The sequence below is a fragment of the Methylophilus sp. genome (assembly GCF_035460085.1).
GTDB lineage: Bacteria > Pseudomonadota > Gammaproteobacteria > Burkholderiales > Methylophilaceae > Methylophilus.
This window is the reverse complement of sequence record NZ_DATHWZ010000023.1, coordinates 1-56,689: the sequence shown is the minus strand read 5'-3', so window position 1 is coordinate 56,689 and position 56,689 is coordinate 1. Positions and strand designations below refer to the sequence as shown.

Here is a 56,689-nt window from a genome sequence, read left to right as displayed (position 1 = left end):
GCCGGCTGCGCCCCGTTTGAGTGTTTCTATACTACCGGCCGCCAGTGCGGTTAGAGGGATCAGCAACGGCAATGCATTTACTTCGCTTCTGTCGCTAAAAAAACCGATCAGCACGAATGCCCACAGGAAGAAAATCACGCTAAGCTGAAAACGGTAAGTCTGCAGCACTGCATGCCTGAACCGCCAAATCCCCCATAATGCAAGTGGTAACGCGGGCCACGCATACCAGGCCAGCGTACGGGTAAAATACACATGGTTGCTAGGTATTTGTATATTCACCTGTGTTGCCCACCATCCTGCCCACAAGTCATTTGCCCATTGCTGGCATGACCAGCACCAGAGAAAAATGCCGGGCAAAGCCAATGCTGTGCCAAGCAGCAAAGCGCGTTTGGCGGTCGCATGTTCACGGATAGCAGGCAAGAAAATCACAGCTGCAGTCGTGCCCACAATCATGGCGGCAGGTAACAGGCCTGCCGATAGAAAAGCAATCAATAATCCGCCAGCAAGTAGCCACATTGCCCGCACTGGCTTGCGTATCGCCAGCGTCAGTGCATAAAACGCCATGCTGATACCACTGAGGGCAGCCACTTCCGGCATGACGGTATGTGCACTGACGACCAGCCCCAGGCAACCGATAAAAATAAAGTTGGTCTGACGTCCCGCACCCAGGTTCCATAATTCACGGCCGCTCAAACCCATCATCAGCAGCGTAACCAGCATCCAGACACCCACGCTTAAGCGTGCTGCATCATGAATAGGTAACAGAGGAGACAGGGCCTGCGAAAAGGCTGTGGCAATCCAGTAAAACAGAGGTGGCGTTTCTAGGGCTGGGTGTCCAGCAGAAACAGGCGCTATCCAGTGACCATCTGTCCAACTTTGCAGTGACAGGAACGGATGTTCGATCAGGCCTTGGATAATGCTGGCTGACTGTGATTCGAAAGGCTTCCAGGGCGAGTGCCCGATCAGGCCGACGCATAACCAGATGGAGCATAATAGAATCAGCAGATGCGTTTTGGCACGTTCCCCTACTTTGGCGCGCGGGGTGGCCATATTTTCTTGCCAGTCGTGATCAATAAAAAACTGCATGTTTCAGCTGTGTGCTCGAGTTATGTTCCGGTACTGCCATCTTAGTGTAACCCATTAGGGGTAAACAGTAGACAAGGCAACATGCGTTAAAAACAAAAAAGGCAGCTATGCTGCCTTTTTATAATACATCCCACCCAATTACATACCGTATTTTTGGCGGAATTTCTCAACGCGACCAGCGGTGTCCACGATCTTCTGTTTGCCAGTGTAGAAAGGGTGGCATTGTGAGCATACTTCGATGCTCAGATCTTTGCTGCTGGTAGAACGGGTTTTGAATTTATTGCCACAGCTACAGGTGACGTTAATTTCAGGGTATGTTGGGTGAATGTCGGCTTTCATGCTTTCTCTCTATCTTTAAGCAGTTGCGGTAAGCGCGCGATTATCACCCAATTCATTCTATTAATCAATAGATTTCTGGTAATAATTCCACGCTATTGGACATTAACCCCGGCGCATGCTGTCAAAAAAGTCGTTATTGGTTTTAGTGGCCTTGATTTTATCCAGCAAGAATTCCATCGCTTCAAGGTCATCCATTGGGTAGAGCAATTTGCGCAATACCCAGATTTTTTGCAGGATATCTTTATCCAGCAACAACTCTTCACGACGGGTACCGGATTTATTGACGTTAATCGCCGGGTAGATACGTTTCTCGGCCATACGTCTATCCAGGTGGATTTCCATGTTGCCGGTACCTTTAAACTCCTCGTAAATCACATCATCCATGCGTGAACCCGTGTCTACTAGCGCTGTGGCGATGATCGTCAGTGAGCCACCTTCTTCCACATTGCGCGCTGCACCGAAGAAGCGCTTAGGTTTTTGCAGTGCATTCGCATCCACACCACCGGTCAGCACTTTGCCAGATGAGGGGATGACCGTATTGTAAGCACGTGCCAAGCGCGTAATGGAGTCTAAAAGAATCACCACATCTTTTTTATGTTCAACCAGGCGTTTCGCTTTTTCCAACACCATTTCTGCAACTTGCACATGGCGCGTCGCCGGTTCATCAAACGTAGAAGCCACCACTTCACCACGTACTGAGCGGGTCATTTCTGTCACTTCTTCTGGCCGCTCATCAATCAGCAATACGATCATCACACAGTCAGGGTGGTTGGCTGTAATCGCATGCGCCACATTTTGCAGCATGACTGTTTTACCGCTTTTGGGGCTGGCAACCAGCAAGGCACGCTGGCCTCTGCCGATAGGCGCAATGATATCGATCATGCGGCTGGTGATGTTTTCTTCACCGCGGATGTCCCGCTCAAGTGTGAGCGGAATGGTTGGGAATAATGGTGTTAAGTTCTCAAACAGAATCTTGTGCTTGGTATTCTCCGGCGCTTCGCCATTAACGCTGTCAACTTTAACTAACGCAAAATAACGCTCGCCATCTTTTGGGGTGCGGATCTCACCCTGGATAGTGTCACCGGTGTGCAAGTTGAAGCGACGGATTTGCGAAGGAGACACGTAAATATCATCCGGCCCTGCCAGGTAAGAAGTATCTGGTGAGCGCAAAAAACCAAAGCCGTCTGGCAGCACTTCCAGCGTCCCATCTCCAAAAATGCTGTCGCCTTTTTTTGCTTTGTTTTTCAAGATGGCAAAAATCAGGTCCTGCTTGCGCATGCGGCTCGCATTTTCGATTTCGTTACTGGTGGCCATTTCTACCAGTTCGGTAACGGGGAGATGTTTTAAGTCGGATAAGTGCATGAGTGACTCGCTAGATTGAGACGTCGGAGAATAAGAAGAGAAAACCCGGTTTCGAAGTTATTTGAAACCGGGCGAATAGATTAAATGTTGCTGTCGATAAACGCGCTGAGTTGTGACTTGGAAAGTGCGCCTACTTTAGTGGCCTCTACATTGCCGTTCTTAAACAGCATCAAGGTAGGAATGCCACGGATGCCGTACTTAGGTGGCGTATTCTGGTTGTCATCGATATTCAGTTTGGCGACTTTCAGACGGCCTGCGTATTCTTTGCTGATATCATCCAGGATAGGTGCAATCATTTTACAAGGGCCACACCATTCAGCCCAATAATCAACCAGGACGGGAACCGTAGATTGTAAAACTTCCTGTTCAAAGCTGGCATCGCTTAAATGGGTAATGTTGTCGCTCATTATTGCCTCGTAAGAATGGGTGAAGAATGGATAGAGTGGAATTGCACAGAAAAATTCTGGTTTTGGCGCTAAATATTGTTTTGGCTAAATAGTTTGAATTAGTAATTTGCTGAAAATATGAAATTACTAAAAGTGTCTGCAGCAAGTATAGCAACAGATTTCCAGCATAATCAAGTTTTTTTCGAACATAGCCTTATATGTGTTCTATTGTGTGGTTTTCAATAGCAGAAAGTCTGCGGATTTAAAGGTAATTATGCGCGATAACCGTTTTAGCTTTTGGATAGGGTTACTTTGCATGCTCTGGATGAGCAGCCTGCAAGCTGCCCCACCCCAACCATGGGTCATGCAGGATACGGCAGGTAAAACACATCAATTATCTGACTACAAAGGGCTATGGGTGGTGGTCAATTACTGGGCGCCCTGGTGTCCACCCTGTCTTGAAGAAATGCCCGAGCTGGTCGCGTTTTATGATGAGCAACGGCTGAAAAATGTCATGGTGCTGGGTGTTGCGGTGCAATACAAAACTGAAAGGTCTGTGACTGACTTTGCGGAAGATATGCTGATTTCGTATCCCATCATTTTGGGAGATGCACAAAAGAAGGCACTGCCGCAGCCCGAAGTATTACCTACTACCTATATCTATAAGCCTGATGGGCAACTATACAAAGTGAAACGCGGCGCTATCAGCAAGCGCTGGTTAGAACAATTGCTAAAAGAGGCCGCGTCTGCGTCCGACAGCGCTAATAATACAAATGCTAAGCGTCGATAGTGACCGCTTCACCCGCCGCATTGATGATGCTCAACTGATTCTCTGTAGCAAACTGGATCAGTTGTTCAAACCCTTCGGGGTTGACCTGCTTCAATTTCATATCTACCGAAAGACTACGCACATTATTTACCAGCTTGGGTTTTAAATAAGGCGAGTAGCGTAATTTTTTATCAACACCAAAGCTGGCGAAGGTGCTACACATGCGGTCTACCCAATCGCTGGGGCGAAAAGGTTTTCCGGCAAGCGTAATCCCTTGAATGATAATTTCCTGGTCTTCCATTCAGTTTCCTTAAAGCTTTATATAAAAATTATTTGGTGTACTCAAAGACTTTGACTACTTTAGTCACGCCTTCTGTTGTTCGGGCGATTTCTACTGCATCTTCAGCTTCTTTTTCAGACACGATCCCCATCAGGTAGACGACGCTGGCTTCCGTCACTACTTTTACCACATTGGATGGGAACAGGTTTTCACTGAGGAAGCGGGTCTTAACTTTGGTAGTAATATAAGTGTCGTTACTGCGATCGCTAATTGATGAAGCTGGGCCCACAGTAATTGCATTATGGATATCACGCACATTGGGCACTTCACGCGTCAATGTTTCAGCCTGGGTCTGCTGGCCATTGTTCGGCGCTTCACCGGTAAGCAAAACAATACGGTTGTAGCTGGTCACATTAATATGGGATTCTTTATCCATATATTGCGAAATACGTTTCAATGTTTTCAGTTCGATATTTTCGTCTTCCACATAAATACCTGAAGAGCGGCGATCTGCTGCCATCGCGCCACCTGCTGCTGCACCACCTACAATAGCGGGAAAACAGCCGCTCAGTTGTGTACTGATTAACAACAGGGCAATGGCGGAGATTTTTTTATTCATGAGGTTTCCTTGATTTACAACACAAAGGTTCGCGAGAAAAACTACGAGAAAAACTATAAGATTAGTTATCGATCAATGATGGACAGCGGACGTTAAATAAAATTCTACGCTTTTTATGTTTCGATTGCATTACGAATCCAGTTCGGGGATTTAAAACTAGGCTCGTCAAACAGCACAGCATCAAAACGGCAGGGGCGATTAATATCCTGGCTTTGCAGATAAAACTGCGCAGCGCGTATCAATTTTTGCTGTTTGTGGTGATGGATGCTATCCGCGGCGCTCGTAAACTTCTGGTTACTGCGTAACCTGACTTCTATAAATACCAGTGTGCTCTTGTCGTGCATAATCAGATCGATCTCGCCAAAGCGGCAACTATAGTTTTGCTCAATCAATACCAGTCCCTGTTGTTTAAGAAACTTGGCCGCTGCCGCTTCAGCAGCAATCCCTTTATTATTGAGGTTGAGTTTCATAGTTGGCGGATATGATCATCTTTCTTAAATACTTTGCGAAAACTATAGTGCTTAGCGAAAATGTCACGATGCCTTAAAATAACGGCATGAGTGAGTTGGGTACATTATATGTGGTGGCAACACCGATCGGCAATTTGGGTGATATCACCCTGCGTGCACTGGAAACATTAAAACTGGTCGATGCGATCGCAGCTGAAGATACCCGGCATAGCGTGGGTTTATTGCGACACTTTGGTATCAGCAAGCCACTAATCGCGGTGCATGAGCATAACGAGCAGCACTCTGCTGAAACATTGTTAAAGCGCTTGCAGGCAGGTGAATCCATTGCGCTGGTGACAGATGCTGGTACACCCGCAGTCAGTGACCCCGGAGCGGTAGTCGTGCATGCAGTGCTGGAGGCGGGCTTGAAAGTAGTGCCTATCCCCGGTGCCAGTGCCGTGATTACCGCCTTATCCGCCTCTGGTATTGTGCAAACAGGATTCTGCTTTGAAGGGTTTTTACCCGCCAGTGGCTCGCAGCGCCGCAAGCGGCTGGAGCTGTTGAAAGCTTATCCTTACACAGTGGTGTTATATGAGGCACCGCACCGGATTATCGAGTGCGTGCTAGACCTGCAAACAGTATTTGGCGGAGCGCGCTTGCTCACCATAGCACGCGAGCTCACCAAGACCTTTGAAACCATTCATACCAGTAGCTTGACAGAGACTGTAGACTGGATACAGGCAGACAGTAACCAGCAGCGCGGCGAATTCGTGCTATTGATACATCCCGCGCCGGAAGTAAAAGCGGAAGGGCTGGATGATGAAACCCAGCGTATCCTCAAGCGTTTGTTGCAGGAGCTGCCTTTGAAGCAGGCCGTTGCGCTGGCAACAGATATTACCGGCCATAAGAAAAACGAACTTTATGAAGCGGCACTGGCATTAAAAGGCGCCGTTTAAACTTTCAAGATACTATTAAGATGACAACCCAACTGACGATTACCCGGCCGGATGACTGGCACTTGCACCTGCGCGATGGCGAGACTCTAAAAGCAGTATTACCGGATACGGCAAAGCAGTTTGCCCGTGCCATCGTGATGCCTAACTTGCGTCCACCAGTATCAACGGCTGATGCCGCGCGTGCTTATTATGGCCGCATCAAGCAGGCTTTGCCGGCAGCGCTGGTTTTTGAGCCGCTGATGACCTTGTATCTGACCGATAATATGGCGGCTGAAGAAATTTCCCGTGCGCATCAGGATGGCGTGGTTAAAGCGGTTAAGTTGTATCCGGCGGGAGCAACTACCAACAGTGATTCCGGCGTCACCAGCCTGGCCAAATGTGCCGCTGTGTTGGCTGAGATGGAAAAGCTGGGCATGCCATTGTTGATACATGGCGAGGTGACTGATGCCGAGATTGACGTGTTTGACCGCGAAAAAGTGTTTATCGACCGCCACTTGCAGCCTTTGCTGAAAGATTTCCCTGGCCTGAAAGTAGTATTCGAACATATCACTACCAAAGATGCTGCTGAGTTTGTGGCGCAAGGTTCGGATAATCTGGCGGCGACTATCACTGCGCATCACTTGTTAATGAACCGCAATGCCATGTTTTCCGGCGGCATTCGCCCGCATCACTACTGCTTGCCGGTGCTTAAGCGTGAAACGCACAGGCAGGCTCTAGTCAAGGCGGCGATCTCAGGCTCGCCGAAGTTCTTCCTTGGTACCGACAGTGCGCCGCACCCAAAGTCTGCCAAAGAGGCAAGTTGCGGATGTGCCGGCATGTACACCGCACATGCCGCGATTGAGCTGTATGCAGAAGCTTTTGAAGCGGCAGGCGCGCTGGACAAGCTGGAAGGCTTCGCCAGTTTTCATGGGCCGGATTTTTACCATCTGCCTCGCAGCACTGACAAAATCACTTTACGTAAAGAGGGATGGCTGGTGCCGGAATCAATCCCCTTCGCCGATGATGTGTTAGTGCCGCTGCGTGCCGGGCAGACTATCGCATGGAAACTGGCGTAAAAAAGTTGATACTGACTTGCGGTATACACGAATCTGCATAGGTCAGGTTCAACCTGCTGGCAGCACGGTAACTACCCTAAAGCTGCCATGAAATTGGCGATTGTCCACGCGAAACCAGGTAATCGTTGATTTGGGAAAATTGACGGTTACCAAAAAAACCGCGATGCGCCGATAGTGGTGACGGGTGCACAGACTTTAAAATTAAATGTTTGTTGGGGTCTATCATGGCTCCTTTTTTTTGTGCATAACTGCCCCACAGCACAAACACTAATCCCTCGCGCTCTGCATTCAGTGCAGTGATTGCGGCATCGGTAAATTGCTCCCAGCCGCGGTTCTGGTGTGAGCCCGCAGTTGCCATCTGCACAGTCAGTGTGGCATTCAGTAGCAACACACCCTGATCTGCCCAGGGCGTTAAGTCGCCGTTGCCGCTCATGCGGATACCAATGTCTGATTCTATTTCTTTAAAAATATTCATCAATGAGGGTGGTAAAGCCACCCCTGCCTGTACCGAAAAACTCAAACCGTGCGCCTGCCCCGGCCCATGGTAAGGGTCCTGTCCGATAATCACCACGCGTACTTTATCGAATGGCGTATGGTTGAAAGCATTAAAAATCAGCGGCCCGGGTGGGTAAATGGTTTTGCCCGCGACTTTTTCCTGCTGCAAAAATGACTTGAGTGATTGCATATAAGGCTTATCAAACTCTGCCCCAATTTGTGCTTGCCATGAAGGGTCGAGCTGGCCGGTTTTTTCTTGAGACATAAATAATGAGATGTAAAAGATTAGATTCTGAAATTATACGACGCCTGGCAGATCATAAGCGTAGCTGGCTTGTAGCATGTTAAAATGATCTGGAAGCCAACCAGACAGTCGCCGCTTAGCGCTTGCTAAGGGGAGGAAAGTCCGGGCTGCACAGAGCGGGATGACGGCTAACGGCCGTACGCTGAAAGCTGGTAACAGTATAAGGTGAGGAATAGGGCCACAGAGACGAGTCGGTTCGACCTGGGAGCAACTTGTTGCGAGCTTGCGTCGAAACGGGTGAAACGCGGTAACCTCCATCTGCAGCAATATCAAATAGGCTGGCATTTTACGCAAGTGATAAGGCGTGGCTCGCGCTGCCAGCGGGTAGATAGCTTGAGCGTGTGAGTAATTGCACGCCTAGAGGAATGACTGTCAGCTACGCAAGTAGTTACAGAACCCGGCTTACCGGTTGGCTTTACTCTTCATACTTTGTTTACGGTTTGCTTTTATTGTTTTGAGGCTGGCTGTCTTGCCAATGCGCTAGGGCAGCAACAATGGTCTTTTCATTAAATCCGCGCACCACTTCTTCATCTATCAATAACACTGGTACACCTTTGCCGGCCAGGCGCTGGTATTGATCTCTGCCTAGTTCTGACGTTTCAATGTTGTATTCCTTATATGGAATCTGCTTTTGCTCAAGCAATGCGCGCGTTTTTGCACAATAAGGGCACCAGTCGGTTGCGTAAAGGGTGACTTTGCCCTGGCCGAAATCTGGTGGCGGCGATAAGTAATAAAGCAAAGAGCGCCATTCCATGGCTAACAAAATGCCTGTGCCTATCAAGAAGAACTTCAGTTTTCGCGACATATATATTGGATAAATGTGTGTATTTAAATGCTGTTTATTCGACCATCAATCACTAAATTTAATCCAGAAAACAGCTTGAATATTAATATTTTTTAATTATTCAATACTTTCAATGGGATAGCTATTTTTATTAAACAACATTATGTATTCATTGCTGCAATATGTTGATTTGAATTGGTTTGTTAAAATGGCGTAAGTCTTTGTCTTTAAAGAAAATTTTCCATGAAAGTGCTTGCCAAGCACTTTTAATTTATCTATAGTGTGCAAAAGGGTGGTTTTGTGTTGAATTGTGGGAAATCCTCTCATAAACGAACAAAAAGGTGATCAGTTAACCATGTTTCGCGGGGCAGTACAGTTAAGTTTGGATGCTAAAGGACGGCTAAGTGTGCCGGCCAAGCACCGTGACGCCTTGACCGCTGGTGGTCAAAGCGAGGTCGTGCTGACTGCGCATCCGCATCGCTGTCTGATTTTATATCCGCAAGCGGCTTGGGAGCCTATTGAAACCAAGCTGACCAGTTTGTCCAGTTTTAATCCTCAAATCAGTGGTATCCAGCGCATGATCGTCGGCCAGGCGGATGTCATGCATCTTGATTCTGCAGGTCGTTTGCTGGTGAATGCAGTGCTGCGCAAATTTGCCGGGCTTGATAAAGAGGTGATGATGGTTGGCCAGGGTAGCCATTTTGAGCTGTGGGATGTCGCCGCCTGGGATGCGCAGCTGGAGAAACTGATGTCCACTGATCAACTACAAATCCCGCAAGAGCTAGAGGGATTCTCACTATGATGGCGGGCGCGAAGTCAGCGCCCGCGTCTTTGACGGAAACGTCTGTGTCGCCAGCCGCCAGCCATATCACGGTGTTATTGCATGAGGCGGTGGATGCGCTCAATGTGCGTGCGGATGGTGTTTATGTAGATGGCACATTTGGGCGAGGCGGTCATAGCCGCCTGATACTTTCCAGGTTAGGTTCACAAGGTCGCCTGATTGCGCTTGACCGCGATCTGGCGGCTATCGCCCATGCAAAAAACATCTCCGATACACGTTTTAACATCGCGCATGCCCATTTTTCCGGCATGACAGCGGTGCTGGCGGAGTTGGGTGTGAAAGCGGTAGATGGCATTTTACTGGATTTGGGGATTTCTTCCCCGCAGATTGATGAAGGTGAGCGTGGATTCAGTTTCCGTTTTGACGGGCCGCTGGATATGCGTATGGATCAGAGTCGTGGCAAGACCGCCGCCGAGTGGTTAGCGACAATTTCAGAGAAGCAATTGGTTGAGGTGATAAGGGACTATGGTGAAGAACGGTTTGCTAAGCAGGTTGCAAGGGCGATTGTTAAGGAGCGCGAAGATGGGCATGCCATCACCACTACGGGACAACTTGCCAAGATCGTGGCAGGCGCCATCACTAAGGTTGAGCCGGGCCAGAACCCTGCAACGCGCACATTTCAAGCTCTACGGATTTTCGTCAATCAAGAGCTTGAGGAACTCTCGCTAGTGTTGCCTGACTGTTTGCGCTTGCTGCGTGAAGGTGGCCGCCTGGCGGTGATCAGTTTTCATTCACTGGAAGACCGTATCGTGAAGCGGTTTATCCAGTCCGAAATGGACAGGGATAACTTGCCAGCGGGTTTGCCGGTGCGTGCCAAGGATATACCGCAGCCACGCCTGATTTCAGTAGGTAAGGCCAGCAAGCCAAGCCAGGCCGAAGTGTCTGCGAACGTACGGTCACGCAGCGCTGTGTTGCGCGTGGCTGAGCGCACAAGTGTGCAGTAACGGTTTTGAATGATACGTCTCAACCTGATTTTATTCGCATTAACGATTGCCATGGCATTAGGTGTGGTGACCGCGCAGTACAAGGCACGCAAGTTGTATTTTGAGCTGGACCGACAGGAAATGCTGACCAAGCAATATATGACTGAGTATGACCAGTTGCAGATTGAGCAAAGTACCTGGGCCATGCATTCACGGCTGGAAGAGTTTGCCACCGCGCGTTTGCATATGCATAGCCCGAGCATGCAGCAAACGCAGGTTATCGTGGTAGATGTGCCAACGGCGCCAAGTGTAGTGGCACCAGCACCGGTTGTTGTGCCGGCTGCGCCTTAAGTAGTGTGAATTAGTGAACGGTCATGCTGCTTAAAGAGAGTCAACATAAGCTGGTGAAATTGCCGGCCTGGCGGAGAAGAACACTGCTGGTGCTGTTGCTGCTGAGTTTTGTACTGTTGCTGGGACGCGGGTTTTATCTGCAAACCCTGCACAAGGATTATTTGATTAAAAAAGGTGAGGCTTTTTCACGCCGCAAGGTGGAATTGATGCCGCACCGCGGCAAGATTTATGACCGTAACTTCAAACCATTGGCGATCAGCCTGCCGGTGGAGTCGTTATGGATGAACCCGACCGATGTGCAAATTTCGGCGCCGCAGTTGAAGCAAATGGCCAAGTTGCTGGAAATGCGGCCAAAAGAGTTGCAGCAAAAAGTGCAGCAAAAGAAAAAAGAATTTGTATATATCAAACGGAGAGTAGCGCCCGATGTGGCAAAACTGGTGATGGCGATGAAAGTGCCCGGCGTATTCAGTCAGAAAGAATACAAACGCTTCTACCCTGCGGCAGAAGTGGCGGCGCATATCGTCGGCTTCACTGGTGTGGATGACACCGGGGTTGAGGGCATGGAGCTCTATCGCAATAGTGTCTTGTCCGGCACTTCCGGCAAACGTGATTTTGTGCGCGATCGCAAAGGCCATGTGGTTGAAGACCTGGTTGCGATTAAATTGCCACACGACGGCCAGGACCTGGTGTTGAGCATAGACCGCACCGTGCAATATGTAGTGCACCGCGAACTGTTACGCGCGGTGGAAAAACACAAGGCGAAAGCGGGTGCGGCGGTAGTGCTGGATGCGAAAACCGGTGAAGTGCTGGCGTTAGTGAATATCCCTACTTATAACCCGAACAATCCAGGCAATGTCGCCAGCAAACTACGCAACTCGGCCATCGTGAATATTTTTGAGCCTGGCTCTACCATGAAACCGGTCACCGCGGCGGCGGCAATGGAGTTTGGTCCTTACCAGCCGGATACTAAAATCCAGACTGCACCTGGCTATTTGCGTGTAGGCACAGCCACTATTCATGATGCGCACCCCAACCAGATGCTGAGCGTGTCGCAAATTATCCAGAAGTCTTCCAACGTTGGCTCCGCCAAAATGGCACTGGAGCTCAACCGCGAACAATTATGGAATACCTATATTCAACTCGGATTTGGTTCGCCGACTAAGATTGGTTTTCCGGGTGAAGCTTCCGGCAAGGTACGCGATTACAAAACCTGGCGTCCTATCGAGCAGGCAACTATGTCTTACGGTCACGGTATCAGCGTGACCTTGTTGCAATTAGCGCGTGCCTACACCGTGTTCGCCAATGAAGGCGAATTGCTGCCTGTGACGCTAACCAAACTATCTGAGCCGCCAGTAGGCCGTCAGGTATTTTCTGCCAAAGTCGCCAATTCCGTCAAAGACATGCTGGAGCTGGTCGTACAGCCAGGCGGCACCGCGCTGAAAGCACAAGTAAACGGTTATCGCGTCGGCGGCAAAACCGGTACTGCGCACAAACTGGGTGCGCATGGTTATGAGCATGACAAGTATGTAGGTTCGTTTGTTGGCATGGTGCCTGCCTCTAATCCGCGCCTGATCATGGCGGTAATGATAGACGAGCCAAATAATGGTGAATATTACGGTGGCAGCGTCGCTGCGCCGGTATTCAGTGCCGTGATGAATGATGTGTTGCGTATGCTGGCGATTCCCCAGGATGGTAATGCTGCGCCTTTAGCCACCCCTGCGGAAGCAGCTGCAGTGCCGGAGGCGATGTGAGTAAATACATTATTCCAGCACCGGTACATGGGATTACGGCTGATAGCCGTCAGGTGGAAAAGCATGGCTTGTTCCTGGCATACCCCGGGCAGCATGGCGATGGCCGCGACTTTATTCCGGATGCGATTGCCAAAGGTGCCAATACGATTATCTGGGATAGCCTGGGTTTCGACTGGAACCCAGAATGGACTGTGCACAATATCGCCATTCCAGACCTGAAATCGCAGGTTGGCCACATTGCGAGCCAATTCTACAAAGACCCGACCGAACAATTGTGGTGCATTGGCGTCACCGGTACCAATGGCAAAACCACTGTTACCCACTGGCTGGCACAGGCTTACCGCTTCCTGCAGCGCAAATCGGCAGTCATTGGTACCTTGGGAAACGGAACGCTGGATGATTTGCAGCCCACCCAAAACACCACACCAGGGCCGGTTGAATTACAGAAAATCCTGGCTAATTTCCTGCTGGAAGACGTGCAGATGGTGGCCACGGAAGTATCTTCGCATGGCCTGGATCAAGGCCGTGTGAATGGCGTGTCATTCGACGTCGCTGTATTCACCAATGTCACGCGTGATCACCTTGATTACCACCTGACCATGGAAGCTTATCAGTCGGCCAAACAAAAATTGTTTGACTGGCAGACGTTGTCTGCGGCCGTGATTAATGCAGATGATGCGTTCGGAGTCGAACTGATTGATCGCCTGCGTAAACAGGGCAAGCAGGTTTTAAGTTATGGCATGCAAGAGGCGGATATATGCGCAACAGCCGTCACCATGCATGCGACTGGTTTTGAAATTCATGTGCGCACACCTCAAGGCAATGGTCTGGTGCAACTGCATGCCCTGGGTCAATTTAATGTTTATAACGTATTGGCCGTGCTTGGGTGTTTGCTGGCCAATGAAGTGGCCCTGCCAGCGGCTTTGCAGGCGGTTTCTGGTCTGGTGCCAGTTGCTGGTCGCATGCAAATGTTCGGTGGTGGTGACCTGCCATTAGTAGTGGTGGATTATGCACACACGCCGGATGCCCTTGAAAAAGCATTGCAGACCTTACGTATACAGGCGCGCGGCAAATTAAGCTGCGTCTTCGGTTGTGGTGGTGACAGGGATGCGGGCAAGCGCAGTGAAATGGGCCGTATTGCCGGCACTTTGGCAGATAGTGTAGTGGTCACCAATGATAATCCACGTAGCGAAAACCCTTACGCGATTATTGCAGGCATCTCTGAAGGCCTGATCCGTGAATTTACGATGGAAACTGACCGCGCCAAAGCGATTGCACTGGCGGTTACGCGTGCGAACAAGGGGGATGTGGTGCTGGTGGCCGGTAAAGGTCATGAAGACTACCAGGAAATTCAAGGCATACGCTACCCATTCAGCGATGCCGAGTGGGTGCTGAATGCGCTGAAAAAGAGGGCGCAATCATGATGACCTTGCAAACCATCGCCAACGTATTACACGGCACATTACATACGCTGCATGGGCAAAGTGCAGAGCTCACCGTGACATCTGTAGATAGCGATAGCCGCCGTGTACAGCCAGGCCAGTTGTTTGTGGCTTTGCCTGGTGAAAAATTTGATGGTCATGATTATTTGCCACAGGTAACCGCATTAGGTGCAGCGGCTGCATTGGTCACACATCCGGTCAAAACCGAGTTGCCAACCATAGAAGTGAAAGATACACGCCTGGCGATGGGTGAGTTGGCGGCGTATTGGCGTCAGTATCTGGGCACGCCCATGATCGCAGTTACCGGCAGCAACGGTAAAACCACTACCAAAGAAATGATCGCCGCCATTATGCAAGTGCATGTCGGCGGGGCAGACAAGGTGCTGGCGACCGCCGGAAACTTTAACAATGATATCGGCATGCCATTGACGCTGCTGCGCCTGCGTCCTTTTCACCGCAGCGCCGTCATCGAAATGGGCATGAACCACCTGGGTGAAATTGACTACCTGACACGCATCGCGCGACCAAATGTTGCCGTGATTAATAATGCCGGAACAGCGCATATCGGCGAACTGGGTTCACGTGAAAATATTGCCAAAGCCAAAGGCGAAATTTTTGCCGGACTGGCTGATGGCGGCATTGCGGTGATCAATGGGGATAGCGAATTTGCTGATTACTGGCGTGGGTTGAACCAACAGCGTCGCGTGATCACTTTCGGTATCAGTCCTGAAGCAGAAGTGCGCGGCGAAATGGCAGCAGGCGAATCATCTTCATTCAGCGTGCACTATCAAGGCGAATCGGTTGCAGTGACATTGGCGGTGCCCGGCAAGCATAACGTGATGAACGCCCTGGCTGCGGCTGCGGCTAGCCTGGCCGCCGGCACCAGCCTGCAAGAAGTAGCGCAGGGCCTGCAAGGTTTCGGCGGCGTTGAAGGACGGTTGCAACAAAAAACCGCTGCTAATGGCGCCCAAGTGATTGACGATACTTATAACGCCAATCCTGATTCGATGAAAGCCGCGCTGGATGTATTGCGTGAATCGCGTCAACGCAGAGTATTTGTCATGGGCGATATGGGTGAACTGGGCGATGACGCTGAAACCATGCATGCGACCGTTGGTCGTTACGCCAGGGAAAATGGTGTGGATGCCATGTACGCCCTGGGAAATCACACCAAAGCCGCCATCCGGGCCTTTGGCGGGCATGGCCAGCATTTCGACACGATAGAAACGTTGATTGCAGCATTACAAGCAAATACAAACGCAGAAAACATCGTACTGGTGAAGGGTTCACGTTTCATGCAAATGGAACGTGTAGTGAATGCGTTGGTGGAAACACAAGCCGCCGAACTGGTGGGGAAATAGGGAAGCTTATGTTATTGGAGTTGGCAAAATGGTTGGCGTCAGATGTACGGGGTTTCCACGTATTCGATTACATCACGTTGCGCGCGGTACTGGCAACACTCACTGCATTGGCCATTTCATTCATGGTCGGCCCGGCCATGATCCGCAAGCTGACTCAATACAAAGTCGGTCAGGCAGTGCGTGATGATGGTCCGCAGACACACCTGGTAAAAGCCGGGACGCCGACCATGGGCGGCGCATTGATCCTGGTAGCTATCGCGATTTCAACGCTGTTATGGGGCAATTTGCATAACCGTTTTATCTGGGTGGTATTGATTACCACACTGGGTTTTGGCGCGGTTGGTTGGGTCGATGACTATCGCAAAGTGGTTTATAAAAATCCTAAAGGGTTGGCTGCGAAAGAGAAGTACTTCTGGCAAAGCCTGATCGGATTTGGAGTGGCTGTGTTTTTATACGCAACCTCGACTACGCCAGTTGAAACCACACTGATCGTGCCGTTTTTCAAACACCTGGCGCTGCCGTTAGGCGCGATTGGCTTCATCGTATTGACTTATCTGGTCATCGTGGGCAGCAGCAATGCCGTCAACCTGACTGACGGCCTGGATGGCCTGGCCATTTTGCCTACCGTGATGGTCTCGGCTGCGCTGGCGCTGTTCTCATATGTGGCCGGCCACATCGTATTCGCCAAATACCTGGGTATTCCGTATGTTGAAGGCGCCAGTGAGTTGATGGTGTTCTGTGCCGCAATGGCGGGTGCCGGCCTTGGGTTTTTGTGGTTTAACGCTTACCCGGCAGAAGTCTTTATGGGTGATGTGGGTGCGCTGGCACTCGGTGCGGCGTTGGGTGTGGTGGCGGTGGTGGTGCGGCAGGAAATCGTGCTGTTCATTATGGGTGGCGTATTCGTAGTCGAGACTTTCTCGGTCGCGGCACAGGTACTTTATTTTAAATACACTAAAAAAATGACCGGTACCGGCAAACGAATCTTCCTGATGGCGCCGTTGCATCACCACTATGAACAAAAAGGCTGGAAAGAGACGCAGGTAGTTGTGCGGTTCTGGATCATCACCATGATGCTGGTACTGGTGGGTTTATCCACCCTGAAACTGAGATAACGAGATAAAGCGGAAATTCTGTCGAGCGTAGATGCAATGAAAAAACAATTTGAACAACAGCGGGTAGGCGTGATTGGACTGGGTGATACCGGGTTCTCTGCTTTGCGCTGGCTGAGTCAAATGGGTGCAGAAGTCGTGATGTTCGACTCACGTTTACATCCGCCAGGACAAGACCGTCTGCTGGAAGAGTTTCCAACTGTGGAATGCCATCTGGGGCCATTCAATGCTGCCCTGTTATCCAGCATGGATACCATAGTGACCAGCCCTGGCGTTTCACTGAAAGAACCCGTGTTGCAACAGTTGATGGCGCAAGGCAAGAGCGTGATCGGCGATATCGAACTGTTTGCCCGTTTCCGTGCACCTTATGCCAAGGTGATTGCGATCACCGGTTCTAACGGTAAAACCACGGTGACCACACTGGTCGGTGAAATCTGCAAACAGGCGGGCCTGAACACCATTGTCGCTGGCAATATAGGTGTGCCCGTGCTGGATACCCTGCAGATGACGGCGCCGGATGTATATGTGCTGGAGCTTTCCAGTTTTCAGCTCGAAGCGACCAAACAATTACAGATAGATGCAGCCACCATTTTGAACCTGTCTGAAGATCATATGGACCGGTATTCCGGCATGGAAGATTACGCGCAATCCAAAGCACGTATTTACCAGCATGCTCGAATTGCGATTGTGAACCGCGATGATCCTGCCAGTGCCGCATTGGCAGGTCAGTTACCTCAGGTGTCATTCGGAGTGAATCCCGCACCGACCATCAACGATTACGGCTTGAATGATCTGGGATGGTTGTGCGCCGGACACCGGCACTATATCGAAGCGGATAGCCTGCATATCCGTGGCAAACACAATATCGCTAACGCGCTGGCAGCGATTGCACTGACCCAGGCAATTGGCATAGACAAAGTATCCATCCTGCATACCGTGCAGTCATTCACCGGCTTGCCGCATCGTGTGGAATGGGTCGCCAATATTGAGGAAGTCGATTTTTACGATGATTCCAAAGGCACCAACGTCGGGGCCACTACTGCGGCTATCAGCGGCATGCTCAAGCAGGGTAGACCACAGAAAGTCGTATTGATCGCCGGTGGTGATGGTAAAGGTCAGGATTTCAGCCCACTAAGAGATGCGGTTATGCAGCATGCCAGAGCGGTGGTGCTGATCGGGCGTGACGGGCCAAAAATTCAACAGGTATTGCAAAACATACAAGTGCCGGTGGTCGATGCTGTGGACCTGACTGCCGCTGTGCATATCGCGAAAACCTTGGCTGAGGCTGGTGACGCCGTACTGCTGTCACCTGCCTGTGCCAGTTTCGATATGTTCAGGAACTATGAGCACAGGGCGCAGGTATTCGTTGAAGCTGTCAAAGCCATGGAGGACGCATGCTTGGTCCGTTGATGATGAGCCGTGAGCGCTATAACTCCCCCAGCTACGACATGTCGCTGCTGTGGGTGGTGTTGTCATTGCTGGCGTTTGGCATGGTCATGGTCTATTCCGCTTCAATCGCCTATGCGGACGCGAGCAAAATGTTCGGGCATAACAGCACGTATTTCCTGATGCGGCAGGCGCTGTATATCGCAGTTGGCCTGACGGCTGCCATTGTTGTATTCCAGGTGCCTATGGCCTGGTGGCAAAAAATGTCGCCCTACCTGTTTGTGTTTGGCATTGTGCTGCTGGTACTGGTGCTGATTCCCGGTATAGGCAAAGTGGTTAACGGCAGCCGCCGCTGGATATCACTGCTGGTCATGAACCTGCAACCGTCAGAATTAATGAAGCTATTTATTGCCATGTACGCCTCTGATTATGCGATCCGCAAGGCCAGCAATATGCACAGCTTTACCAAAGGCTTTTTGCCGATGCTCGGTGTGATGGTCTTCGTTGGCGTATTGCTGTTACGCGAGCCGGATTTCGGCGCGTTTGCAGTGACCGCATCGATTGCCTTTTCCATCATGTGGCTGGGTGGCGTGCATATCAAAATATTCCTTGCCATGCTGGGCGCATTACCGCTAGCTGTGGTGGGCTTGGTGGTGATGGAACCTTACCGCCTGGAACGCATGAAAGGCTTTCTGAACCCGTTTGATGACCCGTTTGATACCGGCTACCAGCTGTCACATGCCTTGATCGCATTTGGTCGCGGGGAGTTCTGGGGCGTTGGCCTGGGCGGCAGCGTTGAAAAATTATTGTACCTGCCTGAAGCACATACCGATTTCCTGCTGGCAGTGGTCGCAGAAGAGCTCGGTTACGTCGGCGTAATGGTCGTTGTGCTGCTATTTGCCTGGCTGGTGATCCGCGCATTCAGCATCGCTAAAGAAGCAGTGGCAAACGAGCGCTATTACGCTGCATTACTGGCGCAAGGTATTGGCGTCTGGATGGGCGTACAGGGCTTTATCAATATGGGTGTGAACATGGGGTTGCTGCCGACGAAAGGCTTGACCTTGCCGCTGTTGTCTTATGGAGGTAGCGGCATCCTGGCGAATTGTATTGCCATGGCAGTGCTGCTGCGTATCGACTTTGAAAATAGACGGCTTCAAAAAGGGTTGACGACATGATGCAACCTGAAATTTTCGAGCGCATTGATATGGAAAACGGCCGCCTATTTCGGTGCAGGCTAACTTGTTCAGCGCACGCTGAACAAGTTAAGCGTAGCGGTCGAAGCCAAAACAAGCGTTTGCAGAAAGGTCTGCAAACATGAGCTATCAAAAAACTTTAATGGTGATGGCTGGCGGGACCGGCGGTCATGTCTATCCCGCAATTGCTGTGGCTGACGCTTTGCACGCGCTGGGATGGAAGATCGTCTGGCTGGCCACCGAAGGTGGCATGGAAAATCGCCTGATCGCCGACAAGCCTTATGACAAAGCCATGATGACCATGCAAGGGGTGCGTGGCAAAGGTTTGCAGGGCTGGCTGGCATTGCCGGTGAAACTGGCACGCGCATTTGCACAGGCCAGAGAGGCGATCAAGCAGCATCAACCTGATGTGGTATTAGGCATGGGCGGGTTTGCTGCGTTTCCGGGCGGAGTAATGGCAAAACTGGCAGGCACTCCACTGGTGATCCATGAGCAGAATTCCGTTGCCGGGTTAACCAATAAGGTATTGGCCAACATAGCTGACCGCGTGTTGACCGGGTTCCCGAATGCGCTCGGCAATAAAGGCGAAACGGTGGGTAATCCTGTGCGTGAAGCCATTACGACCTTGCCGGCACCGGAAGCGCGTTTTGCAGAGCACCGTGGTGTGCTGCGTGTGCTGGTAGTGGGGGGCAGCCTGGGCGCAGCGGCATTGAACACGCTGCTGCCAAAAGCATTTGCACAACTGCCACACAATGAACGCCCACAGATTATTCACCAGGCGGGTGAAAAACATATTGAAGCACTGAAAAAAGCTTATGCCGAGGCCGGTGTATCAGCCGATTGCCGTGCCTTTATCCAGGATATGGCAGAAGTATATGCGTGGGCTGATCTGGTGATTTGCCGTGCCGGCGCATTGACTGTGGCTGAACTTGCAAATGTAGGTGCAGCCAGCATCCTGGTGCCATTCCCGTTTGCGGTAGATGACCATCAGACGACGAATGCCGCCTATCTGCAACAGGCGGGGGCTGCCTTGCTGATACAGCAGGCAGACCTGGACGTGAAGCAGTTGGCGGATACCTTGAAATCGCTGGACCGCAGCATCTGCATGGTCATGGCACAAAAGGCACGGGCTTTGGCCCGGCCGCACGCAACACAGCAAGTAGCGCAAATTTGCCAGCAGCTGGCAACAGCAAATGAGAAACAAAGCATTGTATGAAACATAAAGTCAAAAAAATCCATTTTGTCGGTATCGGTGGTTCAGGCATGAGCGGCATTGCCGAGGTGTTGCTGAATCTTGGCTTTGAGATCAGCGGCTCCGACCTGGCCAGCAATGCAACCACCAAACGCCTGCAAGGCTTTGGCGCCACTGTGTATCAGGGCCATGCGACCGGGCATCTGGGTGATGCCGATGTAGTGGTGGTTTCCAGTGCCATCAATGAAGAAAATCCGGAAATCATCGCTGCCCGCGCCCGCAAGGTCGCGGTGATTCCCCGTGCGCTGATGCTGGCCGAACTGATGCGTTTCAAGCAGGGTATAGCCGTGGCAGGCACACATGGTAAAACCACGACGACCAGCCTGATTGCCAGCATCCTGGCAGAGGCTGACATGGACCCGACCTTTGTGATTGGCGGCAAGCTGGAAGCAGCGAGTGCCAACGCCAAACTGGGTACCGGCGAATGGATAGTGGTGGAAGCCGATGAGTCGGATGCCTCTTTTCTGCACCTGAACCCGGTGCTGGCGGTGGTCACCAATATTGACCAGGACCACATGGATACCTATGAGCATAGCTTCGACAAGCTGAAAACTGCGTTTGTGGAATTCCTGCAGCAGATTCCGTTCTGGGGCATGGCCGTGATGTGCATCGATGATGCCAATGTGCGTGAAATCCTGCCACGCGTGACACGCCCGGTGACGACTTATGGCACGCATGAAGATGCCAGTATCCGTGCAGAAAATATTGTCGCTGATGGTGGCAGGATGCATTTCACACTGATCCGCAAGAATGGCACCACGGTGCGCAACGAAGTCACCCTTAACCTGCCAGGCCATCATTATGTGCTGAATGCGCTGGCGGCGATTGCGATTGCCACCGAGTTGAGTGTCCCTGACGCGGCGATCCTGAAAGCGCTGGCCGAGTTCAGGGGTGTAGGCCGCCGCTTCGAGCGCTATGGCGAAATCCCCGTCGCCAACGGACATGCGACCTTGATCGATGATTACGGACACCACCCGGTTGAAATGCAGGCAGTGATTGCGGCTGCGCGGGGTGCTTTTCCTGGACGACGCCTGGTATTGGCTTTCCAGCCGCACCGCTACACCCGCACGCGGGATTGCTTTGAAGATTTCGTCAATGTGCTGTCTACCGTTGATGCCTTATTGCTCACAGAGGTTTATTCAGCCGGAGAAGCGCCAATAGTGGCTGCCGATACCCGAAGCCTGATTCGTGCCGTGCGCGTCAATGGCAAAGTCGAACCGCGTTTTGTAGAAACGTCAGAAGCTTTACCGCAGGCAATCCTCGAGAGCCTGTTACCTGATGACGTGGTGGTGGTGATGGGTGCCGGCAATATTGGTAGCGTGGCAGCGAAAACGCGGGAGCTGGCGACGCTATGAGTGCACAAGCCTTGCAAGTGCTGCAGCACGAGCCACTGACCCGCTACACCAGTTGGCGTGTCGGTGGCGAGGCTGACCAGCTGGTGCTGGCAGAAAGTGTCGAGCAACTGCAACAGTTCCTGCAACAGTTGCCAGCGGATGAGCCACTGACATTCATCGGCCTGGGTAGCAACTTGCTGGTACGTGATGGTGGTGTGCGCGGTACGGTAGTGGTCATGCATCAGGCCTTGCAGCAACTGGAAATGCAAGGTGAGCGGGTGTATGCCGATGCCGGCGTCACCTGCGCCAAGCTGGCACGCTTTACTGCCAGTCATGATCGTGCTGGTGCCGAGTTTATGGCTGGTATCCCCGGCACAGTCGGCGGCGCACTGGCGATGAATGCCGGTTGCTATGGCGGTGAAACCTGGCAATGGGTAGATCAGGTGAAAACCATACACCGCAGTGGTGCGGTACAAGTGCGCGACCGGGCAGAGTACAAGCCGGTATATCGGCATGTGACACACCCGGTGGCGGATGAGTGGTTTCTAGGGGGCTGGTTTGCCGTGCCTCACGGCGATGGCAAAGCATCTGCCGAAAAGATTAAACAGCTGTTGGCCAAGCGCCTGGCGAGCCAACCGCTGAATATGCCAAGTGCCGGTTCAACCTTCCGTAATCCGGAAGGCGATTTTGCCGCGAGGTTGATTGAGGCCTCTGGCTTAAAAGGCGCCACCATCGGCGGGGCACAGGTATCAGAAAAGCATGCCAATTTCATTGTGAATCTGGGCAATGCAAGTGCAGCAGATATTGAGGCACTGATAGAGCGTGTCAAAACCATAGTGCATGAAAAGCAGGGTGTGGAATTGATACAGGAAGTGAAAGTCATTGGGGAAAGCGTTTCAAGAGCATGAGTGCAATACAGCAAAAATTTGGCAAGGTGGCCGTGTTATTCGGTGGACGTTCCGGCGAGCGTGAAGTGTCGCTAAAAAGCGGTTCTGCAGTATTGGCTGCGCTGCAGCGACAGGGTGTGGATGCGCATGCCTTTGACCCTGCCACGCAAGAGCTGTCTGCCTTGAGAAGCTTCGACCGTGTATTTATTGCTTTGCATGGCCGCTTTGGTGAAGACGGCACCATACAGGGTGCACTGGAATTGATGGATATCCCTTACACCGGCAGTGGCGTGATGGCATCTGCACTGGGCATGGATAAATGGCGCACCAAGCTGTTATGGACTGCCGCTGGTGTAGTCACCCCTGATTACGTATTGATGGACGACACTACGGTTAATGATGCTGTAGTTGCGAAGCTGGGCCTGCCGCTGTTTGTAAAACCCGCCAATGAGGGTTCCAGCATAGGCGTCAGCAAGGTCAAACAGGCTGGTGAACTGGCTCAGGCCTATACGCTGGCAAAAGCCTCTGACCCGCTGGTGATTGCCGAACAGTTTGTTGGGGGTGGTGAATACACGGTCGGCATCCTGGGTGATATCGCGCTACCCGTTATACGCATCGTGCCGAAAAACGAATACTACGATTACGAAGCCAAGTACCTGCGTGACGATACCGAATATCGTTGCCCTAGCGGTCTGTCTGCAGCCCAGGAAAAGCAGATTCAGGCAGAAGCGTTACAGGCGTTCAAGGTGTTAGGTTGCAGTGGTTGGGGACGAGTGGACTTTTTGATGGATGAGGCTGGCAAGCATTACTTCCTGGAAGTGAATACCAGCCCGGGCATGACTGACCACAGCCTGGTGCCAATGGCAGCCAAAGCGGCTGGACTGGATTTTGATGCGCTGGTAATTAGCATTTTGCAGCAAACATTGAAGGCCTCACACGGGAACGAATAGACGATGTGGCATAGACCGACATTGCTGAACTGGACTGCCAACCTGCTGTTTTCACTGGCAGTGGTGCTGATGCTGTACGCCCTATTGTTTGTGGTATTGCATCTGCCGATCTTCCCGGTCAAGCATGTGCAGGTGGAAGGCAATCTGGACCATGTGAATCATGAACAGATCCAGCTGATCGTCAGCAAATATTTAAAAGGTAATTTTTATACGCTGGATCTGCCGCGCACCCGCACTGCGTTTGAAAAGCTGCCGTGGGCGCGCAGGGTCAGTGTGCGTCGCCAGTGGCCGGACACCATCGTGGTTCAGATTGAAGAGCATCAGGCGCTGGGCCGCTGGGGTGGCGTGGCCTTGGTGAATCGCCATGGTGAATTGTTCCAGGCAGCTTCCGATGCGCAGTTGCCGGTATTTTACGGGCCAGGCGATGCGGTAAAAGAACTGGCCCAGGGCTATGCCAGTTTTGCACAGACGTTGTCGGTGACGCAGTTGCAGATTCAGCAATTGAGCTTGTCCTCCCGCCGGGCGTGGGAGATCAAGACCACTGATAAGCGGCAAATGATGCTGGGGCGTGAAGCCGCCAAGCAGCGTTTACAACAATTTGTGGCTGCCTACACCCAGCAGCCAGCTATCGCAGAAAGCGACTGGCGGTATGCAGATTTACGTTATCCCAATGGCTTTGCGTTGCGTATGCCGCGCAACGGGGCTTAAGGGATAGCCAGAAGCAAGGAAAACACATGAGTAGAGTCAGAGAAGATAAAAATTTAATCGTCGGTCTGGATATCGGCACATCCAAGATTGTGGCGATTGCGGCTGAAATATTGCCTGAAGGCACATTGAAGGTGATCGGGGTGGGTCAGCATGCGTCACGCGGCCTGAAAAAAGGCGTGGTGGTGAATATCGATTCGACCATGCAAGCCATCCAGCGCGCAATCGAAGAAGTCGAATTGATGGCAGATTGCAAAATCAACACCGTGTATTCAGGGATTGCCGGCAGCCATATCAAAAGCCTGAATTCACATGGCATGGTGAAGATTAAAGAGAGTGAAGTGTCACAGAGCGACATTGACCGCGTGGTCGATACCGCGCGGGCGATTGCCTTACCGGCTGACCAGCAGATCCTGCATATCCTGACCCAGGAATTTATTATCGATGGCCAGGAGGATGTGCGTGAACCATTAGGTATGAGCGGTATACGCCTGGAAGTGCGCGTGCATATTGTGACCGGCGCCATTGCCGCGGCCCAGAATATCGTCAAGTGCATCAAGCGTTGCGGCCTGGAAGTGAGCGACCTGATTTTGCAGCCATTGGCTTCCAGTGAGTCTGTGCTGACTGAAGATGAAAAAGAACTAGGCGTGTGCCTGGTGGATATTGGCGGCGGTACCACTGATATCGCTGTATTCAAAAATGGCGCGATCCGCCATACCGCTGTGATCCCTATCGCTGGCGACCAGATTACCAACGATATCGCGGTGGCATTACGTACGCCTACCCAGTCAGCGGAAGAGATCAAGGTCAAGCATGGCTGCGCCTTGCGGCAGCTTGCTGATCCACGTGAAGTGGTTGAAGTGCAGGCAGTCGATGGCCGTGAGCCGCGCCAATTGTCTTGCCAGGCATTGACTGAGGTGATTGAAGATCGCGTGGAAGAGATATACGAGTTTGTACAACAGGAACTGCGCCGCAGTGGCATGGAATCGATGATTGCTTCCGGCATCGTCATCACCGGTGGCGCTGCGCAGATGCGCGGCATGGTTGAGTTGGGCGAAGAGATTTTCCATACACCGGTGCGCCTGGGTGTTCCGCGTTATGTGGAAGGGTTGTCCGAAGTCGTTGGTAATCCGCGTTATGCCACCGGCATAGGCTTGTTATTGATGGCCAAGCAGCAGGTAGAAAAACAAATGGTAGGGAATTTACAGTCGGGCTCGGTTGGTCGACTGCTGGAGAGAATGAAGAGTTGGTTTACGGGTAATTTTTAACTTTTTTAGGGCGAGTGTGCGGGGCAAACCAATCACTCAAATAATAGGCAATGGAGGGTTAGTATGATTGAAATTTTTGATAAAGAGAATGAAGGCGCTGTGATCAAGGTAATTGGTGTCGGTGGTTGCGGTGGTAACGCCGTTGAGCACATGATGACCAAGATGGTGCCGGGTGTTGAGTTCATTTGCGCCAACACGGATATGCAGGCATTGAAGAAGAGTAATGCCAAAGTAGTATTGCAAATTGGTGCGGATATTACCAAGGGCCTGGGTGCTGGTGCCAAGCCTGAAATCGGCCGCGAAGCCGCACTGGAAGACCGTGACAGCATTGCGGAGACCATCGATGGTGCGGATATGCTGTTTATCACTGCAGGCATGGGTGGTGGTACTGGTACCGGTGCTGCACCTATCATTGCGGAAGTGGCACGTGAAATGGGTATCCTGACCGTTGCCGTGGTGACCAAGCCGTTTGCTTTCGAAGGCAAACGTGCAAAAGTCGCACAAGAGGGCCTGGAAGAACTTTCCCAGTACGTTGACTCTCTGATTGTTATCCCTAACGAAAAGCTGATGGATGTGCTGGGTGAAGATGTGACAGTGATGGAAGCTTATCGCGCGGCCAACGACGTGTTGCAGAATGCGGTTTCAGGTATCGCCGAAATCATCAACTGCCCGGGTACGGTGAACGTCGACTTTGCTGACGTACGCACCGTGATGTCTGAAATGGGTATGGCGATGATGGGTTCCGCTGAAGCGACTGGTCCTAACCGTGCGCGTATTGCAGCTGAGCAAGCCGTTGCCAGCCCGTTACTGGAAGATGTGAACCTGGCCAATGCACGTGGCGTACTGGTGAATATTACTGCCAGTAGCAGCTTTAAAATGCGTGAATACTATGATGTGATGAACACCATCAAAGAATTTACCGCAGAAGATGCAACCGTGATTATCGGCAACGTGATTGACGAAGAGATGGCTGATAACCTGCGTGTGACCATGGTAGCGACCGGTTTGAACGGCTCTATCGGCAAGCGTCAGGCCAAACCTGAGTTGAAAGTCATGACCACGAGCACATTGCGTGACGGTACCACCAATCAGCCTATCTTTCAGAATGTGGTCGAAGAAGATGAGCCGGCCGTGTTTACCAGCAACAGCCGTCGTGCCCAGGTTGAAGCCATGAAGAATTCCGGTATTGAAGAATATGATATTCCGGCTTTCCTGCGTAAGCAGGCTGATTAACCTTCAGGCAGTGATTGCTTGTCGGCTTGGAAGTGGGATTGGCTTATAATACTAGTCAGACACTGATAAAAGAGAAAACCATGTTAAAGCAACGCACGCTTAAACAACAGATTAGCGCGACCGGGGTTGGGCTGCACAGCGGTGAGAAAGTCACGCTGACGCTCAAACCTGCGCCTGCTGATCATGGAGTGGTGTTCAAGCGCATCGATTTGCCCGATACGCCTGCCATGCGGGTCACCCCGACGGCAGTGAATGACACTCGCCTGAGCTCCGCCCTAGAGTTTTCAGGTGCGCGCGTTGCCACAGTGGAGCATTTGATGTCCGCCCTCGCCGGTCTGGGGGTGGATAATGTATTGATAGAATTAACGGCAGCCGAAGTGCCCATCATGGATGGCAGCTCGGGGCCGTTTATCTATTTATTACAAACGGCCGGCTTAGCTGAGCTGGAGGCGCCAAAGAAATTTGTGCGTATCCTGAAACCGGTAGAAGTACAAGATGGCGATAAATGGGCAAAATTTACACCGCATCATGGTTTCAAAGCCGAATTTACGATTGATTTCGCACACCCTGTGTTCGAGTTTTCAGGTAAAACGGTCAATATTGATTACGATAGCCAAAGTTATGTCGACGAAATCAGTCGTGCGCGTACCTTTGGTTTTATGCACGAAGTCGAATACCTGCGCGCAAATGGCCTCGCCAAAGGCGGCAGCCTCGATAACGCGATTGTGCTCGATGAATACAAAGTACTGAATGGTGGTGGCTTGCGCTACGAAGATGAATTCGCTAAACACAAAGTACTTGATGCCATCGGCGATTTATATATCCTGGGTTATCCGATTGTCGGCCAGTTTTCGGCTTTCAAATCCGGACATGCCTTAAATAACCAGTTGCTAAGGGCATTACTCAGAGATGACACCGCATGGGAATACTGCACGTTTGCTGACAGCCAGGCACCGGTAGGGTTTGTGCGGCAACGTGACTACTTTAGTCCAGCGCCATTTATGCCTGCTGCTTAAGAGTAAACAAGATTATGTGGTGGATACGGATATTATTTGCAGTGTTGGTGCTCAGTACACTGGTGCTGGCATTGCTAGGCTGGCAAACCGGCAACTTGCGCTACTGGCAATGGCTTAAAAAAGTGTGGAAAGTCGGTTTCGTGGTATTACTGCTCTTGTTACTGTTTTTCTTTCTGAGTCGCCTGGCCAGAATTTGATTGTTTCCCTCTAGATCCACGTGATGAGTCAGGTGCACTTGCGTAAAGTGGGGCGCTATCGTAAGTGCTCACGTGAGCATAGTAAGACTCTGTGATTATTGACTCATGAAGAATACATTCCGTCATCTCCTTTCCATTGCTGCCTGTTTATTGGCACCGTGCATGCTCATGCTTGCAGCGCCGGTTTACGCTGGCGATACTGAAACCTATTTGCAAGCCAAACAGGCTTACCAGACTAAAAACCTGCCGCTACTGAGCGAGTCACTGGAGACGCTCAAGCAACGTAAATCACCGCTCACGCCTTATTTGCAATACTGGCAAATGATCCTGACCATGGATCAATTATCCTATTACCAGATCCAGGCTTTCCTGCAGGAAAACAACGAATCATTGTTATCCCAGCGCGTGCGAGAACTTTGGCTGAAACGCCTGGGGCGGGTGCAATTCTGGGACCAGTTTGTTGAAATTCGCGCGCAGATTCCCAACTATTACTCATTGAATGACATGGGCAACCAGTGTTTCCAGGTGCAGGCAGGCATTGCGCTGGATGACCCGAATGCTTATGAGGATGGCAAAACCTTACTATTGTCAGGCAAAGAGTTGCCAGCCGATTGCCAGGGTATGCTGGAAGCGCTGCAACAAGTGGGTGTGCTCGATGAGAGTTTGCTACTCACCGTGTACCGAAATGCCTTGTTTGCCAATAAACCGGGCTTGGCAAAAACATTAGCCAAACGTAGCCGTAAAACCGATGTTACTTTGCTCAAGCAGATGGATGAAGTGGCGCAAAACCCCGCGCTGGTGCTTAAAAAGAATAATGTTCAGGATAAGTCAGCTTATGGCCGTGCCCTGTATCTTTTTGCCATCCATCGCCAGGCCAAAGCGGATATCGCATTGGCGCAAACCAGTTACCAGAAATACAGCGGGCTCTTCTCTAATGAAGAGCGGCAACTGATACAAGCTTATATCGCGCTGGAATCAGCCAGAAAACATGAGCCTGAGGCTGTGAGGGCGTTTGCCAGAGTCGAGCCTGGCATTTTGAATAATGAGCAATGGGAGTGGTATGCCCGTAGTGCGCTACGGGAACAGGATTGGACGGCATTGCTGAAGATCATTAATAGCATGCCGAATGCATTATCTGAAGAGCATACGTGGCGTTACTGGAAAGCGCGGTCGCTTAAAAGCAAAGGCCAGGCGCCGGAAGCCAACCTTTTGCTGGCCAAGTTATCGCAGGAAAGACATTTTTACGGCTGGCTGGCGGCGGAAGAGCTTGGACCTGTCGCCGGTGAGCCGATGGCTATTTATCAACCCGCTGATGACGAAATCCGGCAGTTTGCCCGGCTGGCTAGCATTAAGCGGATTGAGGCGCTGTTTGATGCCGAAGCGCGATATGAAGCCCGGCTGGAATGGATGTATTTACTTGAATCACTGGACGACCCTTCTCGGATAGTCGCGGCACAATATGCCTTACTGAAAGGCTGGTACGACTTAACGGTATTGGCAGCTGATAAAACCAGCCGTACCCATAATTTTGAATTACGCTACCCAACACCTTACCGCGATTACCTGCAAAAAGCGTCAAAAGCACGTGCGATCGATGAAGCCTGGGTATACGGCATTATCCGGCAGGAAAGCCGCTTTATGCACTATGCCAAATCGTCAGTCGGCGCTGGCGGATTGATGCAGGTGATGCCGGCGACCGCCAAGTGGATTGCCAAAAAACTAGGATGGATCAGCTACAGTGATGGCATGTTGCACGACATAGATACCAATGTGAACCTGGGTACCTATTACATGCGTTATACGCTGGATACATTTAATGGCCAGGAAGCCATGGCGACCGCCGCCTATAATGCCGGCCCCAGCCGCGCCCGGCGCTGGGCAGCCAACGTGCCATTGGAAGGCGCGATTTATGCCGAAACCATCCCGTTCAGTGAAACACGCAATTATGTGAAAAAAGTGCTGGCAAACGCCCACATGTACGCACCCCGGCTGGGCTTGCCGGCCATCACGCTTAAAAAGCGTTTGGGTACTATTCCTGCGCGTAATAGCGGTGCGGTGGCGGATGCTGAAAGCGTGATCACGACCATCACGATTACAGATCAAGAGTAGCCTGACTTTTTTCTGTACAATATCTTTAAGCAAGCCTTTGAAGTAAGGCTTAAGTGAGTAGGTCAGTCAGATAAGACGCGATGAATAGGTTTTACGGGTATCTTATTTGGGCAAAAAATGTGGCGACTAAATTAGTTTAATCAAAACTTTCTTTAATACGAACATGCATCAGGAACAAGCGATATGAAGACAGTCACAGTGTTGGGCGGTAGCGGTTTTGTAGGTAGCAGTGTCGTGGCCGGTTTGGACCAGGCCGGGTATCAGGTGAAAGTGCTAACGCGACGCAGGGAGCAGGCCAAGCACCTGATTTTGTTGCCTTATGTGCAGGTGGTCGAGTGCGATATCAACGACCATGCCGCACTCAAAGCACAGCTGGCAGGTAGTCACGCTGTCATCAACCTGATCGGTATTCTGCACCAGACCAGCGACAACGGCTTTGAAAAAATGCATCACCAGTTGCCGCGACGCGTGGCGCAACTTTGTGTTGAATTAGGCATCCCCAGATTGCTGCATATGAGCGCATTACAGGCTTCAGTTAGCGCGCCTAGCGAATATCTGCGCAGTAAAGCGGCCGGAGATCAGGCTGTGATGGAATCCAGTAAAAAATTGCATGTCACCATCTTCCGCCCCTCGGTAATATTTGGGGCGCGTGACAGCTTTATTAACTTATTCGCCAAATTGATCCAGTATGTGCCCGTGCTGGTGCTGGCAATGCCACAAGCCAAGTTTCAGCCTATCTGGGTTGAAGATGTGGCAACTGCTTTCGTCACGGCTGTAGATGAGCCAGCGACCTATGGCAGGATTTATGAACTCGGTGGCCCGGCGATCATGACTTTGCAGCAAGTGATGGAAGCCGTCATGAAGACGATTGGTGTGCAACGCCGTATTATCGGTTTAAGCCCTAGGATGTCGCTGTTGCAGGGTAGTTTTATGCAATGGTTGCCGGTTAAGTTATTGTCGCGCGACAATGTCAAATCCATGCAAGTCGACAACGTCTGTCAACAGCCAATGGCAAACGAATTAGGCGTGGTACCCACTGATATGTTCGCTGTAATTTCCGGCTATCTTGTGGAAAATAATCCGCGTGGCGCTTATGATGAGTTCCGTGCCGCAGCAGGGCGTGTGATTAACGCCAGGCGTTAACAGCGTCGTTTCTGCGTATTTTTCTATGGGTAAATGCATATGCAAATCTATCAGGTAGGCGGCGCTGTCCGTGATGGCCTGCTAGGTTTGCCAGTCAAAGACAGGGATTATGTGGTTGTGGGCGCCACGCCAGATCAAATGCTGGCGGCAGGCTATCGTGCAGTCGGCAAGGATTTCCCGGTATTTCTTCACCCTGAAACGCATCAGGAACATGCGCTGGCCCGCACTGAGCGTAAAACAGGTAAAGGTTACAAAGGCTTCAGCGTTTACGCGTCGCCCGAAGTGACGCTGGAAGAAGATCTCGCCCGACGTGACTTTACGATGAATGCCATTGCTCAGGCCGAAGATGGCAAGCTGGTAGATCCTTTCCACGGGCAGCAAGATATTCAGGAAAAACGCTTACGGCATGTCACTGAAGCGTTCAGCGAAGACCCTGTACGTATTTTGCGCGCTGGTCGCTTTTTAGCACGCTTCACCGAATTTAGCGTCGCGCCGGAAACAATGGCGTTGATGCGTGAAATGGTGGCAAATGGTGAAGTAGACGCACTGGTACCGGAACGGGTATGGCAGGAAATCGCTAAAGGCCTGATGGAAAAAAAGCCCAGTCGCATGTTTGAAATGCTGCGTGACTGTGGCGCCTTGCAGGTGATTTTTCCCGAACTGGCTCGCTTGTGGGGTGTGCCGCAAACAGCCATTTATCACCCTGAAGTGGATACCGGCGTGCATGTCATGATGGTGATTGATTATGCCGCCAAACAAGGTTTTAACCTGCCGGTGCGTTTTGCTGCGCTGGTGCATGATCTGGGTAAAGGCACGACCCCGGCAGATGTATTGCCGCGGCATATAGGTCATGAATCACGCAGTGTGGACCAGATTCGCGATGTAGTTGCACGACTGAAAGTGCCTAACGATTGTAAGGACCTGGCGCTAGTAGTGGCGAAGTACCATGGCAAATTGCATGCCGCCCGCGAAATGAAATCCAGCACCTTGCTAAACTTTCTTGAAGAGCTGGATGCTTTTCGTCAGCGCACGCGGTTCGATGATTTTCTGCTGGCGTGCGAGTGTGACAGCCGGGGAAGGTTGGGGCTGGAAAATTGTCCGCTGGATGATGCCGTACATCTGCGCAAGGCTTTGCAGGCAGCACTCTCAGTAGATGCGGGTGCCATCGCAAAAAACTTCTCCGCGCCTGCTGAAATTAAACAAGCCGTGGCAGATGCCAGAACGCATGCAATTGAAGCTTTTCTGGCGCTTAGCCGCAAAACTACTTCATAACAGCTACTTGCTGCTTTGTTTGATGCTGTTGCGACCGGCATTCTTGGCCTGATATAACAGGCTATCTACAAACTCTACAAACGCTTTCGGTTCATGATTGCTTACCGGCACTGTGCTGGAAACACCGAGACTGATTGTCAGAATCTGGCTGATTTTTGAAGCCGCATGCGGAATTTGTTCCTTAAAAATCAGGTTGCGGCAGCGTTCGGCGATCTTGATGGCAGACGCTTCGCTGGTTTCCGGCAGGATCAATGCAAACTCCTCCCCACCAAAGCGCGCGAAGAAGTCCTTGGCGCGCAGCCCAGCGTTATTCAAGGTATGCGCGACGCGTTTTAACACTTCATCGCCCTGTAGGTGGCCATACAGGTCATTGTATTGCTTGAAAAAATCAATATCGATCATGATTAACGACAGCGGATGCTGGTTACGCTTGGCTTCGTGCCACTCCCGCTCCAGCACGGTATCAAACATGCGGCGGTTGGCAACCTCTGTCAATCCATCTTTATATGAATATTCTTCCAGTTGTTTCTGCAACTCCAGTAGTTTCTGCTCGGTTTTTTTTCGCTCGCTGATATCAAACATAAAACCAATCAGCGCTTCCGGTTCTCCTGTCGGCGTACGTACTACATGCACCACGTCCCGGATCCACACATAGTTGCCGTCTTTGGTCAGTGCGCGATAATCGGCCTCATGGTCTTCACCCTGTAATGAGCGTTCCACACAGAAATTAACGATACGCTCACGTTCATCCTCATGGATACGGGTGGCCCAGTCTTCTACGGATTTCCAGCTTTCCTGTGACCAGCCAAGCAATTGTTCGATCTGGGGGCCAATGTAGGCGAATTGTTTGGACGCCCAGTCAATTTTCCAGGGAATGGCTTTGGTGGATTCCAGCAGCGTTTTATAGATGGTGCTGTCATTTTCATCTGGGGAGTTATTCATTTTGCGGACATCTTTATCACAACATGTTGTGCAGGGTATCTAACTAGCATGCACTTCGCAATAGCCCGGCAATCGCATTCAAGTAAGAAAGCGTTAACTCGATTTTTGGTTCATGCTGTCTAGCTGGCAGACGGAAGAAGAATGATGGCGGTATACACATGGAGGCTTGGATACCGCCATCATTTCTTTCGGTATTTTTGGGATGGATTATGGTTGAATCTCGATCACATCGCGATATACATGCCAGCTGGCATGGCCTGCCACCGGCATGGTCACGATCAGTCCAAGAAAGTTGGTGGCAAAGCCCACGCCTATCAGTACTACAATGCAAAATGCCCAAAGAGCCATCACGCCAGGGTTACGCAAGCAGGCGCGCAAACTGGCCCATGCGGCTGTTCCGGCGCTGGTATTGCTATCCAGCATCAACGGGATAGCAATGACGCTGATGGCAAACGTCAACGCAGCAAATAAACCCCCGACAGAAAAATAGACCAGCGTGAAAACCGGCTGTTTGAAGGTCAGGACGTTAAATACAATATCAATAAAAGTGGGCAACTGGTGGTTAAAGTAATAGGCGAAAATAATAAAAGACAGTTGAATCCACGCAACCAGTGCTATCAGGAGAAAAGCAGCAAACAAGGCAATGTTTGCGAGGTTGGGGAGCCAGGCGATGAGGCTGGGCAACAGCGAAGGGGCCTGGCCCAATGCAATGCGGCGGCTTATATCATAAAGACCAGTCGCCAGAAACGGGCCAATCAGGAAAAAGCCAGTGGTGAGGCCGGCTAGCAGCCAGTAATTTTCAGCAAAAAAAGCATGGATCAGTATGCCGGTGATAGTGAAGGCAAAACCATAAGACAGGCTGGCCCATCCCCCAAGATGAGTATCCTCCACGCCAGCATGCAACCAGTCGATCACCATTGCGGGGTGTAAGTGCTTTTTGATCTTTACTGGCTCATGCACATTACTGGTTTCAATTACTCTGCTTCTGCTCATAACCCTGCCCCCATGTTACGTTTCATGTTCCGCTAATGGCGCATTCTCGAACATCAACACAATTAGTATGCGTCGCAGCGGGCGTTGCTTGTGCAATTGCTTAAATTAAAATGTAACACATTTGTAACTGGGTGGCGCAAAGGTGTGACACATATTCATGTGCTTTATGCATAGTTTGGCGGAACAGACGGCGCGAACGACGCTGGCTATGCAACAGGCAAGCAGCGTCCAGGTAGCTTCAGCGGATATTCAAATAATACTGGATGACAAATTTGGCGATGAAGCCCACCAAGCCAAGGGTAAGTGCCAGGAATAATGCAAAGGTGCCGGTTTTGCCTGCATTGGATTTGCGGGCAAGGTTGCCTACAATCAACAGCATCAGCAGCATGAGTCCGCCAACACCGTAGGTCATGCCCAGTTCCGTGATCTGGGCTTCATTCATGCCAAAAATGGTGGCTTCCATTGTGTTTCCTGCTTTAGGGGGCGCAACAATGCGCCGGGTGATAAAAATACTAGTTGCCTGCGAAGAGATTTCAGATGTGCGCTAGTGTATCGTAGTCATAGTACTGAAAAAAATGGGAGAGCTTGCCTGTTACCTTTATGTTGGACCCATTGCCCGGAGGCACAAGAGGGGGATTGTCGTTGAGGCCATATGGAACTAACGCTTATTGCAAACTGCCAGTAATGAGCAGCGCCAAATGTTGTTCAATTTGTTCACTGGGCTTACGTTTAAAACCGCTCTTCGCAAAACTGTGCCAGCGGCCAACCACAAAGCTGATCATGGTATTCGCCGCAATGCTGGCGTCAGTGATTTTGTTGCCTTGTGCTTCTGCGATACGCAGCGATTGTTTAACACTGGCTTCCAGGCGGTCTATCAGCTGGTTGATGCGTGACTGCAAGGCTTCATTTTCATTCACCAGTGCATCACCAATCAGCACGCGGGACATGCCGGGGTTGCGCTCGGCGAATTTGAGCATGGTCGTGAGCATGAGTTGTACTTGCTTGAGGCCATCAGTTTCATCGGTTGTGATCTTATTGATCACGCCGAACAATGCACTTTCAATAAATTCAATCAGGCCTTCGAACATTTTGGCTTTGTTGGCAAAGTGGCGATACAAGGCAGCCTCAGAAACTTCAAGCTTACCGGCCAGGGCCGCGGTGGTGATTTTTTCACCACGCGGCGTTTGCAACATGCTCGCCAGGGTTTCCAGAATTTGTTGTTTGCGGTTTGCTCTTACTTCTTTGTTGATGGCAGCCATGATGTGATCCCGAATCCCTAATGCGTGTTGTTATTTTGCGGCTATTTTAACCGGATTCGCCAAGGGCGGGAATGCATGACGGCTGTTTTTTCAGCGCGCTGTGAGTGAGTGCCAACACATGCGGTAATCTATATTGCACAAAGTTTGGTTTGTGCAACCGGCGGCTGATCCATACCGTACGCATGCCCAGCCGTTTGGCAGTCATTAAGGCCGGCAGGCTATCTTCAAACAAGGTGCAATCTGCGGCGCGGCAACCTAACTGGCGTAACAGCATACGAAAACCCCGCATGGATGGTTTGGCGTGAAAGCGTGAGGACTCCACACTGAAGACCAGCGTAAAGCAGTCACTGATGCCTAATACATCCAGCACCTGCGCCGCATAGGCACGCGGCGCATTGGTGAATACACATTTTCGACCCGGCAGGCGCTGCAGCAACTGGCGTAATTGTTTGGTTGCCTGCACCATGTCATCGGTTAAAAATGCATGTGTTTCTGCCAGGAAATGGTGGGGATCGACGCCGTGGTGACGCATCAGCCCCTTCAAGGTGGCCCCATAAATGCGCCAGTAATGCTGGCGGAGCACATGCGCGGCCGGTTCTTCCAGTGTCAGTAGTTCCATGATGTAACGCGTCATGGATTGATTCATCACCGGGAAGATGTGTGCGGAGGCGTTATGCAGGGTGTCATCCAAATCGAAAATCCACACCCTGCGAGACATTGTATGTGATGAGGCTAAATGAAAGTGATGGCTAACTAATTAAGCTATAGTCGTTATTTAGCCTTTATTAAAGTACCTACGCCTTCATCCGTGAGTACTTCCAGCAATAAAGCATGCTCCACGCGACCATCAATAATATGCACGGTTTTCACACCACTACGTGCGGCATCCAATGCCGAACTGATTTTTGGCAACATGCCGCCACTTAACGTGCCATCGGCAACCAGGTCGTCAATCTGTCTAGGCGTGAGCCCGGTCAGCAATTGACCTTCTTTGTCCAATACGCCGGGTGTGTTCGTCAGCAAAATCAATTTTTCGGCATTGAGGATCTCTGCCAGCTTGCCTGCGACCACATCAGCATTGATGTTGTAAGTCTCACCTTCACGGCCAACACCAATCGGTGCCACCACCGGGATAAAATCACCGCTATCCAGGAAAGTGATGATACTGGGATCAATGGCTGTGATTTCGCCGACCTGGCCGACATCAATCATTTTGGTCGGGTCTTTCAGGTCTTCCATCAGCAGTTTCTGCGCGTGGATGAAATTGCCATCCTGGCCGGTCAAGCCTACTGCTTTGCCGCCGTGGCGGTTGATCAGGTTGACGATTTCTTTGTTCACCTGGCCGCCCAGTACCATCTCCACCACGTCCATGGTTTCTTCATCGGTCACGCGCATGCCCTGGATAAACTCGCCTTTTTTGCCCAGTTTATCCAGCATTTCATTGATCTGCGGGCCGCCGCCGTGCACCACCACAGGGTTCATGCCGACCAGTTTCAGCAAGACCACATCCTGCGCGAAACATTCTTTCAGGCGTTCATCGGTCATCGCATTGCCGCCGTATTTGATTACAATGGTTTTATCGAAAAAACGTTTGATGTAGGGCAGGGCTTCGGACAGGGTTTGCGCCTTTTGGGCGGCTTTTGATATGTTCATCATATGGATTTGGCTATTGAGAATATGTGTATTCTATCTGCTGGGTGTTAAACAGTGAATGACTGAGCGAGAATTTTACTGTAGATGTTCAATAAGAAATGTTTTTGTGGGCTTCGTTCAGATTTTTAACTAATAATAAAGTCTGCAAGCATTGAATCGCAGGCAAAAAAATGGCTGACACCTACATCAGCCATTTCGAAGATTGCTTTTGTTGAAATAATTGCTAGGTCAGCACCTTCACGAATACCTTGGATTTCCGCTGCAGATTATAAAGTTGCTGTTTTTCTTGCGGCAATTGATCGACAGTTTGCTCGGTAAAGCCGCGCTCCAGGAACCAGTGCTCAGTGCGTGTCGTCAGGCAGAACAATACGTTATTGCCCATGGCTTTCGCCTGTTCCTGGCAATAATTAAATAGTTTGTCGCCACGTCCACCACCGCGGTAAGCGGGGTCGATGGCCAGGCAGGCAAATTCCACCATTTTTTCTGTGGGGAAAGGGTAGAGTGCTGCACAGCCGATGACGCGGTTATCATGTTCCATCACGTAGAAATAGTTGATCTCCATTTCAATCCGCTCACGCCCGCGTCGCACCAGGATACCTTCATTTTCCAGCGGCTCGATCAGCATCAGGATACCGCCGACATCATCGATATTGGCCTGGCGCATGGTTTCCAGCGGCAGTTCAGTGATCATGGTGCCTATGCCCTGCCGGGTGAACAGTTCCTGGATGATGGCACCGTCGATATGCCGTGAAATCAGGTGCGTCCTGGCAACGCCATGCTCACAGGCGCGCACGGCAGCAGGCAGGTAATAGTTCACATCTTCGGAATAATTAATCGGCTCATCGCTTTCCTGCACATTACGCAGCAGGTTCTTGGCTTTTGCCGAAGTCATCTCGCGCAGTAATTCGCCGCGCAAGTTATGTATGCCTTCAGAACCCATCAGGAAGATCAGCTTTTCCGCATCCAGGGCAATAGCGGCACTCACGGCCACATCCTCCAGTGTCAGGTTGAATATTTCACCTGTCGGCGAGTAGCCCATGGGCGAAAGCAGCACCAACTCACCATCGTCGAGGCGTTTCTGGATGCCGATCGCATCAATCTTGCGTACTTCTCCTGTATGTTGCAGGTCTACACCGTCGCGCACGCCCAACGGCTTTGCAGTGACAAAATTACCGCTGGCGACCCGGATATCGCTACCCGCCATTGGTGAGTTGCTGATGCCCATTGAAAGCAGGGATTCGATTTCTACCCGTACCGTACCATTAGCCTCTTTTACCGCTTCCATCGCGTTGTCATCAGTAATCCGCAGGCCGTTATGCATTTGGGGGATCAGGTGGTCGCGCTTGAGTCTATGCTCAATCTGTGGACGAGCGCCATGCACCAGCACCAGCCTGACTTCCAGGCTGGCAAGCAGGTTCAGATCATGGGAAAGCGCGATAAATTGTTGTTCACTGACCACTTCGCCACCAAACGCAATCACAAAGGTGCTACCGCCAAACGCATGGATATAAGGTGCTGCCGAGCGGAACCAGTGCACAAAGTCTTTGCTGTTGGCGCTGGAGAGAATAGCCTGCGGCGTATTGGTCAGGTTGCTGGGTGTTAAATCGGCATCATACAGGCGGCCTGGGGTGGTACTCAGGGCCTGCGCAGCGGCACGTAACAGGGCTTCAGAAATACCGATCTCACCGCGTTCAATGCGCGACAAATTACTGGTGTCGGTACCCATGCGCGAAGCCAGTTGCTGCAAGGTGAGATTTTGCGATTTTCGCAAATTCCTAATATTTGAACCGATCATTTCATTTTTATTTGAGTTTAATTTGCAAAACAATAAATCAATATGGTTTTTTATGCAAATTAAACATAAAAAATGACGGCCTGAGCCGTCATGTCAAATGTTACAGAGAGAGACGAATTATTCACATCAACTGGTCGCTACCGTACGCACCGATCGGTAAATGCGGGTGCTCTGCCGTTTGCTGAGTACCAGTTGCCAAAGTTGGCCTTGCCGCGAGCGGAAATAGCCTGCACAACACATCAGGTAGTATTTCCACATACGGTAAAAACTTTCATCATATTTAAACTGCAGTTCTGGCCAGGCACGGCTGAATTTATCCCACCAGGCCATCAGGGTGCGGTCATAATCCTGACCGAAATTATGCCAGTCTTCAATCAGGAACTTCTTTTCAATCGCCATGGTGATTTCACTGGCAGAGGGGAGTTTGCCATTCGGGAAAATGTAGCGGTCTATCCAGGCATCGGTATACAGCGCGGTTTTGTGATTGCCTATGGTGTGCAGTAAAAACAGGCCATTATCTTTGAGTAGGCGTTGCGCCGTTTCAAAATACACCAGGTAATTTTTTGGCCCGACATGTTCAAACATGCCCACGGAGACGATCTTGTCGAACTGGCCTTGCAGTTCACGGTAATCCAGCAGCTGTATATCTACCGGCAACCCTGTGCAACGTTCTTTCGCCATGGCTTGCTGTTCTACAGATACCGTGATGCCGACCACGTTAACGCCATAATGTTGCGCCATATGTTTCGCTAACCCACCCCAGCCACAACCGATTTCAAGCACCCGCTCGCCAGGCTGCAAATCCAGTTTGCGGCAGATCATATCCAGTTTGTGTGCCTGAGCTTCTTCCAGCGTATGTGCATGTTCCCAATAGGCACAGGAATAACTCATGCTGGAATCCAGCATCGCCTCAAATACATCATTGCCTATATCGTAGTGGAGTTGTGCGACTTGAAACGCACGGTCAGGTGCCTGCAGGTTGAAAAGGGCATGTCGAAGGATATCTCCTAATAATTGCAGCTTGCCCCAGCCGCCCATTTCCTGATCAATATCGGCGCGCATCACGCGGGTAAAAAACTCATCGAGACGGGCACAATCCCAGCGGCCTTCAATGTAGGCTTGCCCGAAACCTAGTGTGCCGCGTGTCAGCACGTCACGGTAAACGGTTTCATCATAAACCTGCACATCCCATGGCGCATGGCCATTGATGGTGACTCCTGTTTTTTCAAGCAGCCTGATCAGCGTCTCCGGAGGAGCGGGCGGGTGTTCCACATAATGATTGACGGTAGTTTTTGGCATCGCGATCAACTCCTCCAAAACGCATACGGATCATAAGTAATCAGGCTGTTCTTTAAGTTATATTAAAGAGCGGGCTGATCGATGAAAACTCGTTATATAACGTATAAAGGTTGACCAGCCATTTTGTGATTTGTTCTATCAGCGCAAAAGCGCTTAGCGGGACAGGAACTGGAACCAGATTGGCAGGGTGAGGATGCTAAGCAGGGTCGTAGAAAAAACAGCAGCTGCGTAGAGTGCGCCGTCCAGGTGGTAGCGTTCACAGATGATGACACCAAACACCATTGTCGGCATCGCACTCAACAATGTAATCGCGGTCAGCGTATGACCGCCGAGGCCAAGGGATTGCGCTACCGTCAGGGCTATCAATGGCGCAATCAGCAAACCTATGATGCACACCGGCAATAATTTTGGCAGCAAGGCGATTTTGAAAGTATCCCAGCGTATGCTCATGCCTAATGCAATCAACATCAGGGGCACCACGCCACCTGCCAGCGTGTGTAGCGTATGGCCTATCATTTCAGGTTGGGGTGTATGCGTCAGGTTCAGGATGCAGGCAATAACAAGTGCCCATAGAGGCGGTACTTTCAGCAGTTCTTTAAAAGGGTGGGTACGGGTTTCACTATGACCATAGGCTTGCCCCATCATGATGCCGATGGAAAGCAGGATAGGTGTACATGCGAACAGATCAAATTTCAGCACCATCTCCTGTGCCCAGTCACCTAGCACTTCACTGGTCACTGGTAAGCCCAGGTAAGTCGCATTGGGAAAGGTGGCTGCCAGCATCAGCGCGCCTTGCTGCGCACGCGGAATAGGCAAAAGATAATGGAATACTTTCAAACTCAGCCACATCATTAAAGCAGCAGAAGCCAGCCGCGACACAGCGGTCAACTGGATACTGAACGTATCTGAATCCAGCGGTGCTTGCCACAATACGTCGATCACCAGCGCGGGCAGCAAAATATAAAACACCAGATCTGTCAGTGCGCGTCTGTGCGAAGTCGGGGAGATATGCGCAGGTGCAAATCGTTGCCAGGCGATGCCTGCCAGAATCAGCAGCGCCATTTGCAGCATGACATTAAACATCGTTGATCACTTTCTTGTGCATCTGGCCATCTCTCTAAAAATCACCCCACAGGGTTTGCATGCTGGCGATGGCAGTCAGGGCCGCTGTTTCAGTACGCAATATCCTTGGACCAAGCACAATAGATTGAAAGTGATGCTGACTGGCTAAGGCAATTTCGGCAGGGCTTAAGCCGCCTTCAGGCCCGATCAGAATATTGATGTGGCTATCGGGTTTTGCCAGTTGCGCCAGCTGGCTGGCACCCACCGGATTTAACAGGATACTCAGGCTGGATTGTGTTTCATGCTGGCCAAACCATTGTGGCAATGTGACTGGCGCATGCACGATCGGCATTAGGGCGCGGCCACTTTGTTCACAAGCGGCTATCGCCACGCCTTGCCAATGTTCTACGCGTTTCTCAGCACGGTCGCCACTCAACTTTGTCACGCAGCGCTCTGTGGTCAGCGGAAATATCTCGGTCACTCCTAGCTCAACTGCTTTCTGGATGGTGTAATCCATGCGGTCGCCACTGGAAATCCCCTGTAGCAATCGAATGTGTAGTGGCGACTCATTGCTCACCGCTGTGCGACTCTGAACTTCTACATCGGCCACTTTTTTCCCAACGTGAGTTAGTACACACTGATAATCAAAGCCATCGCCACAAAACAATGTCAGCGTATCACCCTCTTTAAGGCGCATGACGCGGATGGCATGCGCAGCAGCATTTTCGCTGAGTGCAGTCTTTTGGCCGATGGCGAGAGGTGAGGGGCTAAAAAAGCGTAAGTTACTCATGCATCACATTGTAACCAAAATGCCGGATACTGGCATTCAGTCCCGACATTCGGTTCTGACACTCACCTGTGCCCCTGAATAACGTACCATAGTGGTTTGATTGCTCATCTGCTGGAGTATTGCAACGGAGAATATTGGCTCCCCGCGTGAGCCTTCGCCGAAATTGCACAAAGTTATATAGTGATGGTCTATAAAGTTTTTGAAAGGAATCATATGGCTAGTATCAATCCCCCGGCATGCAATTTTGGCTGGAAAGCTCCTGAATTTAATCTGCCGGATGTCAACGGCAAACTGGTAAATCTGCAGGAAAGCATGGGTCCAAAAGGCCTGCTGGTGATGTTTATCTGCAACCACTGCCCGTATGTCAAAGCCATCTTGCCGCGCCTGATTGCCGATGTCACTGAGTTGAAAACGTTAGGCATCAATACAGTCGCCATCATGTCCAACGACCCTTCTGATTACCCGGAAGATAGTCCGGAGAATATGAAAAAACTGTCTGAAGAATTGGCGCTGCCATTCCCTTATTTGTTGGATGAAGCTCAGAAGGTTGCCAAGGCATATGATGCGGTTTGCACCCCGGATTTCTTTGGCTTTAATAAAAATTTCGAGCTGCAATACCGCGGACGCTTTGATGAAAGCCGTAAAGAAACTGCCCCCGAAAGTACACGCGATTTATTCAGGGCAATGAAGCAGGTTAGTCAAACCGGGCATGGGCCGAAAGATCAGGTACAGAGCATCGGTTGTTCTATTAAGTGGAAAGAGTAATTACTTCGATACGCTCGCAAATGCAGCGTTACTCGGATCGTTAGTTAGAGAAAACTGCAATCTTTAAGCAGGCCGCAAGTGCGCTTAAAGATTGCTTGAGGTGACTACAACCAGTTTATTGTTTTTAGTTTGAGTGTCAGTTTCTTTTCATACGCCCGATCAGCACCAAGCCAAACAGCAGCAAGCACCATACACTGGGCTCTGGTACGGGTGTGACGGCCCAGCTGGCAACGACTAACAGCTGGTTGCTGTAAAAATTGTTGAGTTGCAGCCTGGATGCTGTTTGATTGCCACTCAAATATAGCAATCCACCAAAACCTTCACCGATATATTGTGTTTCTCCGAGACGGATTTGTGTGCCGTCATAATTACCGCCAAGGACGGTGACGCCATCCGCTGCTCCTTCCAGAAAAGCAATATTTTCAAAGCCCGTGCGCCAAAGTGCATAACGTTCGGCTCCTGCCAGCTCAATCTCTACCCGCCCGCTGTCTGAACCCAAATAGAACACTGATAGCGTCGCGTCTGTCAGGCCCAGAAGTGCGCCATCTAGCGTTAACACGGGTGATGAGCTCACCGTCAATGGGTTGCCCAGGGCATGTGCCAGATCTGAGACAAAACTGGTGTCATTTGCACCGTTTAATATCATGCGCATCACGGCCAGTTCTGCCGCTACATCTGTGTTCAAAAGATTTTCACTGTGACTGCCGGCCGCGCTACGCCCCAGTGCCGGATCAGCAGTAGCCACCACATTCCATAATTGTTGAGTGAGCGAAAATTGAGAAGTGAAGCTGGTCCCGTCGGCGTTGCCTGTTGCCACTAACGCGGCACTGTCACGCGCGACTGCCAATAGCCGTTGTGCAGCTTCAAGCTCAGGTGTGCGGCTGGCCTTCAGGTTGTTGACCACTGTGACATCTGTCCAGTTAGCGGTTCGCAGTGCCAGCACGTCTGCCGCTGCGGATCCCCAACGGGCAGAACCTGTACCACCAAGTCCTGAGGTAGCGTTCAATGCGTCGGTCACATACTGTGTCGTTGTTTTGGCCGTGAATTGTGCATTGACTTGCCAAGTGCCATTTAAGTGCAGTTTACCGAAGTTCAATGTGGCATTGTCATTCAGTAGTGTGGCGGTTGCACTGGCTTGCAAGTGGATCGGGGCTAACAGCGCCGACGCATCTGCAGGTGCATTCATCGCCGGTGTGTTGCTTCTTAAGGGGCTGAACACCTCATTGCTATTGCATTTCAACGAGGTATTTACGCAGAACCAGAGCGTGTTTAAGTTTAATGCGACTGGCTCAGCGATTAATCCACCAGTGGCTGTTGCGCTGGCATTCGCCTGTAAAAAATTGCGTTGTGCCTCGGGGAGGGTGGCGACACCGGGATCATTTATGGAAACACTTTGGCGGCCATTTAGCGTGAAAACCATACTGCCGCCACTGAAGGTGCCCAGGCGGGTGGTCAGTAGCCGCGCATCTGCGGTCGCACTATCCAGTGAAAGGAGTTTGTCTATGCCCTGACTGAAATCTGCCGACTCACTGAAGGATAAATAGATATTGGTGGCGATTTCACTGGCGTGGGATGAGACCGGTACCAGTAGGCTCAACCCAATTCCCAGTATTGTTAATCCATCGCTGGCTTGCTGTCTCATAGCGCCTGTGATGCTCACGCGTTTTGTAAAAGTCATGTTGACTTCCTCTCTCAATAGTAACTATTAGCATTTTTCTAATTTGGACTAAGACTAACGGATCATGAGAAAAGCGTGCACCCCCTGAACAGGGGGTATTGGGGTGGTTTAGCAGCCAAAGGGTGTAAATTCAGGTAAGCGAGGCTGGGTGGTGGTGAAGTAATCGTCTGGGTAATTGAATGCTTAGCTTTAAACCACCAGAGGCACTGTGTGCAAAGTGCACTTCACCCCCTAATAAAGATGCGCGCTTTTGAATATTGCTTAAGCCACGCCCCATGGATTTGTCAGTAGCGGGAGGCAAGCCCATGCCATTGTCCTGGATCTCTAGCAGCAAATGATCAGCATCTAGTCGCAGTGTCACCGTGACTAGCGTCGCTTGTGCATGGCGGATGACATTCGAAACAGCTTCACGGATGATCCTGCCCAAATTCAATGCCTGTGGTTGACTAAGTTGCAAGCGATCATCATCAACCTGGTTATCCCATTGCAGTTGTATCTGCACATCGCCCAAACGCTTTTCGCACTCAATCCGGTAATCGGCCATGATGTAGGTGAGCGTAGTGTTTTCATCGCCGGCGCGTGAGACTACATCGCGTAAATCTTGCAAAGCAGATCTCGCCAGTTCAGCGTTATTGGAATTTTGCGCCCGGTAAACCAGTGTCAGCAGTTTGGCGCCCAGGTCATCGTGCAAATCCTGGTAAATGCGTTCGCGTTCTTCCAGCGTTGCCTGTTCCTTCAGGCTGGTTTGCAGTTGGTGGAAGTTATCGTTCAGTTCCTGGTGTTTGCTCACTACGCGCTGTTCCAGCTCCTGGTTGAGTTGCTCGTAATTGTTGAGCGCACCGACATAACGCGAGGTCATCATCAGCCCGACAATCAGGAACAGCACCGGTGCCGAAAACTGCATCAGGTATTCTTCTTCGGTGATCAGCCAGGCATTGATGCCTGGGAGGTTTGTATGAATCAGCCAGTCATGAAACGCAAACAGCAGGATAATGCTCAGCGTCATTAATAAAAGTTTGGCATCCTTGTTGCGGTCGACAACCCCGGTTTTTGCGAGCAATACCAAGCCGAAAATCACCACCAGCATGGTGATCAAATGCCAGAAATCAGTGGCGTAAGTAAAGTAGGCTGGAGGCGTTAGCAGTAATGTAACAGGAGCGAGAACCAGTATTGCCCACAGTAACTGATTAAAACGTTGCAAGCGGATGCCGACAAAATCGAGCAGTGAAATCAGCCACAAGGATGCAATCGCCTGGAAACTGGCATTCACCAGTACCTCCCACAACGCCGTGGGTAGCGGTGCAGTGATAATGTAAAAATTGAGGGATTGCAACGCCCACACGAAGGCAGCCAACCCAAACAGGCCATAGGCGGTATCCTGTTTCCGGCGCCACCACAGGCTGAGCATCAGCAGGCCGATGCCGACGATCAGCAGGCTGGAGGTCTGGTTGAGGGTGATGCGGATAAATCTCGCTTTTTCATATGCTGGCTGCAGGCTATGCAGCAGGTTGATTTCTGGCGGGTAAAGCATGCCCTGCGAGTATTGCGGGGCGATCAGCCGGATGTATAACGTGTTTCCAGTCACTCTCAGTGTGTCCGGCGGTATGGTAAATAACAGTGGCCGGTTCCAGTTGCGAGCAATGGGTTCGGCAAATGAGCCGCCCGAGCCGATTTTTTTTCCATTCAGGTAGGCCTCCGCATTCAGGCTTATCCTCGAAAGATACAAAGCATAAATTTCATTTGCATTGAGGTTGCTGTAATCAAATTGAAAACGATACCAGCCGGCGCCATCAACCGCCGGGTGATTAAGTTTCCACAAGTCAGGCAGCGTGACAGGCTTCCATGTTGCCTGTGCATCTGGCGGTGTTTCAAGGGCGCTGGGTATAAAGGAGGCCTGGCTGGGTTTAAATGACTGTGTAACCGCAGTGTGTGATGCCTGTTCAGCAAAAGCAGTTTGCAAGAGAAGGCAAAAGCCGATCAGCCCGCCCACCAGCAGCCTCATGAAATGATTTGGAATGCGCTGTTTAATCATTTGAACAAAGTGATGACTTGCAGGTAAATATCCTGCACATCGACAAAGTTACGTCCGGCGAACGTATCCTGAAATTCCAGTTTTACAATCACTGGCAGCGGCAACTTTCCCTGCTGCCATGCCTGCACGCCACTCCAGGTCGCACTGACCCGGTATTGATCGGCACGCCTGTCGGTGTAAGCCTCCAGGGCTGAAGTATCCGTGCCAACAGGTGATCTGTAATCATCGGATTTTTTCTCAAAGCGGTGCCAGGTACTCGCAAACCGCCAGTTTGACCAACGGTAACCTAATTCAATATCCGCTTCATAGTAATCACCCAAATCCCTGTCCAGCTTTTGCTTCGAGCTGGCTAATGCCAGCTCCTGGCTGAGGGCTGGCAACCGCATGCGGGCATTGTCTGAAAATTGCCAGTTGTAATCAGCCAGCAGGCGCAAGTCAAAGTTAGCGCCGAGATCATAAAAATATTCCGCACGGGTGCGGATGTCGGTGCTGCCATCACCCAAAGGGGTATCCAGTAAATTATCCGGGTCATCTTTTTTTGCCAGGCCTAAGCGTAATCCCACTCCGAGAATCAAGCTTTCGCCGGGCGTTTTCATCGCACGCCATAACACGCCTAATGTGGGGTCACTAAAGCCTTCGCTGCGCGTATTTTGCAAGGTTTTGTATTGGTAGCCGAAGGCCGGATTGGTCAGGATGTTTTGCACGCCCGTAGTCCCCATTGCCGGAATGCCGCCACCTGCCGGTGCAAACGGGAAATTGCCAGGTCCAATTGGCTGATTGGCATTGAAAGCCGGGTTGAAGCCGACATTGCCGCCATCGACGCTGAAATTAACCCGCGACTGAGAAACACCATAGGGAATAATGGCGCCCACGGTAATGTCGGGTGTCAGGCCATACCCAATGGTTAAAATGCTGATCCGGTTATCGGTTTTATGATCAAACCGCGTGGTACCCAAAGAGGCACCGGGCCCTAGCGCTGAGAGCGCCGGGAACATGCTGGCATTCAGGTTCAGGTTATTAAAGCTGCTCCCTAATGGCGACAAATGGCCGCGGTCATCATAACGTTCATCAAAATGGCTGCTGCGCTGCTCAAAGCGGATCGCCCAGCTATTTTCGGGTGCCATGGTGTCCAGCGCGAAATAGGATGCTGTAGGGATATTGTCCGAAGCCAGCGCATCCGGCATAACGATTGAAGATGCGATTAACATCAGCAAAACGGCTGGGTGATTCCCGTGCATAGGCAAAACTTCAGTCATTGTGCTATTAAATTGAGTACGCATTATTCTTGTTGTGGGTCTTTGATACCCCCGTTTGCGGGAGTGTATTCTTTTTAAATTCGTATATAGTCACTGGTATTTATTTGAGCGCACGCACAAGCCACCAATGAAAACTGCTTTCATACTTGAAGATACGCCGGAATCACAGCTGTGGTTATCAGAAGTATTACACAATAGCTTTCCTGGCATTGAGATCAGCTCTGCAAATAATATCGCACAAGCGATTGCGTTGATTGCGACTAGCCAGGCTGTTGATATTGCCTTGATAGATTTAAGTCTACCAGATGGGAGCGGTATCACGGTAATTGAATGGTTTAATCGTCATTCTCCACACACAATTTGTGTAGTTGCCAGCATTTTTGACGACGATAGACACATTTTCCCTGCATTGCGTGCGGGTGCGCATGGTTACCTGCTTAAAGACCAGCCTCAAGCAGCATTGATCCAGGCGCTGAATGGCATCGTCACCGGCCAGCCGCCATTGTCCCCTGCCATTGCCCGGAAATTATTGCGCCACTTTCACGAGCCCTACAGTACCCAGGCGCAAGAATTACTGACAGAGCGTGAAAAAGAGGTTTTGTCGATTATTGCCAAAGGCATGACCATGGCCGAAACCGCCAGTATGCTTGGCCTCAAGCGCAACACCATTGCCGGCTATGTCAAAGAAATCTACCGCAAGTTAAATGTATCCTCCAGGGCTGAAGCCGCTATCACTGCGCAAAAAATGGGCCTGATTTAGAATTAACACGGCACTTATGCTGGCCTGTTTTTGTCTTCCCTTCATGACGAGTTAAATATCCCGCCATTTTTTGCGGGGTATAATCAGCCAAAATCAGAAGACAGGAACAACCATGACAACAAAACTCAACTGGGGCATTTTAGGTGCCGCCCGCGTCAATGAACGCTTACTGCCGGCCATTGTAGAAGCTGAAAATTCCCAATTGGTCGCAATTGCCAGCCGTCGTGCCGGGGCCGCAAAAGCCATTCTGGATAAGTATGCGCCGAATGTCAGCGGCGTGACTTGCTATGACGATATGGATAGCCTGATTCACGACAGCAATGTGCAGGCGATTTATTGCCCGATGGCCAATGAAGAACATGCTGAGTGGGCGCTGAAGGCGATTGAAGCGGGCAAGCATATCCTGATTGAAAAACCGATGGCCACCAGCCTGGCGGATATCAGCAGGATTGAAGCCGCAGCTAAAGCTAAAGGCGTGATAGTGATGGAAGGTTTTATGTACCGCTTTCACCCTCAGCAAGCCAAAGTACGTGAGTTGGTCGAAAGTGGGCTGATCGGTGATGTTTTGTCCTGTCGTGCCAGCTTCTCTTTCCTGATGGCGCCGGCACGTATGTACCGCATTAGCCGTGATATGGCGCATGGCGGCGGCGCGATGTGGGATATCGGGCCTTATGCCATTCATGCCTTGCGTTGGTGTTTCGGGAGAAGCGGCGAACCTGCCGAGCCGATCAATGTAGTCGCATACGGAAAGTTAAATGAGCATGGCGCCGATGTCGTTGCCAGCGGGATTCTGGATTTTGGTCCTGATGCACAAGGGCGTGCGAAATTAGGTCATTTTGATGTGAGTTTCGAGCGTGGACGCAAAGCGGAATATGAGTTGATCGGCGATAAAGGCTTTATCCGTTGCCATAATATGTGGAGTTATCCAACGGATGATCCGGTGATCAGCTGGGAGGCCGGTGGTAAATCAGAAACGATCATATTACCCAAAGCCAATCACTTTAATCTCGAAATCGAGCACTTCAGTGACTGTGTGCTGAATGGCAAATCACCTTTGCTGACGTTTGCGGATGCCAAAGGTAATTGCAGGGCGATTGAAATGGTGATTTCTGCATTGACGCAGTAAAAGCGCGCATAAAAAAAGGATGCTCAGGCATCCTTTTTTTATGCAGATCTATGGATAGGTTAGATTTTATTGTCCAGACCCATCTGGTAATACTTGTGCACAATCTTTTCCTGATTTTCCAGTAACCAGTCTATGCTGGGCTCATTGCGCAACGCTTTCTGGATCGCCTTGAAAGTCGCTTCGCGATGGATATCAAATAATGCTTTGTGGTCTATTTTATCCTGCTCCAGGATCGCCGGGCTTAACCATACCGAGACAATAATACCCAGATCATTGGCCTTTTCTTTCGGGATATCGCCACTACGCACGGCATCCAGTACGCCATTGGCAATCGCGCCTTGCACGGTGCCCATCAGGATATTGGTATAGCGCGGGTCTTTTACCGTGACCTTGCTCACCATCAAAGTCGCCGGGCGCACCATGATGTCAGTGTTCATAATCGCCAGCACACGGGTGTGACCTTTCACCTGGTCGCCCAGCAGGTTGGCAAACGCAGTGCCCATCGGGCCGTTCATTTCACCAATCGCTACTTCAGGTTCGGCTGCAGTTCCCGGTGGGCCGCCAGCTACCAGGGCTTCACCGACACGCATAATGATTCTATCGTCAGACATTTACATACTCCTTTGTGGTCAATGCATTTTTTTACATGGTAGGGGAAAACGCCAGTCATTGCTATCCGCCAGCATTGATTTATCAGGTTTTTGATTTCACTGCTACCGCTTGCCACGATAATTAAATACTCATTAACCCTTGATGAAAAACGGGTTCTAAGGAATAATCTACCCTTTCCGTAAAAGGGCTGATTCTCGCCCTTTTTAAAGAATTCAATCAAGGTTTTGCAGCTTTTTGTGTAAGACCGCTCTTATTTTCATTTGGGAGAAAACAATGGCAACACGTGTCGACTTGTGCAACGCTATCCGTGCTTTGAGCATGGATGCTGTACAAAAAGCAAACTCCGGTCACCCAGGCGCTCCTATGGGCATGGCGGAAATTGCTGAAGTGGTTTGGAACCACAATTTGAGCCACAATCCTACAAATCCACAATGGGCTAACCGTGACCGCTTCGTGTTGTCAAACGGCCATGGCTCAATGCTGATTTATTCTTTACTGCACCTGACAGGTTACGATTTAGGTATCGAAGATATAAAGACTTTCCGTCAATTGCACTCACGCTGTGCTGGTCACCCGGAATACGGCTACGCACCAGGCATTGAAACCACTACCGGTCCATTGGGTCAGGGTATCGCTAATGCGGTTGGTTTCGCAATGGCTGAAAAACTGCTGGCTAACCAGTTCAACAAGCCAGGCCATGACATCGTTGACCACTACACATACGTGTTCCTGGGCGACGGTTGTATGATGGAAGGCGTTTCTCACGAAGCTTGTGCTTTGGCCGGTACCTGGGGCCTGGGCAAACTGATGGCTTTCTGGGATGACAATGGTATCTCTATCGATGGTCACATCGAAGGCTGGTACACAGACGACACCGCAGGCCGCTTCAAGTCATACGGCTGGCACGTTGTTTCAGTAGATGGTCACGACCAGGCTGCAATCCAAAAAGCCATTGACGAAGCCAAATCAGTGACTGACAAACCATCATTGATCTGCTGTAAAACAATCATTGGTAAAGGTTCACCAAACAAGTCTGGTTCACATGACTGCCACGGTTCTGCATTAGGCGACGCTGAAGTTGCTGCTACACGGGCTGAAATCGGCTGGGCACATGAGCCATTCGTGATTCCTGCTGATGTATATGAAGGCTGGGACCAAAAAGTTAAAGGTGCTGCCAGAGAGTCTAGCTGGAATGAAAAATTCGCAGCTTACGAAAAAGCATTCCCGGCTGAAGCTGCAGAGTTCAAGCGTCGTATGAACAACGACCTGCCAGCTAACTGGAAAGCAGAAACAGACAAAATCATCGCTGCTATCAACGAAAAAGCAGAAGGTGTTGCTTCACGTAAAGCTTCACAAAACGCGATTGGCGCTTTGGCTCCATTGTTGCCAGAGTTCCTGGGCGGCTCAGCTGACTTGACTGGTTCTAACCTGACTTCAACTGGTAGCTTCGTACACGTAAATGCGAAAGAGCCAGGTAACTACATCTCTTACGGTGTACGTGAATTCGGTATGGCTGCGATCATGAACGGTGTGGCATTGCACGGTGGCCTGTTGCCATTCGGTGGTACATTCCACATGTTTTCTGACTACATGAAGAACGGTATGCGTATGTCTGCGTTGATGCATCAACGTGTGATCTATGTACTGACCCATGACTCTATCGGTCAAGGCGAAGATGGCCCAACTCACCAACCAGTTGAGAACACATCTGGCTTGCGTTACATTCCACGTATGGATGTATGGCGTCCAGCTGATGCCACTGAAACAACAGTGGCATGGGTTGCTGCAGTTGAGAAGAAAGACGGTCCAACAAGCTTGGTTCTGTCTCGTCAAAACCTGCCAGGTATCAAGCACGACGCTAAAGACTTCGACGCAATCCGCAAGGGTGGCTACGTACTCTCCGACGTTGCTGGCGCACAAGTGATCATCATCGCTAACGGTTCCGAGCTGGATCTGGCTGTGAAAGCGGCTGCTGAGTTGAACGCTGCCGGTACTAAAGTACGTGTGGTTTCCATGCCATCTACTAACGTATTCGACCGCCAAGACCAGGCTTACAAAGACAGCGTTCTGACTCCAGGCGTTGTTCGCGTAGCTGTTGAAGCTGCTCACCCAGACTTCTGGCGTAAGTATGTAGGTTTAGAAGGTGCTGTTGTCGGTATCGACACATTCGGTGAGTCTGCTCCTGGCGGCGCACTGATGAAGCACTTCGGTTTCACGGTAGAGAACGTTGTAGCTACTGTTAAATCTGTTCTGTAATTTAAGACAGATTGACCGAATAAAAACCGCCTCCTTGTGGGGCGGTTTTTTTATGTCTCTTTATTGAAGGTGTGAGGCATCAAGTTTTTGGCGTCAGCACCAAGAACCACCCAGGTCACTCAGTTATGTGAGTATCAGGCGCTGGTTATTGCAGAGCATAGTGGGCAAACCGGCAATCACTCTTCACGAATCAGAGTAAATTCACCTGCACATTGACCTGCAGTATAGGCGCCACATTGGGCCCGATGAAACTTCCAGCAACCGGAGGAACCGCTTCCGGGTCGCGAGCCACCGCCACGGCGATGTGGTGTGTCCCTGTGACTAGACCAGAAGTCGGGTCAAAGCCTTTCCAGCCGGTACCCGGCAAATACACTTCTGCCCAGGCATGGGTTGTGGCGTTGCCTGCCTCGGTGGCAGGGGCATGCAGATAACCACTGACAAACCGGCTGGCGAGCCCCAGATGACGGCAAGCCTCAATGAACAGCGTGGCATAATCGCGGCATGAACCGCTGCCATACTGGAGGGTAGTGGCGGGGGTTTGTACGCCTGCTGCCTCACGCACCTGATAACGGAATTGTGTATAAATCGCCTGGTTCAAGGTAGTGAGCATCTCAAACGTGTTGCGCTGGCCATTGAGCAACCCAAGTTGCACCAGCCATTGATGCACCTGAGTTTCGTCTTGTGCAAACACCGGGCGCTGGAAAGCTGCCAGATCGGCCCATTCGGCTTGTGCATAACTAAACGGATAGTTCACCGCATAGGCATCCATCCAGAAATCCAGCGGTGCCTCTTCATAATGTTGTATCACCACTTCGCTGGCGATGGTCAGCTTGTCACTCGGCTGCAAAAAGTTGACAGTCGCCAACGAATTATCAAACACATCCCGCGACCATCGGATCTGATAAGCCGGCGATATGTTCAGGATAGAAGATTCGATACGCAGATCGTGGCCTTCTCGCGGCCGTATCAGCAGGCAATGTTGTTGCAGCGTCACCGGTGAGGCAAAACGATACTCGGTAAGATGTTTGATTCTAATGCGTTTCATAGTGTCTGCATCAGGCCACGTTAACCAGGGGCGCCCGGAAGTTGGGTCACGCGCACCAGCATCTCTTCAGGGCTCAGTGCCGGACCGAACTGGTTAAAAATAGCCACATCGGCAGCATCGTGCCCATAAGCGACGGTCACACGTCCACCGCGAGGAAAAGCCTGGGTAGGGTCAAAGGTATACCATCTGCCATTCACATAAGCCTCAAACCAGGCATGGAAGTCCATTGGTTGCAGTTCATGTAAAAACCCCACCACCATCCGCGCAGGGATACACAATCCGCGACATAAGGCGATGCCCAGGTGTGCCAGTTCACGGCAGACACCTTCCCGCTCCTGGTTAACCTCAACGGCAGAGAGTTGATAGTGTATAGAGTCTGTGTTGTAGTTAATGTTTTGCCGTATCCATTGTTCAATCGCCATCACCTGGTCATACCCAGGCTGCGCATTGGCAACGATCTGCTGGCCTAAATCAAGCAACTTGTCCGACTCGCAATAGCGCGAAGGCAACAGGTAGGTGAGTACTTCATCGGGGAGGTTTTGCACATCATCAAACGGCGCCCCGGGTGCGGTATCAATCCCGTCCGCCGTTAAAATATCGGCCGATGTGCTGATACTAAATTTGCCCACAGGCGCTACCAGCCGCTGGCAAAGGTTGCCATACGTATCGGTATACTCCATTACCGGCACACTGGGAGTAATCGTATAAGACTGTCGCGCTACCCACTGCTGCACACCGCTACGCGGACGCAACATTAAAATAAAGGGGGTAGGGATACTGACATTAAATGTGATGTCACATTCAGTACGTAGCCACATTGTGTGATCCTTATGTGGTGTATTCATTTTCATTTTAGCCTGCTTTGATAAACACTGCGTATAGTTTTTGTTCAAGTGCATTGAATCAGCCAATTCCTCTCAATGCCTTACTAATATTGCCCTTCACATCGATAAACTGCGCATGACCTTTACATGACGCACATACGATTCAAAAGTTCGCTTGATTTGCAAGACTTGCCACGTTTTTGGCATTTAATGGTAGTCTGACCAAAATTATTATTAGCCTGCATTATGAAAACCCCGCAAAGATTAGAACCCCTGATTGAAGATGGCATTATTGATGATGTCATCCGCCAGTTAATGAGTGGCAAAGAAGCCACCGTATATGTCGTACGCTGTGGAGACGAAACCCGTTGCGCCAAGGTCTACAAAGAAGCCAATAAACGCAGCTTCCGCCAGAGTGTCGATTACACCGAAGGCCGCAAAGTCAAAAGCAGCCGTCAGGCGCGTGCCATGGCTAAAGGCTCCAAATACGGCAAACAGGCACAAGAAGAAGCCTGGCAAAGCGCCGAAGTCGATGCCTTGTACCGCCTGGCTGCCGCGGGAGTCACCGTGCCAACCCCATATCAATTCTACGAAGGTGTGTTGATTATGGATTTAGTTGCTGACGCTCAAGGTAACGCCGCGCCCAGGCTAAACGATATTGTGTTTACCGCTGAAGAAGCCCGCCAGCATCATCAAACGCTACTCAAAGAAGTCGTGCGCATGTTGTGTGCCGGTATCGTGCATGGCGACCTTTCCGAATTCAACATACTGCTCAGTGAAAACGGCCCGGTGATCATCGACTTACCGCAAGCGGTAGATGCCGCAGGCAACAACCACGCCATGAGCATGCTGGAACGCGATGTCCGCAACCTGGCTGATTTCTTCGGCCAATTTGCGCCTGAGCTACTCACCACAGAATATGGCAAAGAGATTTGGGCACTCTACGCGCATGGCGACCTTACCCTTGAAACCGAGCTGACTGGCAGATTCAAGCAAGATAACAAACCTGTGGATTTGAAGAGCGTAGTCCGTGTGATTGATGCCGTCCGCGATGAAGAAGCCGCCAAACAAATGCGCTTGGCAGAAGCAAAAGCGGCATTGCCAAAAGCAGGGCGATGATTGTTGACTAATGTTTGGCCATTAACTAAACCGCCTCGTGTAAGGCGGTTTTTCTTTTTGGACTAATTCAATGACTTGGCAATATTGATGAACAAGATTATTCAATAATTTATCAGGCACATTTTCTTGTGCATTGAGCTTTCACAAGCTATTTGAAAACATTATTCATTAGCGCTATACTTGCACAATTAATTGAACAAGTCGGAGGCGTTATGCATGTCATTAGTTATTCTGAGGCTCGCAACTCCCTTAAAACAGTCCTCGATCAAGTGGTGAATGATGTGGATGTCACCATCATCAACCGCCGTGATGCAGCTGATGCCGTGGTCATGTCACTTGATCATTACAACAGCTTGATGGAGACATTGCATCTTCTCCAAAGCCCGGCCAATGCTGCGCATCTGGCTGAGTCTATCGCGCAACTCAAAGCAGGCAAAGCCGAACTTAAGACACTTATTAAAGAATAAATATCTCATGGCAAGGTTAATCGTCTTTACACCTAAAGCCTGGGATGATTATCTTTATTGGCAGACGCAAGATAAGAAAACACTCAAGCGCATTAATATGTTGATTGAAGCATCAGCAAGAGAGCCATTTACGGGAATTGCCAAACCAGAACCACTCAAAGGGGATTTGACAGGTTTTTGGTCTCGCCGGATTGATGATGTCAATCGGCTGGTTTATCAGGTGACTGAGTCAGAATTGCAGATTGTGGGTTGTCGCTATCATTATTCATAATGCTTACTGGTAAATATCAAACCGTCTCCAGAAGGCGGTTTTTCTTTGTTGGTCACTAATCACCGCGGCAAGTTTGAT

General features: G+C 50.7%; 56 protein-coding genes and 1 other RNA gene (1 of these 57 cut by a window edge). 32 read left to right on the top strand and 25 right to left on the bottom strand.

The window, feature by feature from the left end; translation table 11 throughout:
- The 4 genes from VK958_RS03940 to trxA all read right to left on the bottom strand — a co-directional run.
- A protein-coding gene (locus VK958_RS03940; RefSeq protein WP_325239164.1) for an ArnT family glycosyltransferase crosses the window boundary here: on the bottom strand, nt 1-1,086 show its 5' portion. It extends 582 nt beyond the left edge of the window; 1,086 of the gene's 1,668 nt are visible here — the first part of the coding sequence; it begins with the start codon at nt 1,084-1,086; its stop codon lies off the left edge, out of view.
- Nucleotides 1,087-1,224: 138 nt separating this feature from the next.
- On the bottom strand, nt 1,225-1,425 hold the full coding sequence (gene rpmE / locus VK958_RS03935; protein WP_325239163.1) for a 50S ribosomal protein L31: 201 nt from the start codon (nt 1,423-1,425) through the stop codon (nt 1,225-1,227).
- A 102-nt stretch (nt 1,426-1,527) separates the two neighbouring features.
- A complete protein-coding gene (gene rho / locus VK958_RS03930; RefSeq protein WP_325239162.1) occupies nt 1,528-2,787 on the bottom strand; it encodes a transcription termination factor Rho in 1,260 nt (419 codons plus the stop codon).
- 80 nt (nt 2,788-2,867) lie between these two features.
- Nucleotides 2,868-3,194 (bottom strand): thioredoxin TrxA, encoded by a 327-nt coding sequence (gene trxA, locus VK958_RS03925; RefSeq protein ID WP_019883507.1) that lies wholly within the window; start codon nt 3,192-3,194, stop codon nt 2,868-2,870.
- Nucleotides 3,195-3,489: 295 nt separating this feature from the next.
- Between trxA and VK958_RS03920 the strand changes: the two genes are divergently transcribed.
- On the top strand, nt 3,490-3,963 hold the full coding sequence (locus tag VK958_RS03920) for a TlpA disulfide reductase family protein (protein ID WP_325239159.1): 474 nt from the start codon (nt 3,490-3,492) through the stop codon (nt 3,961-3,963).
- Here VK958_RS03920 and VK958_RS03915 read toward each other — a convergent pair.
- The 3 genes from VK958_RS03915 to VK958_RS03905 all read right to left on the bottom strand — a co-directional run bounded on the left by VK958_RS03915 (nt 3,950) and on the right by VK958_RS03905 (nt 5,311).
- Nucleotides 3,950-4,243 (bottom strand): DUF3579 domain-containing protein, encoded by a 294-nt coding sequence (locus VK958_RS03915; protein WP_325239158.1) that lies wholly within the window; start codon nt 4,241-4,243, stop codon nt 3,950-3,952. The genes VK958_RS03920 and VK958_RS03915 overlap by 14 nt on opposite strands.
- A 28-nt stretch (nt 4,244-4,271) precedes the next feature.
- Nucleotides 4,272-4,841 carry a BON domain-containing protein gene (locus VK958_RS03910; RefSeq protein WP_325239156.1) on the bottom strand — a complete coding sequence of 190 codons (570 nt, stop codon included), beginning with the start codon at nt 4,839-4,841 and terminating at the stop codon, nt 4,272-4,274.
- A gap of 113 nt (nt 4,842-4,954) precedes the next feature.
- A complete protein-coding gene (locus VK958_RS03905; RefSeq protein ID WP_325239155.1) occupies nt 4,955-5,311 on the bottom strand; it encodes a YraN family protein in 357 nt (118 codons plus the stop codon).
- An 86-nt stretch (nt 5,312-5,397) separates the two neighbouring features.
- On the opposite strand from VK958_RS03905, the gene rsmI reads away from it, so the two are divergent.
- A complete protein-coding gene (gene rsmI, locus VK958_RS03900) occupies nt 5,398-6,246 on the top strand; it encodes a 16S rRNA (cytidine(1402)-2'-O)-methyltransferase (protein WP_325239154.1) in 849 nt (282 codons plus the stop codon).
- 20 nt (nt 6,247-6,266) lie between these two features.
- Nucleotides 6,267-7,301 carry a dihydroorotase gene (gene pyrC, locus VK958_RS03895; RefSeq protein WP_325239153.1) on the top strand — a complete coding sequence of 345 codons (1,035 nt, stop codon included), beginning with the start codon at nt 6,267-6,269 and terminating at the stop codon, nt 7,299-7,301.
- 76 nt (nt 7,302-7,377) lie between these two features.
- Here the strand turns inward: pyrC and ung are convergent, their stop codons facing one another.
- Entirely contained in the window at nt 7,378-8,061 is a 684-nt protein-coding gene (gene ung / locus VK958_RS03890) for a uracil-DNA glycosylase (RefSeq protein ID WP_325239151.1), read from the bottom strand.
- A gap of 92 nt (nt 8,062-8,153) precedes the next feature.
- Between ung and rnpB the strand changes: the two genes are divergently transcribed.
- An RNA gene (rnpB, locus tag VK958_RS03885) (RNase P RNA component class A) lies at nt 8,154-8,521 on the top strand.
- Nucleotides 8,522-8,533: 12 nt separating this feature from the next.
- Here the strand turns inward: rnpB and VK958_RS03880 are convergent.
- Nucleotides 8,534-8,905 (bottom strand): glutaredoxin family protein, encoded by a 372-nt coding sequence (locus VK958_RS03880; RefSeq protein ID WP_325239150.1) that lies wholly within the window; start codon nt 8,903-8,905, stop codon nt 8,534-8,536.
- A 334-nt stretch (nt 8,906-9,239) separates the two neighbouring features.
- Between VK958_RS03880 and mraZ the strand changes: the two genes are divergently transcribed.
- From mraZ to VK958_RS03775, 21 genes are all read left to right on the top strand, one after another.
- Nucleotides 9,240-9,686, top strand: coding sequence for a division/cell wall cluster transcriptional repressor MraZ (gene mraZ / locus VK958_RS03875; RefSeq protein WP_325239149.1), 447 nt, complete (start codon nt 9,240-9,242; stop codon nt 9,684-9,686).
- Complete coding sequence (gene rsmH, locus VK958_RS03870; protein ID WP_325239148.1) at nt 9,683-10,669, top strand: 16S rRNA (cytosine(1402)-N(4))-methyltransferase RsmH; 987 nt, start codon at nt 9,683-9,685, stop codon at nt 10,667-10,669. Before mraZ ends, rsmH begins: the two co-directional genes overlap by 4 nt.
- A gap of 9 nt (nt 10,670-10,678) precedes the next feature.
- Complete coding sequence (gene ftsL / locus VK958_RS03865) at nt 10,679-10,999, top strand: cell division protein FtsL (protein WP_325239147.1); 321 nt, start codon at nt 10,679-10,681, stop codon at nt 10,997-10,999.
- A gap of 23 nt (nt 11,000-11,022) precedes the next feature.
- Nucleotides 11,023-12,750 (top strand): peptidoglycan D,D-transpeptidase FtsI family protein, encoded by a 1,728-nt coding sequence (locus VK958_RS03860; RefSeq protein WP_325239146.1) that lies wholly within the window; start codon nt 11,023-11,025, stop codon nt 12,748-12,750.
- A complete protein-coding gene (locus tag VK958_RS03855; protein ID WP_325239145.1) occupies nt 12,747-14,174 on the top strand; it encodes a UDP-N-acetylmuramoyl-L-alanyl-D-glutamate--2,6-diaminopimelate ligase in 1,428 nt (475 codons plus the stop codon). Before VK958_RS03860 ends, VK958_RS03855 begins: the two co-directional genes overlap by 4 nt.
- The gene (locus VK958_RS03850; protein WP_325239144.1) at nt 14,171-15,553 is read left to right on the top strand and encodes a UDP-N-acetylmuramoyl-tripeptide--D-alanyl-D-alanine ligase; all 1,383 of its coding nucleotides are present in this window, start codon (nt 14,171-14,173) and stop codon (nt 15,551-15,553) included. The genes VK958_RS03855 and VK958_RS03850 overlap by 4 nt, the downstream gene beginning before the upstream one ends.
- A gap of 8 nt (nt 15,554-15,561) precedes the next feature.
- The gene (gene mraY, locus VK958_RS03845) at nt 15,562-16,665 is read left to right on the top strand and encodes a phospho-N-acetylmuramoyl-pentapeptide-transferase (protein ID WP_325239142.1); all 1,104 of its coding nucleotides are present in this window, start codon (nt 15,562-15,564) and stop codon (nt 16,663-16,665) included.
- A gap of 36 nt (nt 16,666-16,701) precedes the next feature.
- Nucleotides 16,702-18,072, top strand: a complete 1,371-nt coding sequence (gene murD / locus VK958_RS03840; protein WP_325239141.1) for a UDP-N-acetylmuramoyl-L-alanine--D-glutamate ligase — start codon at nt 16,702-16,704, stop codon at nt 18,070-18,072.
- Entirely contained in the window at nt 18,057-19,223 is a 1,167-nt protein-coding gene (ftsW, locus tag VK958_RS03835; protein ID WP_325239140.1) for a putative lipid II flippase FtsW, read from the top strand. The genes murD and ftsW overlap by 16 nt, the downstream gene beginning before the upstream one ends.
- A 139-nt stretch (nt 19,224-19,362) precedes the next feature.
- Nucleotides 19,363-20,457 carry an undecaprenyldiphospho-muramoylpentapeptide beta-N-acetylglucosaminyltransferase gene (murG, locus tag VK958_RS03830; RefSeq protein WP_325239139.1) on the top strand — a complete coding sequence of 365 codons (1,095 nt, stop codon included), beginning with the start codon at nt 19,363-19,365 and terminating at the stop codon, nt 20,455-20,457.
- Nucleotides 20,454-21,848 carry a UDP-N-acetylmuramate--L-alanine ligase gene (gene murC / locus VK958_RS03825; RefSeq protein ID WP_325239137.1) on the top strand — a complete coding sequence of 465 codons (1,395 nt, stop codon included), beginning with the start codon at nt 20,454-20,456 and terminating at the stop codon, nt 21,846-21,848. Before murG ends, murC begins: the two co-directional genes overlap by 4 nt.
- Complete coding sequence (gene murB, locus VK958_RS03820; protein ID WP_325239136.1) at nt 21,845-22,735, top strand: UDP-N-acetylmuramate dehydrogenase; 891 nt, start codon at nt 21,845-21,847, stop codon at nt 22,733-22,735. Before murC ends, murB begins: the two co-directional genes overlap by 4 nt.
- Nucleotides 22,732-23,664 carry a D-alanine--D-alanine ligase gene (locus VK958_RS03815; protein ID WP_325239135.1) on the top strand — a complete coding sequence of 311 codons (933 nt, stop codon included), beginning with the start codon at nt 22,732-22,734 and terminating at the stop codon, nt 23,662-23,664. Before murB ends, VK958_RS03815 begins: the two co-directional genes overlap by 4 nt.
- Nucleotides 23,665-23,667: 3 nt before the next feature.
- Nucleotides 23,668-24,372, top strand: coding sequence for a cell division protein FtsQ/DivIB (locus tag VK958_RS03810; RefSeq protein ID WP_325239134.1), 705 nt, complete (start codon nt 23,668-23,670; stop codon nt 24,370-24,372).
- 26 nt (nt 24,373-24,398) lie between these two features.
- A complete protein-coding gene (gene ftsA / locus VK958_RS03805) occupies nt 24,399-25,637 on the top strand; it encodes a cell division protein FtsA (protein WP_325239133.1) in 1,239 nt (412 codons plus the stop codon).
- 63 nt (nt 25,638-25,700) lie between these two features.
- Nucleotides 25,701-26,870 carry a cell division protein FtsZ gene (gene ftsZ / locus VK958_RS03800; RefSeq protein ID WP_325239131.1) on the top strand — a complete coding sequence of 390 codons (1,170 nt, stop codon included), beginning with the start codon at nt 25,701-25,703 and terminating at the stop codon, nt 26,868-26,870.
- An 80-nt stretch (nt 26,871-26,950) separates the two neighbouring features.
- Complete coding sequence (gene lpxC / locus VK958_RS03795; RefSeq protein ID WP_325239130.1) at nt 26,951-27,886, top strand: UDP-3-O-acyl-N-acetylglucosamine deacetylase; 936 nt, start codon at nt 26,951-26,953, stop codon at nt 27,884-27,886.
- Between the two features lie 14 nt (nt 27,887-27,900).
- Complete coding sequence (locus VK958_RS03790; RefSeq protein ID WP_325239129.1) at nt 27,901-28,083, top strand: hypothetical protein; 183 nt, start codon at nt 27,901-27,903, stop codon at nt 28,081-28,083.
- Between the two features lie 105 nt (nt 28,084-28,188).
- A complete protein-coding gene (locus VK958_RS03785) occupies nt 28,189-30,192 on the top strand; it encodes a transglycosylase SLT domain-containing protein (protein WP_325239128.1) in 2,004 nt (667 codons plus the stop codon).
- 183 nt (nt 30,193-30,375) lie between these two features.
- Nucleotides 30,376-31,335, top strand: a complete 960-nt coding sequence (locus tag VK958_RS03780) for a complex I NDUFA9 subunit family protein (protein WP_325239126.1) — start codon at nt 30,376-30,378, stop codon at nt 31,333-31,335.
- A 39-nt stretch (nt 31,336-31,374) separates the two neighbouring features.
- Complete coding sequence (locus VK958_RS03775; protein ID WP_325239125.1) at nt 31,375-32,607, top strand: multifunctional CCA addition/repair protein; 1,233 nt, start codon at nt 31,375-31,377, stop codon at nt 32,605-32,607.
- Nucleotides 32,608-32,610: 3 nt separating this feature from the next.
- Here the strand turns inward: VK958_RS03775 and VK958_RS03770 are convergent, their stop codons facing one another.
- The 10 genes from VK958_RS03770 to VK958_RS03725 form a co-directional block, all read right to left on the bottom strand.
- A complete protein-coding gene (locus tag VK958_RS03770; RefSeq protein WP_325239123.1) occupies nt 32,611-33,549 on the bottom strand; it encodes a GGDEF domain-containing protein in 939 nt (312 codons plus the stop codon).
- Nucleotides 33,550-33,756: 207 nt separating this feature from the next.
- Nucleotides 33,757-34,542 carry a DUF2189 domain-containing protein gene (locus tag VK958_RS03765; RefSeq protein WP_325239122.1) on the bottom strand — a complete coding sequence of 262 codons (786 nt, stop codon included), beginning with the start codon at nt 34,540-34,542 and terminating at the stop codon, nt 33,757-33,759.
- A 238-nt stretch (nt 34,543-34,780) separates the two neighbouring features.
- Nucleotides 34,781-35,005, bottom strand: coding sequence for a DUF2788 domain-containing protein (locus VK958_RS03760; RefSeq protein WP_325239120.1), 225 nt, complete (start codon nt 35,003-35,005; stop codon nt 34,781-34,783).
- 202 nt (nt 35,006-35,207) lie between these two features.
- Entirely contained in the window at nt 35,208-35,801 is a 594-nt protein-coding gene (gene slmA, locus VK958_RS03755; protein ID WP_325239119.1) for a nucleoid occlusion factor SlmA, read from the bottom strand.
- 46 nt (nt 35,802-35,847) lie between these two features.
- A complete protein-coding gene (locus VK958_RS03750; protein WP_325239118.1) occupies nt 35,848-36,519 on the bottom strand; it encodes a pyrimidine 5'-nucleotidase in 672 nt (223 codons plus the stop codon).
- Nucleotides 36,520-36,572: 53 nt separating this feature from the next.
- The gene (gene argB, locus VK958_RS03745) at nt 36,573-37,457 is read right to left on the bottom strand and encodes an acetylglutamate kinase (protein WP_055828162.1); all 885 of its coding nucleotides are present in this window, start codon (nt 37,455-37,457) and stop codon (nt 36,573-36,575) included.
- 220 nt (nt 37,458-37,677) lie between these two features.
- Nucleotides 37,678-39,249 carry an amino-acid N-acetyltransferase gene (gene argA, locus VK958_RS03740; RefSeq protein ID WP_325239116.1) on the bottom strand — a complete coding sequence of 524 codons (1,572 nt, stop codon included), beginning with the start codon at nt 39,247-39,249 and terminating at the stop codon, nt 37,678-37,680.
- A 126-nt stretch (nt 39,250-39,375) separates the two neighbouring features.
- Entirely contained in the window at nt 39,376-40,548 is a 1,173-nt protein-coding gene (gene cfa, locus VK958_RS03735; protein ID WP_325239115.1) for a cyclopropane fatty acyl phospholipid synthase, read from the bottom strand.
- A gap of 153 nt (nt 40,549-40,701) precedes the next feature.
- Nucleotides 40,702-41,631 carry an AEC family transporter gene (locus VK958_RS03730; RefSeq protein WP_325239114.1) on the bottom strand — a complete coding sequence of 310 codons (930 nt, stop codon included), beginning with the start codon at nt 41,629-41,631 and terminating at the stop codon, nt 40,702-40,704.
- A gap of 34 nt (nt 41,632-41,665) precedes the next feature.
- Entirely contained in the window at nt 41,666-42,400 is a 735-nt protein-coding gene (locus VK958_RS03725; protein ID WP_325239113.1) for a 16S rRNA (uracil(1498)-N(3))-methyltransferase, read from the bottom strand.
- A 213-nt stretch (nt 42,401-42,613) separates the two neighbouring features.
- Between VK958_RS03725 and VK958_RS03720 the strand changes: the two genes are divergently transcribed.
- Nucleotides 42,614-43,165 (top strand): thioredoxin family protein, encoded by a 552-nt coding sequence (locus tag VK958_RS03720; protein ID WP_325239112.1) that lies wholly within the window; start codon nt 42,614-42,616, stop codon nt 43,163-43,165.
- Between the two features lie 136 nt (nt 43,166-43,301).
- Here the strand turns inward: VK958_RS03720 and VK958_RS03715 are convergent, their stop codons facing one another.
- From VK958_RS03715 to VK958_RS03705, 3 genes are all read right to left on the bottom strand, one after another.
- Nucleotides 43,302-44,843: a PEP-CTERM sorting domain-containing protein gene (locus tag VK958_RS03715; protein ID WP_325239111.1), complete on the bottom strand. Its 1,542-nt coding sequence runs from the start codon at nt 44,841-44,843 to the stop codon at nt 43,302-43,304.
- Nucleotides 44,844-44,973: 130 nt separating this feature from the next.
- Nucleotides 44,974-46,845 (bottom strand): ATP-binding protein, encoded by a 1,872-nt coding sequence (locus VK958_RS03710; RefSeq protein ID WP_325239110.1) that lies wholly within the window; start codon nt 46,843-46,845, stop codon nt 44,974-44,976.
- Between the two features lie 26 nt (nt 46,846-46,871).
- On the bottom strand, nt 46,872-48,083 hold the full coding sequence (locus VK958_RS03705) for a hypothetical protein (protein ID WP_325239109.1): 1,212 nt from the start codon (nt 48,081-48,083) through the stop codon (nt 46,872-46,874).
- 175 nt (nt 48,084-48,258) lie between these two features.
- Here VK958_RS03705 and VK958_RS03700 point away from each other — a divergent pair, with 175 nt between their 5' ends.
- Together VK958_RS03700 and VK958_RS03695 are read left to right on the top strand one after the other, a co-directional pair.
- The gene (locus VK958_RS03700; RefSeq protein WP_325239108.1) at nt 48,259-48,891 is read left to right on the top strand and encodes a response regulator transcription factor; all 633 of its coding nucleotides are present in this window, start codon (nt 48,259-48,261) and stop codon (nt 48,889-48,891) included.
- 112 nt (nt 48,892-49,003) lie between these two features.
- Nucleotides 49,004-50,017: a Gfo/Idh/MocA family protein gene (locus VK958_RS03695; protein WP_325239106.1), complete on the top strand. Its 1,014-nt coding sequence runs from the start codon at nt 49,004-49,006 to the stop codon at nt 50,015-50,017.
- 59 nt (nt 50,018-50,076) lie between these two features.
- Here VK958_RS03695 and fae read toward each other — a convergent pair whose 3' ends face one another.
- On the bottom strand, nt 50,077-50,628 hold the full coding sequence (gene fae / locus VK958_RS03690) for a formaldehyde-activating enzyme (RefSeq protein ID WP_055828134.1): 552 nt from the start codon (nt 50,626-50,628) through the stop codon (nt 50,077-50,079).
- Between the two features lie 274 nt (nt 50,629-50,902).
- Here fae and tkt point away from each other — a divergent pair, with 274 nt between their 5' ends.
- On the top strand, nt 50,903-52,885 hold the full coding sequence (gene tkt / locus VK958_RS03685; RefSeq protein ID WP_325239102.1) for a transketolase: 1,983 nt from the start codon (nt 50,903-50,905) through the stop codon (nt 52,883-52,885).
- A gap of 190 nt (nt 52,886-53,075) precedes the next feature.
- Here the strand turns inward: tkt and VK958_RS03680 are convergent, their stop codons facing one another.
- Together VK958_RS03680 and VK958_RS03675 are read right to left on the bottom strand one after the other, a co-directional pair.
- On the bottom strand, nt 53,076-53,930 hold the full coding sequence (locus tag VK958_RS03680) for a transglutaminase family protein (RefSeq protein WP_325239101.1): 855 nt from the start codon (nt 53,928-53,930) through the stop codon (nt 53,076-53,078).
- 20 nt (nt 53,931-53,950) lie between these two features.
- Complete coding sequence (locus VK958_RS03675; RefSeq protein ID WP_325239100.1) at nt 53,951-54,748, bottom strand: transglutaminase family protein; 798 nt, start codon at nt 54,746-54,748, stop codon at nt 53,951-53,953.
- 252 nt (nt 54,749-55,000) lie between these two features.
- Here VK958_RS03675 and VK958_RS03670 point away from each other — a divergent pair, with 252 nt between their 5' ends.
- The 3 genes from VK958_RS03670 (at nt 55,001) to VK958_RS03660 (ending at nt 56,611) form a co-directional block, all read left to right on the top strand.
- Entirely contained in the window at nt 55,001-55,873 is an 873-nt protein-coding gene (locus tag VK958_RS03670; protein ID WP_325239099.1) for a PA4780 family RIO1-like protein kinase, read from the top strand.
- A 212-nt stretch (nt 55,874-56,085) separates the two neighbouring features.
- A complete protein-coding gene (locus VK958_RS03665; RefSeq protein ID WP_325239098.1) occupies nt 56,086-56,340 on the top strand; it encodes a type II toxin-antitoxin system Phd/YefM family antitoxin in 255 nt (84 codons plus the stop codon).
- Nucleotides 56,341-56,347: 7 nt separating this feature from the next.
- Nucleotides 56,348-56,611, top strand: coding sequence for a Txe/YoeB family addiction module toxin (locus tag VK958_RS03660; protein WP_325239097.1), 264 nt, complete (start codon nt 56,348-56,350; stop codon nt 56,609-56,611).
- Nucleotides 56,612-56,689 lie beyond the last annotated feature (78 nt).

Excerpts from the sequence above, each read along its gene's own strand:
- rpmE (WP_325239163.1), bottom strand. The coding sequence starts at position 1,425 with ATGAAAGCCGACATTCACCCAACATACCCTGAAATTAACGTCACCTGT.
- rho (WP_325239162.1), bottom strand. The coding sequence starts at position 2,787 with ATGCACTTATCCGACTTAAAACATCTCCCCGTTACCGAACTGGTAGAA.
- trxA (WP_019883507.1), bottom strand. The coding sequence starts at position 3,194 with ATGAGCGACAACATTACCCATTTAAGCGATGCCAGCTTTGAACAGGAA.
- VK958_RS03920 (WP_325239159.1), top strand. The coding sequence starts at position 3,490 with ATGCTCTGGATGAGCAGCCTGCAAGCTGCCCCACCCCAACCATGGGTC.
- VK958_RS03915 (WP_325239158.1), bottom strand. The coding sequence starts at position 4,243 with ATGGAAGACCAGGAAATTATCATTCAAGGGATTACGCTTGCCGGAAAA.
- VK958_RS03910 (WP_325239156.1), bottom strand. The coding sequence starts at position 4,841 with ATGAATAAAAAAATCTCCGCCATTGCCCTGTTGTTAATCAGTACACAA.
- VK958_RS03905 (WP_325239155.1), bottom strand. The coding sequence starts at position 5,311 with ATGAAACTCAACCTCAATAATAAAGGGATTGCTGCTGAAGCGGCAGCG.
- rsmI (WP_325239154.1), top strand. The coding sequence starts at position 5,398 with ATGAGTGAGTTGGGTACATTATATGTGGTGGCAACACCGATCGGCAAT.
- pyrC (WP_325239153.1), top strand. The coding sequence starts at position 6,267 with ATGACAACCCAACTGACGATTACCCGGCCGGATGACTGGCACTTGCAC.
- ung (WP_325239151.1), bottom strand. The coding sequence starts at position 8,061 with ATGTCTCAAGAAAAAACCGGCCAGCTCGACCCTTCATGGCAAGCACAA.
- VK958_RS03880 (WP_325239150.1), bottom strand. The coding sequence starts at position 8,905 with ATGTCGCGAAAACTGAAGTTCTTCTTGATAGGCACAGGCATTTTGTTA.
- mraZ (WP_325239149.1), top strand. The coding sequence starts at position 9,240 with ATGTTTCGCGGGGCAGTACAGTTAAGTTTGGATGCTAAAGGACGGCTA.
- rsmH (WP_325239148.1), top strand. The coding sequence starts at position 9,683 with ATGATGGCGGGCGCGAAGTCAGCGCCCGCGTCTTTGACGGAAACGTCT.
- ftsL (WP_325239147.1), top strand. The coding sequence starts at position 10,679 with ATGATACGTCTCAACCTGATTTTATTCGCATTAACGATTGCCATGGCA.
- VK958_RS03860 (WP_325239146.1), top strand. The coding sequence starts at position 11,023 with ATGCTGCTTAAAGAGAGTCAACATAAGCTGGTGAAATTGCCGGCCTGG.
- VK958_RS03850 (WP_325239144.1), top strand. The coding sequence starts at position 14,171 with ATGATGACCTTGCAAACCATCGCCAACGTATTACACGGCACATTACAT.
- mraY (WP_325239142.1), top strand. The coding sequence starts at position 15,562 with ATGTTATTGGAGTTGGCAAAATGGTTGGCGTCAGATGTACGGGGTTTC.
- murD (WP_325239141.1), top strand. The coding sequence starts at position 16,702 with ATGAAAAAACAATTTGAACAACAGCGGGTAGGCGTGATTGGACTGGGT.
- ftsW (WP_325239140.1), top strand. The coding sequence starts at position 18,057 with ATGCTTGGTCCGTTGATGATGAGCCGTGAGCGCTATAACTCCCCCAGC.
- murG (WP_325239139.1), top strand. The coding sequence starts at position 19,363 with ATGAGCTATCAAAAAACTTTAATGGTGATGGCTGGCGGGACCGGCGGT.
- murC (WP_325239137.1), top strand. The coding sequence starts at position 20,454 with ATGAAACATAAAGTCAAAAAAATCCATTTTGTCGGTATCGGTGGTTCA.
- murB (WP_325239136.1), top strand. The coding sequence starts at position 21,845 with ATGAGTGCACAAGCCTTGCAAGTGCTGCAGCACGAGCCACTGACCCGC.
- VK958_RS03815 (WP_325239135.1), top strand. The coding sequence starts at position 22,732 with ATGAGTGCAATACAGCAAAAATTTGGCAAGGTGGCCGTGTTATTCGGT.
- VK958_RS03810 (WP_325239134.1), top strand. The coding sequence starts at position 23,668 with ATGTGGCATAGACCGACATTGCTGAACTGGACTGCCAACCTGCTGTTT.
- ftsA (WP_325239133.1), top strand. The coding sequence starts at position 24,399 with ATGAGTAGAGTCAGAGAAGATAAAAATTTAATCGTCGGTCTGGATATC.
- ftsZ (WP_325239131.1), top strand. The coding sequence starts at position 25,701 with ATGATTGAAATTTTTGATAAAGAGAATGAAGGCGCTGTGATCAAGGTA.
- lpxC (WP_325239130.1), top strand. The coding sequence starts at position 26,951 with ATGTTAAAGCAACGCACGCTTAAACAACAGATTAGCGCGACCGGGGTT.
- VK958_RS03790 (WP_325239129.1), top strand. The coding sequence starts at position 27,901 with ATGTGGTGGATACGGATATTATTTGCAGTGTTGGTGCTCAGTACACTG.
- VK958_RS03785 (WP_325239128.1), top strand. The coding sequence starts at position 28,189 with ATGAAGAATACATTCCGTCATCTCCTTTCCATTGCTGCCTGTTTATTG.
- VK958_RS03780 (WP_325239126.1), top strand. The coding sequence starts at position 30,376 with ATGAAGACAGTCACAGTGTTGGGCGGTAGCGGTTTTGTAGGTAGCAGT.
- VK958_RS03775 (WP_325239125.1), top strand. The coding sequence starts at position 31,375 with ATGCAAATCTATCAGGTAGGCGGCGCTGTCCGTGATGGCCTGCTAGGT.
- VK958_RS03770 (WP_325239123.1), bottom strand. The coding sequence starts at position 33,549 with ATGAATAACTCCCCAGATGAAAATGACAGCACCATCTATAAAACGCTG.
- VK958_RS03765 (WP_325239122.1), bottom strand. The coding sequence starts at position 34,542 with ATGAGCAGAAGCAGAGTAATTGAAACCAGTAATGTGCATGAGCCAGTA.
- VK958_RS03760 (WP_325239120.1), bottom strand. The coding sequence starts at position 35,005 with ATGGAAGCCACCATTTTTGGCATGAATGAAGCCCAGATCACGGAACTG.
- slmA (WP_325239119.1), bottom strand. The coding sequence starts at position 35,801 with ATGGCTGCCATCAACAAAGAAGTAAGAGCAAACCGCAAACAACAAATT.
- VK958_RS03750 (WP_325239118.1), bottom strand. The coding sequence starts at position 36,519 with ATGTCTCGCAGGGTGTGGATTTTCGATTTGGATGACACCCTGCATAAC.
- argB (WP_055828162.1), bottom strand. The coding sequence starts at position 37,457 with ATGATGAACATATCAAAAGCCGCCCAAAAGGCGCAAACCCTGTCCGAA.
- argA (WP_325239116.1), bottom strand. The coding sequence starts at position 39,249 with ATGATCGGTTCAAATATTAGGAATTTGCGAAAATCGCAAAATCTCACC.
- cfa (WP_325239115.1), bottom strand. The coding sequence starts at position 40,548 with ATGCCAAAAACTACCGTCAATCATTATGTGGAACACCCGCCCGCTCCT.
- VK958_RS03730 (WP_325239114.1), bottom strand. The coding sequence starts at position 41,631 with ATGTTTAATGTCATGCTGCAAATGGCGCTGCTGATTCTGGCAGGCATC.
- VK958_RS03725 (WP_325239113.1), bottom strand. The coding sequence starts at position 42,400 with ATGAGTAACTTACGCTTTTTTAGCCCCTCACCTCTCGCCATCGGCCAA.
- VK958_RS03720 (WP_325239112.1), top strand. The coding sequence starts at position 42,614 with ATGGCTAGTATCAATCCCCCGGCATGCAATTTTGGCTGGAAAGCTCCT.
- VK958_RS03715 (WP_325239111.1), bottom strand. The coding sequence starts at position 44,843 with ATGACTTTTACAAAACGCGTGAGCATCACAGGCGCTATGAGACAGCAA.
- VK958_RS03710 (WP_325239110.1), bottom strand. The coding sequence starts at position 46,845 with ATGAGGCTGCTGGTGGGCGGGCTGATCGGCTTTTGCCTTCTCTTGCAA.
- VK958_RS03705 (WP_325239109.1), bottom strand. The coding sequence starts at position 48,083 with ATGTTAATCGCATCTTCAATCGTTATGCCGGATGCGCTGGCTTCGGAC.
- VK958_RS03700 (WP_325239108.1), top strand. The coding sequence starts at position 48,259 with ATGAAAACTGCTTTCATACTTGAAGATACGCCGGAATCACAGCTGTGG.
- VK958_RS03695 (WP_325239106.1), top strand. The coding sequence starts at position 49,004 with ATGACAACAAAACTCAACTGGGGCATTTTAGGTGCCGCCCGCGTCAAT.
- fae (WP_055828134.1), bottom strand. The coding sequence starts at position 50,628 with ATGTCTGACGATAGAATCATTATGCGTGTCGGTGAAGCCCTGGTAGCT.
- tkt (WP_325239102.1), top strand. The coding sequence starts at position 50,903 with ATGGCAACACGTGTCGACTTGTGCAACGCTATCCGTGCTTTGAGCATG.
- VK958_RS03680 (WP_325239101.1), bottom strand. The coding sequence starts at position 53,930 with ATGAAACGCATTAGAATCAAACATCTTACCGAGTATCGTTTTGCCTCA.
- VK958_RS03675 (WP_325239100.1), bottom strand. The coding sequence starts at position 54,748 with ATGTGGCTACGTACTGAATGTGACATCACATTTAATGTCAGTATCCCT.
- VK958_RS03670 (WP_325239099.1), top strand. The coding sequence starts at position 55,001 with ATGAAAACCCCGCAAAGATTAGAACCCCTGATTGAAGATGGCATTATT.
- VK958_RS03665 (WP_325239098.1), top strand. The coding sequence starts at position 56,086 with ATGCATGTCATTAGTTATTCTGAGGCTCGCAACTCCCTTAAAACAGTC.
- VK958_RS03660 (WP_325239097.1), top strand. The coding sequence starts at position 56,348 with ATGGCAAGGTTAATCGTCTTTACACCTAAAGCCTGGGATGATTATCTT.